The 57,089-nt window shown below is 62.2% G+C and carries 57 protein-coding genes (2 of these 57 running past the window's edge); 21 read left to right on the top strand and 36 right to left on the bottom strand.

Annotated features, from left to right (window positions below):
- The 9 genes from recO to folK all read right to left on the bottom strand — a co-directional run.
- Nucleotides 1-638 carry the 5' portion of a DNA repair protein RecO gene (recO, locus tag ABJ363_00840; protein MEP4377518.1) on the bottom strand. Its footprint begins 142 nt before the window's first position, so the window shows 638 of its 780 coding nt (coding positions 1-638); it begins with the start codon at nt 636-638; its stop codon lies off the left edge, out of view.
- A 20-nt stretch (nt 639-658) separates the two neighbouring features.
- Nucleotides 659-1,588, bottom strand: a complete 930-nt coding sequence (gene era, locus ABJ363_00835) for a GTPase Era (GenBank protein ID MEP4377517.1) — start codon at nt 1,586-1,588, stop codon at nt 659-661.
- Nucleotides 1,578-2,246, bottom strand: a complete 669-nt coding sequence (gene rnc, locus ABJ363_00830) for a ribonuclease III (GenBank protein ID MEP4377516.1) — start codon at nt 2,244-2,246, stop codon at nt 1,578-1,580. Before rnc ends, era begins: the two co-directional genes overlap by 11 nt.
- Nucleotides 2,246-2,989 (bottom strand): signal peptidase I, encoded by a 744-nt coding sequence (gene lepB / locus ABJ363_00825; protein MEP4377515.1) that lies wholly within the window; start codon nt 2,987-2,989, stop codon nt 2,246-2,248. The genes rnc and lepB overlap by 1 nt, the downstream gene beginning before the upstream one ends.
- Nucleotides 2,990-3,125: 136 nt before the next feature.
- Nucleotides 3,126-3,533, bottom strand: coding sequence for a holo-ACP synthase (gene acpS, locus ABJ363_00820; GenBank protein ID MEP4377514.1), 408 nt, complete (start codon nt 3,531-3,533; stop codon nt 3,126-3,128).
- Between the two features lie 53 nt (nt 3,534-3,586).
- Nucleotides 3,587-4,354: a pyridoxine 5'-phosphate synthase gene (locus ABJ363_00815; protein MEP4377513.1), complete on the bottom strand. Its 768-nt coding sequence runs from the start codon at nt 4,352-4,354 to the stop codon at nt 3,587-3,589.
- Nucleotides 4,355-4,446: 92 nt separating this feature from the next.
- On the bottom strand, nt 4,447-6,624 hold the full coding sequence (locus tag ABJ363_00810) for a bifunctional (p)ppGpp synthetase/guanosine-3',5'-bis(diphosphate) 3'-pyrophosphohydrolase (GenBank protein ID MEP4377512.1): 2,178 nt from the start codon (nt 6,622-6,624) through the stop codon (nt 4,447-4,449).
- Between the two features lie 135 nt (nt 6,625-6,759).
- A complete protein-coding gene (rpoZ, locus tag ABJ363_00805; GenBank protein ID MEP4377511.1) occupies nt 6,760-7,158 on the bottom strand; it encodes a DNA-directed RNA polymerase subunit omega in 399 nt (132 codons plus the stop codon).
- A gap of 94 nt (nt 7,159-7,252) precedes the next feature.
- Nucleotides 7,253-7,744, bottom strand: coding sequence for a 2-amino-4-hydroxy-6-hydroxymethyldihydropteridine diphosphokinase (gene folK, locus ABJ363_00800; protein ID MEP4377510.1), 492 nt, complete (start codon nt 7,742-7,744; stop codon nt 7,253-7,255).
- A gap of 164 nt (nt 7,745-7,908) precedes the next feature.
- On the opposite strand from folK, the gene ABJ363_00795 reads away from it, so the two are divergent.
- From ABJ363_00795 to ABJ363_00785, 3 genes are all read left to right on the top strand, one after another.
- Entirely contained in the window at nt 7,909-8,559 is a 651-nt protein-coding gene (locus ABJ363_00795; GenBank protein ID MEP4377509.1) for an NYN domain-containing protein, read from the top strand.
- A gap of 5 nt (nt 8,560-8,564) precedes the next feature.
- Nucleotides 8,565-9,230 (top strand): uracil-DNA glycosylase, encoded by a 666-nt coding sequence (locus tag ABJ363_00790; GenBank protein MEP4377508.1) that lies wholly within the window; start codon nt 8,565-8,567, stop codon nt 9,228-9,230.
- A gap of 64 nt (nt 9,231-9,294) precedes the next feature.
- Nucleotides 9,295-9,768, top strand: coding sequence for a MarR family winged helix-turn-helix transcriptional regulator (locus ABJ363_00785; protein MEP4377507.1), 474 nt, complete (start codon nt 9,295-9,297; stop codon nt 9,766-9,768).
- A gap of 33 nt (nt 9,769-9,801) precedes the next feature.
- Here the strand turns inward: ABJ363_00785 and ABJ363_00780 are convergent, their stop codons facing one another.
- On the bottom strand, nt 9,802-10,935 hold the full coding sequence (locus ABJ363_00780) for a type III PLP-dependent enzyme (protein ID MEP4377506.1): 1,134 nt from the start codon (nt 10,933-10,935) through the stop codon (nt 9,802-9,804).
- A 166-nt stretch (nt 10,936-11,101) separates the two neighbouring features.
- Here ABJ363_00780 and aroQ point away from each other — a divergent pair, with 166 nt between their 5' ends.
- From aroQ to aat, 4 genes are read left to right on the top strand one after another with little or no spacing between them, the layout of a single operon-like run.
- The gene (gene aroQ / locus ABJ363_00775; protein ID MEP4377505.1) at nt 11,102-11,548 is read left to right on the top strand and encodes a type II 3-dehydroquinate dehydratase; all 447 of its coding nucleotides are present in this window, start codon (nt 11,102-11,104) and stop codon (nt 11,546-11,548) included.
- 3 nt (nt 11,549-11,551) lie between these two features.
- Nucleotides 11,552-12,016 (top strand): acetyl-CoA carboxylase biotin carboxyl carrier protein subunit, encoded by a 465-nt coding sequence (locus ABJ363_00770; GenBank protein MEP4377504.1) that lies wholly within the window; start codon nt 11,552-11,554, stop codon nt 12,014-12,016.
- Between the two features lie 16 nt (nt 12,017-12,032).
- Nucleotides 12,033-13,373, top strand: a complete 1,341-nt coding sequence (accC, locus tag ABJ363_00765; protein ID MEP4377503.1) for an acetyl-CoA carboxylase biotin carboxylase subunit — start codon at nt 12,033-12,035, stop codon at nt 13,371-13,373.
- A 9-nt stretch (nt 13,374-13,382) separates the two neighbouring features.
- Nucleotides 13,383-14,033 (top strand): leucyl/phenylalanyl-tRNA--protein transferase, encoded by a 651-nt coding sequence (aat, locus tag ABJ363_00760; protein ID MEP4377502.1) that lies wholly within the window; start codon nt 13,383-13,385, stop codon nt 14,031-14,033.
- Here the strand turns inward: aat and ABJ363_00755 are convergent.
- From ABJ363_00755 to ABJ363_00740, 4 genes are all read right to left on the bottom strand, one after another.
- On the bottom strand, nt 13,970-14,296 hold the full coding sequence (locus tag ABJ363_00755) for a DUF2155 domain-containing protein (GenBank protein ID MEP4377501.1): 327 nt from the start codon (nt 14,294-14,296) through the stop codon (nt 13,970-13,972). The genes aat and ABJ363_00755 overlap by 64 nt on opposite strands.
- A gap of 115 nt (nt 14,297-14,411) precedes the next feature.
- Nucleotides 14,412-14,861: an MlaD family protein gene (locus tag ABJ363_00750; protein MEP4377500.1), complete on the bottom strand. Its 450-nt coding sequence runs from the start codon at nt 14,859-14,861 to the stop codon at nt 14,412-14,414.
- Nucleotides 14,858-15,334 (bottom strand): MlaD family protein, encoded by a 477-nt coding sequence (locus tag ABJ363_00745; protein ID MEP4377499.1) that lies wholly within the window; start codon nt 15,332-15,334, stop codon nt 14,858-14,860. Before ABJ363_00745 ends, ABJ363_00750 begins: the two co-directional genes overlap by 4 nt.
- A gap of 57 nt (nt 15,335-15,391) precedes the next feature.
- Nucleotides 15,392-15,745 carry an NADH:ubiquinone oxidoreductase subunit NDUFA12 gene (locus tag ABJ363_00740; protein MEP4377498.1) on the bottom strand — a complete coding sequence of 118 codons (354 nt, stop codon included), beginning with the start codon at nt 15,743-15,745 and terminating at the stop codon, nt 15,392-15,394.
- A 354-nt stretch (nt 15,746-16,099) separates the two neighbouring features.
- Here ABJ363_00740 and ABJ363_00735 point away from each other — a divergent pair, with 354 nt between their 5' ends.
- The 5 genes from ABJ363_00735 (at nt 16,100) to ABJ363_00715 (ending at nt 24,092) form a co-directional block, all read left to right on the top strand.
- Entirely contained in the window at nt 16,100-19,822 is a 3,723-nt protein-coding gene (locus tag ABJ363_00735) for a vitamin B12-dependent ribonucleotide reductase (GenBank protein ID MEP4377497.1), read from the top strand.
- A 226-nt stretch (nt 19,823-20,048) separates the two neighbouring features.
- A complete protein-coding gene (locus ABJ363_00730) occupies nt 20,049-20,516 on the top strand; it encodes a RidA family protein (GenBank protein ID MEP4377496.1) in 468 nt (155 codons plus the stop codon).
- 16 nt (nt 20,517-20,532) lie between these two features.
- On the top strand, nt 20,533-21,474 hold the full coding sequence (locus ABJ363_00725) for a cation diffusion facilitator family transporter (GenBank protein MEP4377495.1): 942 nt from the start codon (nt 20,533-20,535) through the stop codon (nt 21,472-21,474).
- Between the two features lie 9 nt (nt 21,475-21,483).
- Nucleotides 21,484-22,644: a GNAT family N-acetyltransferase gene (locus ABJ363_00720; GenBank protein MEP4377494.1), complete on the top strand. Its 1,161-nt coding sequence runs from the start codon at nt 21,484-21,486 to the stop codon at nt 22,642-22,644.
- 377 nt (nt 22,645-23,021) lie between these two features.
- The gene (locus ABJ363_00715) at nt 23,022-24,092 is read left to right on the top strand and encodes a C4-dicarboxylate TRAP transporter substrate-binding protein (protein ID MEP4377493.1); all 1,071 of its coding nucleotides are present in this window, start codon (nt 23,022-23,024) and stop codon (nt 24,090-24,092) included.
- A 127-nt stretch (nt 24,093-24,219) separates the two neighbouring features.
- Here ABJ363_00715 and clpA read toward each other — a convergent pair whose 3' ends face one another.
- The 5 genes from clpA to ABJ363_00690 form a co-directional block, all read right to left on the bottom strand.
- Nucleotides 24,220-26,589, bottom strand: a complete 2,370-nt coding sequence (clpA, locus tag ABJ363_00710; GenBank protein ID MEP4377492.1) for an ATP-dependent Clp protease ATP-binding subunit ClpA — start codon at nt 26,587-26,589, stop codon at nt 24,220-24,222.
- A 62-nt stretch (nt 26,590-26,651) separates the two neighbouring features.
- Entirely contained in the window at nt 26,652-27,050 is a 399-nt protein-coding gene (gene clpS / locus ABJ363_00705; protein MEP4377491.1) for an ATP-dependent Clp protease adapter ClpS, read from the bottom strand.
- 189 nt (nt 27,051-27,239) lie between these two features.
- Nucleotides 27,240-27,776 (bottom strand): TIGR01841 family phasin, encoded by a 537-nt coding sequence (gene phaP / locus ABJ363_00700; protein ID MEP4377490.1) that lies wholly within the window; start codon nt 27,774-27,776, stop codon nt 27,240-27,242.
- A 272-nt stretch (nt 27,777-28,048) separates the two neighbouring features.
- Nucleotides 28,049-28,879: an alpha/beta hydrolase gene (locus ABJ363_00695; protein ID MEP4377489.1), complete on the bottom strand. Its 831-nt coding sequence runs from the start codon at nt 28,877-28,879 to the stop codon at nt 28,049-28,051.
- A gap of 62 nt (nt 28,880-28,941) precedes the next feature.
- Nucleotides 28,942-29,595: a hypothetical protein gene (locus tag ABJ363_00690; protein MEP4377488.1), complete on the bottom strand. Its 654-nt coding sequence runs from the start codon at nt 29,593-29,595 to the stop codon at nt 28,942-28,944.
- A 129-nt stretch (nt 29,596-29,724) separates the two neighbouring features.
- On the opposite strand from ABJ363_00690, the gene ABJ363_00685 reads away from it, so the two are divergent.
- Nucleotides 29,725-31,011, top strand: a complete 1,287-nt coding sequence (locus ABJ363_00685) for a D-alanyl-D-alanine carboxypeptidase (GenBank protein ID MEP4377487.1) — start codon at nt 29,725-29,727, stop codon at nt 31,009-31,011.
- 17 nt (nt 31,012-31,028) lie between these two features.
- On the opposite strand, the gene ABJ363_00680 is transcribed toward ABJ363_00685, so the two are convergent.
- The 11 genes from ABJ363_00680 to ABJ363_00630 all read right to left on the bottom strand — a co-directional run bounded on the left by ABJ363_00680 (nt 31,029) and on the right by ABJ363_00630 (nt 43,635).
- Nucleotides 31,029-32,150, bottom strand: coding sequence for an LLM class flavin-dependent oxidoreductase (locus tag ABJ363_00680; GenBank protein ID MEP4377486.1), 1,122 nt, complete (start codon nt 32,148-32,150; stop codon nt 31,029-31,031).
- Between the two features lie 140 nt (nt 32,151-32,290).
- Nucleotides 32,291-33,676 carry a phosphomannomutase/phosphoglucomutase gene (locus tag ABJ363_00675; protein MEP4377485.1) on the bottom strand — a complete coding sequence of 462 codons (1,386 nt, stop codon included), beginning with the start codon at nt 33,674-33,676 and terminating at the stop codon, nt 32,291-32,293.
- 9 nt (nt 33,677-33,685) lie between these two features.
- A complete protein-coding gene (locus ABJ363_00670) occupies nt 33,686-35,008 on the bottom strand; it encodes a UDP-glucose/GDP-mannose dehydrogenase family protein (GenBank protein ID MEP4377484.1) in 1,323 nt (440 codons plus the stop codon).
- On the bottom strand, nt 35,005-35,886 hold the full coding sequence (gene galU / locus ABJ363_00665) for a UTP--glucose-1-phosphate uridylyltransferase GalU (protein ID MEP4377483.1): 882 nt from the start codon (nt 35,884-35,886) through the stop codon (nt 35,005-35,007). The genes ABJ363_00670 and galU overlap by 4 nt, the downstream gene beginning before the upstream one ends.
- Before the next feature lie 88 nt (nt 35,887-35,974).
- Nucleotides 35,975-36,721: a DnaJ domain-containing protein gene (locus ABJ363_00660; protein ID MEP4377482.1), complete on the bottom strand. Its 747-nt coding sequence runs from the start codon at nt 36,719-36,721 to the stop codon at nt 35,975-35,977.
- 9 nt (nt 36,722-36,730) lie between these two features.
- Nucleotides 36,731-37,456, bottom strand: a complete 726-nt coding sequence (locus tag ABJ363_00655) for a VWA domain-containing protein (GenBank protein ID MEP4377481.1) — start codon at nt 37,454-37,456, stop codon at nt 36,731-36,733.
- Between the two features lie 14 nt (nt 37,457-37,470).
- Complete coding sequence (locus ABJ363_00650; GenBank protein ID MEP4377480.1) at nt 37,471-38,370, bottom strand: division plane positioning ATPase MipZ; 900 nt, start codon at nt 38,368-38,370, stop codon at nt 37,471-37,473.
- Nucleotides 38,367-40,505, bottom strand: coding sequence for a molybdopterin-dependent oxidoreductase (locus ABJ363_00645; protein ID MEP4377479.1), 2,139 nt, complete (start codon nt 40,503-40,505; stop codon nt 38,367-38,369). The genes ABJ363_00650 and ABJ363_00645 overlap by 4 nt, the downstream gene beginning before the upstream one ends.
- A 72-nt stretch (nt 40,506-40,577) precedes the next feature.
- On the bottom strand, nt 40,578-41,546 hold the full coding sequence (locus ABJ363_00640) for a DUF3179 domain-containing protein (protein ID MEP4377478.1): 969 nt from the start codon (nt 41,544-41,546) through the stop codon (nt 40,578-40,580).
- 13 nt (nt 41,547-41,559) lie between these two features.
- Nucleotides 41,560-42,612, bottom strand: a complete 1,053-nt coding sequence (locus ABJ363_00635; GenBank protein ID MEP4377477.1) for a DUF3179 domain-containing protein — start codon at nt 42,610-42,612, stop codon at nt 41,560-41,562.
- Between the two features lie 30 nt (nt 42,613-42,642).
- Nucleotides 42,643-43,635 carry a DUF3179 domain-containing protein gene (locus ABJ363_00630; GenBank protein ID MEP4377476.1) on the bottom strand — a complete coding sequence of 331 codons (993 nt, stop codon included), beginning with the start codon at nt 43,633-43,635 and terminating at the stop codon, nt 42,643-42,645.
- A gap of 259 nt (nt 43,636-43,894) precedes the next feature.
- Here ABJ363_00630 and ABJ363_00625 point away from each other — a divergent pair, with 259 nt between their 5' ends.
- Both ABJ363_00625 and ABJ363_00620 read left to right on the top strand, forming a co-directional pair.
- Nucleotides 43,895-44,332: a DUF488 domain-containing protein gene (locus ABJ363_00625; protein MEP4377475.1), complete on the top strand. Its 438-nt coding sequence runs from the start codon at nt 43,895-43,897 to the stop codon at nt 44,330-44,332.
- 12 nt (nt 44,333-44,344) lie between these two features.
- Nucleotides 44,345-45,367: a 2-oxoglutarate and iron-dependent oxygenase domain-containing protein gene (locus ABJ363_00620; protein MEP4377474.1), complete on the top strand. Its 1,023-nt coding sequence runs from the start codon at nt 44,345-44,347 to the stop codon at nt 45,365-45,367.
- 21 nt (nt 45,368-45,388) lie between these two features.
- Here ABJ363_00620 and ABJ363_00615 read toward each other — a convergent pair whose 3' ends face one another.
- The gene (locus ABJ363_00615) at nt 45,389-45,616 is read right to left on the bottom strand and encodes a hypothetical protein (protein ID MEP4377473.1); all 228 of its coding nucleotides are present in this window, start codon (nt 45,614-45,616) and stop codon (nt 45,389-45,391) included.
- Nucleotides 45,617-45,792: 176 nt separating this feature from the next.
- Between ABJ363_00615 and ABJ363_00610 the strand changes: the two genes are divergently transcribed.
- From ABJ363_00610 to ABJ363_00600, 3 genes are read left to right on the top strand one after another with little or no spacing between them, the layout of a single operon-like run.
- The gene (locus tag ABJ363_00610; GenBank protein ID MEP4377472.1) at nt 45,793-47,184 is read left to right on the top strand and encodes a glutamine synthetase; all 1,392 of its coding nucleotides are present in this window, start codon (nt 45,793-45,795) and stop codon (nt 47,182-47,184) included.
- Nucleotides 47,185-47,229: 45 nt separating this feature from the next.
- Nucleotides 47,230-49,566 carry a xanthine dehydrogenase family protein molybdopterin-binding subunit gene (locus ABJ363_00605; GenBank protein MEP4377471.1) on the top strand — a complete coding sequence of 779 codons (2,337 nt, stop codon included), beginning with the start codon at nt 47,230-47,232 and terminating at the stop codon, nt 49,564-49,566.
- Nucleotides 49,563-50,762: an iron-containing alcohol dehydrogenase gene (locus ABJ363_00600; protein MEP4377470.1), complete on the top strand. Its 1,200-nt coding sequence runs from the start codon at nt 49,563-49,565 to the stop codon at nt 50,760-50,762. The genes ABJ363_00605 and ABJ363_00600 overlap by 4 nt, the downstream gene beginning before the upstream one ends.
- 16 nt (nt 50,763-50,778) lie before the next feature.
- On the opposite strand, the gene ABJ363_00595 is transcribed toward ABJ363_00600, so the two are convergent.
- Complete coding sequence (locus ABJ363_00595) at nt 50,779-51,015, bottom strand: hypothetical protein (GenBank protein ID MEP4377469.1); 237 nt, start codon at nt 51,013-51,015, stop codon at nt 50,779-50,781.
- Nucleotides 51,016-51,265: 250 nt separating this feature from the next.
- On the opposite strand from ABJ363_00595, the gene ABJ363_00590 reads away from it, so the two are divergent.
- The 3 genes from ABJ363_00590 (at nt 51,266) to ABJ363_00580 (ending at nt 55,301) form a co-directional block, all read left to right on the top strand.
- Nucleotides 51,266-52,309: a Glu/Leu/Phe/Val dehydrogenase dimerization domain-containing protein gene (locus ABJ363_00590; GenBank protein MEP4377468.1), complete on the top strand. Its 1,044-nt coding sequence runs from the start codon at nt 51,266-51,268 to the stop codon at nt 52,307-52,309.
- A gap of 176 nt (nt 52,310-52,485) precedes the next feature.
- The gene (locus tag ABJ363_00585) at nt 52,486-53,529 is read left to right on the top strand and encodes a Fe(3+) ABC transporter substrate-binding protein (protein MEP4377467.1); all 1,044 of its coding nucleotides are present in this window, start codon (nt 52,486-52,488) and stop codon (nt 53,527-53,529) included.
- Between the two features lie 26 nt (nt 53,530-53,555).
- On the top strand, nt 53,556-55,301 hold the full coding sequence (locus ABJ363_00580; GenBank protein ID MEP4377466.1) for an iron ABC transporter permease: 1,746 nt from the start codon (nt 53,556-53,558) through the stop codon (nt 55,299-55,301).
- Between the two features lie 7 nt (nt 55,302-55,308).
- Here the strand turns inward: ABJ363_00580 and ABJ363_00575 are convergent, their stop codons facing one another.
- From ABJ363_00575 to ABJ363_00560, 4 genes are all read right to left on the bottom strand, one after another.
- Complete coding sequence (locus tag ABJ363_00575; protein MEP4377465.1) at nt 55,309-55,749, bottom strand: DUF1489 domain-containing protein; 441 nt, start codon at nt 55,747-55,749, stop codon at nt 55,309-55,311.
- 50 nt (nt 55,750-55,799) lie between these two features.
- Complete coding sequence (locus ABJ363_00570; protein MEP4377464.1) at nt 55,800-56,300, bottom strand: hypothetical protein; 501 nt, start codon at nt 56,298-56,300, stop codon at nt 55,800-55,802.
- 65 nt (nt 56,301-56,365) lie between these two features.
- Entirely contained in the window at nt 56,366-56,950 is a 585-nt protein-coding gene (locus ABJ363_00565; protein MEP4377463.1) for a response regulator, read from the bottom strand.
- Between the two features lie 119 nt (nt 56,951-57,069).
- Nucleotides 57,070-57,089 carry the 3' end of a hydroxymethylglutaryl-CoA lyase gene (locus tag ABJ363_00560; protein ID MEP4377462.1) on the bottom strand. The gene runs 883 nt beyond the window's last position, so only the last 20 of its 903 coding nucleotides appear in the window; its start codon lies beyond the right edge, outside the window; its stop codon occupies nt 57,070-57,072.

Raw genomic sequence — 57,089 nt, 5'->3', positions numbered from 1 at the left:
AGGCGCAAGCCCGCGGTAAAATCGGCCGCCGTCGCGCCCCGACCCCGCCCGTCCGGCTGAAGGAACAACGGCAACGTCAGCATACGGTCGGCGTAGGGCGCGCCGGCCTCGCGTGATACGGCCCTGCCCGTCCGGGGGCTGACATACACAAGATCGGCGGTCACGCCCGTGGCCGCGCAGGCTTGCAGGTCGAGTCCGAACCCGAGTTCACCCAGCAAGCCCATTTCCCACTGGATATATACGGCGGGCCAAATTTCCTCATCGCCATCGGTGAGCGCGTCGAACAATGCTGCCGTCGCGTCGAAAAGACCCGGGTGGGGCTCACGCTCGGGTATCACCGTCTCCGTCACCGCGCAGGCCGCCGACAGGGCTGCGAGCCGTGCCGGATCATCCATGATCTGGGCGGCCGTGTGCCGGGACGGCTCGATCGTGAACCGGCCCAGATGTTCGGTCAGGCGCGCGCGCCAGACGGCATCCACTAGGTTGCCCGGCTCGACCGTCGCGCGCTTGCTCCGCGACGCCCCGCCATGCACCAGACCGGCGTGTCGCCCGTGCTCGCGTGTCAGAATCTGAACGACCGCCGCCCCTTCGCCATGGGGCCGGGCGGCCAGCACAAACCCCTCGTCACGCCAGTCCATGGTGCCGCAGATTCGGGTGATTAAGCATCATAGCGCAGGCCCCAATCGCGGAAATGGCTCGGATCCTCGGCCCATTTCTCGCGCACCCGCACCCGCACGAACAAATGCACCGGCCGTTCGAGGATCTCCGCCAGTTCCGCCTGGGCGTCGGCCCGGATGCGCTTGATCATCTGCCCCCCCTTGCCGAGGACAATACCCTTCTGCGACTCCCGCGAGACGGTCAGATTCTGTTCGATGCGCACGCTGCCGTTGTCGAACTCTTCCCAACTCTCGGTTTCGACCGAGAGGGAATAGGGAATTTCCTGGTGCAGCACGAAATACGCCTTCTCGCGGGTCACCTCGGCCGCAAACAGGCGCTGCGGCAGGTCGGATATCTCGTCCTCGGGGAACAGCCAGGGTCCCGGCATCATCAGGCCAAGGAAATGCGTCTCCAGATCGTCCACGCCGTTGCCGTTCAGGGCCGATATCATGAACGTCGAATCGAACCGCGCCATGCCGTTCAGGGTCTCGGAGAGGGTCAGCAGGACCTCGCGCTTGAGCCCATCCACTTTGTTGAGAACCAGCACCGTGGGGCTCGAATGCATCTCGAGACCCTCGATAATCCGTTCCACGTCGCGATCGATTCCCCGTTTGGCGTCCACCAGCACCGCAATCACATCCGCGTCGGACGCCCCGCCCCACGCTGCGTCCACCATCGCGCGATCGAGACGGCGCTTCGGGGCGAAGATACCCGGCGTATCGGTATAGATAATCTGGGTCCGGTCCTTGATGGCGATGCCACGCACACGCATCCGCGTGGTCTGCACCTTCGGGCTGACAATCGTTACCTTGGCGCCGACCAGCCGGTTGACCAATGTCGACTTGCCGGCATTCGGCGCGCCGAGGACGGACACAAATCCGCAACGGGTCCCGCCTTCACCCGATGAGACATTCGGCGCGTCAGTCATCATGATCAATTCCGAGCATCCGGAGCATTATAGCCGCGCCTTCGCGTTCGGCCGCGCGTTTACTCGGCCCCGTCGCCTGAACCGGCTTGACCCCCTCGATTCTGACCTCGACCTTGAACAACGGCGCGTGATCCGGACCGTCGCGGCCCACATCATGATAGCTAGGCAAACCTCGCCCGCCCGCCTGGGCCCATTCCTGCAAGGCCGTCTTGGGGTCGCGTGGTGGCCGCGACACGGTCTCCATCATCGGCGCCCAAATACCGCGGATAAACGTCTCCGCGACGGCAAGTCCGCCGTCCCGGTACAGCGCCGCGATCAACGCCTCGACCACATCGGCGACGATGGCTTCGTTCGTCACGCCCGGACCCGCCAGAATATAGGGCGCGAGGCCGAGCTCTGCGCCGACCTGCGCCAGAGATCCGGCATTTACCAATGCGGCGAACCGTCGGCCGATCTCACCTTCCTTCTCATCGGGGAACCGGTCGAGCAGCATCCGAGCAACCACCAGCCCGAGTACCCGGTCTCCGAGAAACTCGAGGCGCTCATAGGAATGGACTGAATCGCGGCTGGCGTGGGTCAGCGCGCGCTCAAGGAGGGTGCGGTTTGTGAAAACATGGCCGAGCGCACGCTCGAGTGCACCAAGATCGGACGCGTCGGCCATCAGTCCACGGAATCGAAAATGCGATTGAAGCGCGTCGCCTGGATCCAGCGCCACGGCTCCAGCCAGCCCGCGGTACCGTCGGTCGAGAAGAATAGTATTTCCGCCCGCCCGATTAGATTTTCCGCCGGAACGAAACCCCAACCCCGGCTGTCGTTGCTGTCGTCGCGATTGTCGCCCATGGCAAAATAGTTGCCGGCTGGCACCACGAATTCGCGGCTGTTGTCCGCCGGCCCTCGATCGCCAAAGCCCTCGCGGATTATATATGTACGGCCGTTCGGCAAGGTCTCCTCATATTGCGGGACCCGGCGCACCTGGCCGCCGCCGTCGCGCGAGATATGGTCGTCAATACGCCGCCGAGGCACCACATTGCCGTTGATGCTCAACCGGCCGCCGGCCATCTGAATGTGATCGCCGGGCATGCCGACAATCCGCTTGATGAAGTCCTCCCGGTTGGTCGGCGGGTGGCGGAACACTGCCACGTCACCGCGATCCGGCGTGCCGCCAAAAACCCGCCCATTGAAAAATCCGAGCCCAAACGGAAGCGAATAGCGGCTATAGCCGTAGGAGAATTTGGACACGAACAGATAGTCGCCGATCAACAAGGTCGGGATCATGGACCCCGATGGAATGTTGAAGGGCTGAAACAGAAACGTGCGCACCACCCCCGCGATCAGCAACGCGTAGATGATCGTCCGCACCGTTTCCATGGTGCCGCCGGTTTTCTTGCTGCGGTCTTTCGCCATGTCTGCCTGTTTCGATTAGTGATCCGATTGCGCTGAAGTCCGATGACCACCGGGTGCGCGCAGTGACGCGCGTTCTAGCTGTCTCACCGGGATTTCGCCAGTCACGAATTCCGGCACCCGGGTGAGGCCCGCCGGATCAATCGCCCGGATCGGGGATTGCCGAGATGATGACGATGGCCTGTGCGATCGGCGGTTCGTCCGTGAGAGACAGTTCAATCAGCGGTTTCATGCCCGGCGGCGTGATCTCCGCCAGGCGTGCCGCGGCCCCGTTGGTCAGCGCCATGGTCGGCTTGCCAGAAGGCAAATTTACAACCCCCATGTCGCGCCAGAACACGCCTTTTCGAAAGCCGGTGCCCAGCGCCTTCGAGCAGGCTTCCTTCGCCGCATATCGTTTGGCATAGCTATCCGCCCGGTTCGCACGGCGGTCCGATTTCACCCGCTCGATTTCGGTGAAACAGCGCTGCACGAACTTGTCGCCGAACCGCGCCAGGGTGCGCTCGATCCGGGTGATGTCGATCAGGTCGCTGCCGAGACCAATGATCATCGGGTACATGGGCAGTACGGGGGCGGAGGGCGGATTCTGGGCGTCGTCTTCGCTCATGCGCTCGCCTCACCCTTCGCGTCCGAACGGGCCGCGTCCATCAGGGAACGCATGCGCCTGATCGAACTGTCGAGCCCGCCGAAAATTGCCTCGCCGATGATGAAATGACCGATGTTCAACTCGACGATCTGCCCGATCGCGGCAATCGGCGCCACCGTGTCGAATGTGATCCCGTGGCCGGCATGGATCTGCAATCCGAGTTCCGATCCGTAGGCGGCCGCATCCATGATCCGCGCCAGCTGCTCAGCGGCTACGTCTTCATGGCCATCGATTATGGCATCGCAATAGGCGCCGACGTGAATTTCAACAGCGGGCGCCCCGATCGAATGAGAGGCATCCATCTGGCGTCGGTCCGGCTCGATGAACATCGAAACAATTGCCTTGTTCCCCGTCAGCCGGTCGACGAAATGTTTCAGATGGTTGTGCCCCGAGGCGACATCGAGCCCGCCTTCGGTCGTGCGCTCCTCGCGACGCTCCGGCACGATACACACGGCGTGCGGCACATGGCGCAACGCGATCTCGAGCATCTCATCCGTGGCCGCCATTTCCAGGGTCAGCGGTATATCGATCGTCTCCATGAGCCGGGCCAGGTCGTCGTCGGAAATATGCCGACGGTCTTCGCGCAGATGCGCGACGATGCTGTCCGCACCCGCGGCCGCGGCCGCTCGGGCCGCGCGCACCGGATCAGGATGCCCGCCGCCTCGTGCGTTTCGAATGGTCGCAACATGATCGACGTTGACGCCGAGCCGTAAATCAGAAGCCATTGGAGTATCTCGTTATTCCCGGGTTCGCCGGTAGAATTGTCGCGCAAGGCCCCAAAGGTCAACCCGGCGACGGTCCCTCTGGGGGCCGGCGGCTAGCTGCGTGCACGCTCGACAGTGCTGACGGGCCTTCGCCCGCGCAGGCTGGTGACAATATTGTTGAGATGTTTCGCGTCCTCGACCTCGATATCGACCACCATATCGAAGAAATCTGCAGTCCTGTTCGTGAACTTCAGGTTCGAGATATTTCCCCGGGCCGCCGCGATGGTCTCCGCCATCTCCGCAAGGCTCCCGGGTTCGTTCATCAGGGTGATGTTCAGGCGGCTGACCTGTGCCCTCATACCGTCCTGCTCCCGGTCCCAGTCGACATCGATCCAGCGCTCTGGACTGTCGGCGAAGGCTTCGAGGGTCATGCAGTCTATCGTGTGAACGGTGGTTCCCTTACCCGTGGTCATAATCCCGACGATGCGGTCGCCGGGCAGCGGGTAGCAGCATTTGGCCATGTGGACCGCGACCCCCGGCGTCAGGCCGCTGATGGGGACGGCGTGTTCGCCTTCCGCCGGTTGCGGGCGCCGCCGCCGGAGTGAGAATATCGATCCGCCTGGCTTCTTGCCGCCGACCTCTTCGGCCCGGTCTGGAAAGATCGACCGGACCACATCGCTGCCGGTGTAGACACCCTGCCCGACCATCGCGAACAGATCGTCGCTTGAGTCTGCGTGGAACTCGCGTAAGGCCGTGTCGAGGTTGATATCGGAAAGCGTTTCCCCGAAACGGCCAAATGCCTTTTCGACGATGCTTCGACCCAGATCGACATACTGGCGCATCTGGTCCTCGCGCAAGACCCGTCGGATGCGCGCCCGCGCCTTGCCGGTGATCACGAGTTTTTCCCAATCCGGCGACGGGGTCTGATTCTTGGAAGTCAGTATCTCGACCTGATCGCCATTCTGCAGGACCGTGCGCAGCGGCAGGTTCCGGCCATTGATCTTGGCCCCCACCGCCCGGTCGCCGATTTCCGTATGAACGGCATAGGCGAAATCAATCGGCGTCGCGCCGCGCGGCAGCGAATACACGTCTCCCTTGGGCGAGAAGCAGAACACCTGGTCCGAGAACATCTCCAGCCGGGTGTGGGCCAGAAAATCCTCGGGCGCAGACGCGTTGTCGAGAATTTCCAGCAACTCCTGCAGCCACCGGTATTGCTCGCTCTCCGCCTTCGTGGCACTCGTCGCCGGACCCGAGCCGACATTCTTGTAGATCCAGTGTGCCGCGACGCCGCGTTCGGCGACATCGTGCATGTCGCGGGTGCGAATCTGGATTTCGATCCGCTGATCGGCCAAGCCCAGAACGCTCGTGTGAATGGAGCGGTATCCGTTCGGTTTCGGGGTCGAGATGTAGTCCTTGAACCGGCCGGGCACGACGCGATACCGGCTGTGGACGATCCCCAGCGCCTGATAGCATTGGGGTACGCTCGACACGATGACTCGAAAGGCGATGATGTCGGACAATTGCTCCAGCGATGATTGCTGACGCTGCATCTTCCGCCAGATCGAGTAGGGCGATTTTTCGCGCCCCGCGATATCCGCCTCGATTCCGGCCTCTGCGAGCACTTCGCCCAACTCCCGCACGACCTTCTCGACAACGTCCTCACCCTCGGCGCGCAGGAATCCCAGCCGCCGGGAAATGGAATCACGCGCCTCGCCGTTGATCTCGCGAAAAGCGCGATCCTCGAGTTCGTCCTTGATGTCGTGCATGCCGATGCGTTCGGCCAGCGGCGCATAGATATCCATCGTCTCGCGCGCGATCCGCAGGCGCCGATCGTCGCTGACCATATGTTCGAGGGTGCGCATATTGTGCAGCCGGTCCGCGAGTTTCACGAGCAGCACACGGATATCCCGGCTCATCGCCAGCAGCAGCTTGCGGAAATTCTCCGCCTGCTTGGCGCGGTCGGACTGCAATTCGAGCCGCGTCAGCTTGGTCACCCCATCGACGAGTTGCGCGACCTCCTCGCCGAACAGCTCGGCGATCTGCGCGCTGGTCGCATCGGTGTCCTCAATCGTGTCGTGCAGCAGCGCGGTGATAATCGACGCCGTATCAAGATGATAGTTGGTCAGAATGGCGGCGACTTCGAGCGGGTGGCTGAAATAGGGATCGCCGGACTCTCGTGTCTGGGAGCCATGTGCCTTCATTGAAAAGACATAGGCACGATTGAGCGCTTCCTCGTCCGCACTCGGATCGTAGGCGCGCACGCGCTCAACCAGTTCCACCTGCCGCATCATGGCTACATCATAACCCTGTTGCGGGCCCGCGGGCCCGACGAAAAAACCCGGATGCACTTGCGTGCGCCCGGGCTAAATCTCGATTGCTTCCCGTATCGTGACGGGACGGCGCAGCGCGCCGAAAGGACCGCCGGATCAGCTGGCGCCGTCCTGGCTTTCGTCCACCGCATCCTCGAAGCGCATCTGCGGCATATGCGGCTCTGCACCCGGCTCCGCGTCGGCTTCAGGCGCGTCCGGCGTGACACCGGCAATGTTGGATTCCGATTCAAGCAACTCGATGACCTCATCTTCTTCGGGAAGGTCGAACTCGACATGCTTCTGCTGGCTGACGATGAGAGATTCCTGGAGATTTTCCAGTTCGACCGTCTCATCCGCGATCTCGCGCAACGCGATCACCGGGTTCTTGTCATTGTCGCGCTCAACCGTGATCGGCGCACCGGCCGACACTTCACGCGCGCGCTGGGATGCGAGCATCACCAAATCAAACCGGTTCGAAACCTTCTCGATGCAATCTTCGACTGTTACGCGGGCCATTCAGATATCCTTCATGAAATTCGGCCTGTATATAGGCACAAAATCGCGAAATGCCAAGGGCTTGGGTGCACCGCAATACGGTTGGGTGCGCCGATCAGGATGGCAACGGGCGAACCGCATCGCAATCTGCCACCCGCGCAAGCAATGCCGAGAGCGCCTCGCCTGTCGCGGGGTGACGCCAGTCGGGTGCGATATCCAGCAGCGGGCGAAGGACAAAGGCACGATCGGCCATGCGCGGGTGCGGCAGGATCGGCCAGCCGGCATCGACCTTTCCGTCATGGTCGAGCAGGTCGATATCGATGGCCCTGGCGGCGTCGCGGACCGTACGCACACGCCCCAGCCGGCCTTCGATCTCATGAAGCAACGTCAGCAGCGGTCCCGGTGCCAAATCCGTCGCCAGTGCGGCCACGGCGTTCACATAATCCGGCTGGTCCGACGCGGGCACGGGTGCGCTTGAATACCAGCGGGAGCGTTTGATCACGACAACACCCGCCGCCTGTATTTCCGCAAGTGCGGTGGCAAGATTTTCCTGCGGGGTGCTGTTGTCGGTGCCGGGCAGATTGGCGCCGAGGCCGATCAGGATCATTCAAACGCCTCCAGACGCCCGTACTTGCGGGTCGCTGGACAGTCCGGCAACCGCGCGTTATCTAGACAATTATTCAAGAACAGCATTTTCAATCGCGCAGGTCTTGGCATCGGTCACATGATCTCATCGGCGCGTTTTAGCATTTCAAACAAGGATTTAGGTACATGCTGAACAGCAGCGAAAAGACCGTCGTGTTCATCGACGGCGCCAATCTCTATGCAACCGCGCGCGGTCTGGATTTCGATATCGACTACAAGAAGCTTCTGGCGCTGTTTCAGGATAATTCCAATCTCATGCGCGCTTACTACTATACGGTCCTGATCGAGGATCAGGAATATTCACCCATCCGTCCGCTCGTCGATTGGCTCGACTATAACGGCTACACGCTGATCACGAAGCCGGCGAAGGATTTTACCGATTCGAACGGACGTCGCCGCATCCGCAATTCGATCGATGTCGACCTTGCCGTCGACATGCTCGAAATCGCGGATCAGGTTGATCACGTGGTGCTGTTTTCGGGTGACAGCGAGTACCGTCGTCTGATCGAGGCCGTTCAACGCCGCGGTGCGCGGGTCACAGTCGTCAGCACCACCGCCGGCAACACAGCATCCGTCGCCGACGAGTTGCGCCGCCAGGCCGACCGTTTCGTCGACGTCAGGGAGTTGCGCAACGAAATAGCGCGCGCGCGCACGGGCCGGCCCGCGCGCCGCGACGACGGTTTTGACGACGATTATGACTATGACGGCCCCGAGGATGACGACTTCGAGGACGATGACTACGAGCACGACGGTCAGGCCGCCGCGGCCGGCGATTAACTGCCATGGATGTGCCCGCCCCCGATTGTCCGTTGTGTCCGCGTCTGGTCGATTTCCGGACGGACAACCAGGCCAAATATCCCGATTTCCACAATGGCCCCGTCCCCAGCTTCGGGGCGACCGGCGCACGGTTGCTGATTGTCGGCCTCGCACCGGGCCTGAAGGGAGCCAACCGCACGGCGCGTCCTTTTACGGGCGACTATGCGGGAGACCTGCTCTACCCCACGCTTGTGAAGTTCGGTTTCGCACGCGGCACCTATGAGGCCCGGCCCGACGACGGCATCGAATTAACGGACTGCCGGATCACCAACGCGGTGCGCTGTGTGCCGCCGCAGAACAAGCCGGTCGGCGCCGAGGTGAAGGCCTGCCGCCCGTTCCTGGTCTCCGAATTCGACGCCATGTCCGGGCTCCGCGTCATCCTCGCGCTCGGCGGTCTGGCCCACAATGCCACGCTGGCGACGCTGGGTTACAAGCAGTCCGCCTTCAAATTCGGGCATTGTGCCCGCCATGAGATCGCGCAGAACGGGCGGCCCATCATATTGATGAACAGCTATCACTGCTCGCGCTACAACACGAACACCGGTCGCCTGACAACGCCGATGTTCGAGGATGTGTTCACCGCCATTCGTGGGCATCTCGATACACCCGGCGACCAGTCACCCGTCGGGTAATTGACCCGACGCTCCACGCCATCTAATTTTGTTTCAATTGAAACCTTTTAGGGTGTGTTTAAGCATGGCCAACGCCACATCCGTTTCCGCGAGTGCCCATCTCGACTTGGAGGCATTCCTCCCCTACCGGCTGTCGATCCTGGCCAACACCGTCAGCAACGCCATTGCGCGCGACTACCACGATCGGTTTGGGTTGACCGTTCCCGAGTGGCGGGTAATGGCGGTCCTCGGAAGGTTCGGCCCCGAGATGGCGACCGAAATCTGTGCCCGCACGGCGATGGACAAGGTAACGGTCAGCCGGGCGATGACTCGCCTGATCAAAAGAGACCTGATCACGCGGACTTCGGATCCCCGCGACCGCAGACGCATGATTGCGCGCCTGACCCGGAAAGGACAATCGATCCATGACAAGATCGTCCCCGTCGCCACTGCCCATGAACGCAACCTCCTCGAAGCACTGGGCCCCGGTGAAGCCAAGGCACTCGACCGTTTGCTTGCCAAACTTCAGGACAGGGCCGACACGCTCTCCCACGGGTAGACGTGGAGCTTGTTGGGAGCCTGGAAGAGACCGCTAGATGTAGTGCTCTTCGAGCGGCGAGAACCCGTTGAAGCCAACCGAAGCATAAGTCGAGGTATAAGCGCCGGTGTCGTAGAGGTTGATGATGTCGCCTGCCTTCAACGCCAACGGGAGGACACACATGGCGTTCTCATACATCACATCATGGCTGTCACAGGTTGGTCCTGCGACCACGACCGGACCGCTCGGGCCATCGCATTCGACGGCATCCATCCGGTAGCGGATCGCCTCGCCCTCGGACTCCGCGAGCCCGCCATACCGCCCGACATCGAGATAGACCCAGCGTTCCGTCGTATCGTAGGCCCGGTCCGCCACGAGGATAACCTCGCTGCGCATGATGCCGGCACTGGCAACGATCGCGCGCCCCGGTTCGACGATCACCCTCGGGCGCGCGCCCGGGAACGCCGTATCGAGAGACCGGTCGATGGCATGGAAGACCTGCTTCAGTTCCGGCACCGCGCCATCGCCATAGGGCACGGGAAACCCGCCCCCGAGGTTGAGAATATTCAGCGCAATGCCCGCACTCGCGGCACGTGCAAACAATTTACCACACACGGCAATGGCTTCACACCAGCGCGCCGCATCGGTCTGCTGGCTTCCCACATGAAACGACAGACCCGCAGGATGCAGCCCTGCCGCACGCGCACGCTCCAGCAGTCCGACGGCCTCATCGGCGTTGCAACCGAATTTCCGGGTCAGCGGCCACCGGGCGCCGTCATTCGATACAACGACCCGGCAGACCACCGACGATCCCGGCGCGCCGACGGCGAGCTTTTCGATCTCGCCGACACTGTCGAAGGCGAACAGGTCCACGCCCCGTCCGGCCGCGAAGGATATGTCCGTAGGCTTCTTGACCGTGTTGCCATAGGAAATGCGGTCCGGTGCGATCCCCGCGTCCAGACATGCCGAAATCTCCGCCGGGCTCGCCGCGTCAAATGCCGCACCCGAGGCGGCGAGGCGTTCGATGACCTGCGCCGCCGGGTTCGCCTTGACCGCGTAAAATATCTCGCCCCACGGAATCAATGCCGCCATGCGGGCGTAGTTCTCCGCGACCCGGTCGAGATCAACCACCAGGCAGGGGGTTCGCGTTTTCGTGCGTTCAAAGAAACGTTCGATTCTCTCGGTCATCGGCCAGACGTTCCGCCAAAAGTTCAGGCGCCGCGTTATAGATGGAATTGGCCACAAACCAACCAAAAACCGCGCGCGGATGCGGGTGATCGGCATACCGCGTCAATTGCCCTGAATCGCGGCCTGTGTTAACGGCGAGCGTCTGGATGACGATTGGAAGAGTTGAGTGACTACCCACGGTTCCATATGGGTCCTGAACGGGCCAAACCTGAATTTGCTCGGTGAACGCGAGCCCGGCATCTATGGCGGGGATTCGCTGGCCGATATCGAGATGCGTTGCGCCGACGCGGCTAAGACCGCGGGCTTCAATCTGGATTTTCGCCAGACCAACCATGAGGGCGAACTCGTGGCCTGGGTCCAGGAGGCCCGTACCGGCGCGTCCGGGCTGGCGATCAACGCCGGGGCCTATACCCATACGTCGGTCGCGGTTCACGATGCGCTGCGCCTGCTCGATATTCCGATTGTGGAAGTGCATTTGTCGAACATCTTCGCCCGCGAGGAGTTTCGACATAAATCCTATATCAGCGCGGCTGCGACAGGTGTCGTGTGCGGCTTTGGTTCCCACAGCTATGTGCTGGCAATATCCGCGCTCGCGGCGCGAATGGATCTGTAGCGAATGAGCGACCCTTTTGACATTGATCCGGACCTCGTCCGCAAACTCGCCGACCTGCTGAACGAAACAGGCCTGGCCGAAATCGAATTCGAGGACAACGGCAAGCGTGTGCGCGTGGCCTTGCCGGGCGCCGGTGTGGCGGCTGCCGCATCGGTGGCGCCAGCCAGCATCGCCGCCGCCGCGGCGGGCGCGGCGGTTGCCGCGACAACCGGCACCGGCGATCCGGTTGCGCATCCGGGTGCCGTCACGTCGCCGATGGTCGGGACCGTATATCTGGCACAGGCGCCCGAAGACCCACCATTCGTCAAGACCGGCGATACCGTTCGTGAAGGACAGACCCTGTTGCTAATCGAGGCCATGAAGACCTTCAACGAAGTCAAGGCGCCGCGCGCAGGTACGCTCCTGAGCATCGACGTCGCGAGCGGCCAACCGGTCGAGTTTGGCGAAGTCCTCGCCATCATCGAATAAGCCGGCCGGCGCTCCGATGTTCAAAAAGGTTCTGATCGCCAACCGCGGCGAAATCGCACTGCGCATCCATCGGGCGTGCAAGGAAATGGGCATTTCGACGGTCGCGGTTCATTCGACGGCGGATTCGAATGCGATGCATGTCCGCCTGGCAGACGAAAGCGTGTGTATCGGGCCACCGACAGCAGCCGACTCTTATCTCAACATCCCGGCAATCCTTTCGGCGGCGACCGTCACCGACGCCGACGCCATTCATCCCGGCTACGGCTTTCTGTCGGAGAACGCAAACTTCGCCCGGATCGTCGAAGAGCATGACATTGCGTTTATCGGACCGAGCTCGGACCTGATCTCGACGATGGGGGACAAGGTCGCGGCGAAGGACGCGATGAAGCGCGCTGGTGTGCCGGTCGTGCCGGGATCGGACGGGGCCGTAAAATCCGCCGAGGACGCCGTACCGATCGCCGCAGACATTGGCTACCCGGTTATCGTCAAGGCCGCTTCGGGTGGTGGCGGGCGGGGCATGAAGGTCGTTGAACGCCCCGAAGACCTCGAGAACGCCTTCAACATGGCCTCGACCGAGGCGTTGGCCGGCTTCGGCGACGCCACGGTCTATATCGAGAAATATCTCGGTCATCCGCGCCATGTCGAAGTTCAGGTCATCGCCGACGGCAAGGGCAACGCGGTGCACCTGTTCGAGCGCGATTGCTCGCTCCAGCGCAAGCATCAGAAAGTACTCGAGGAGGCCCCCTGCCCGATCCTCGATGAGGCGACCCGCCAGCGTATCGGCAAGATTTGCGCCGACGCCGCCGCCAATCTGGGTTATCGCAGCGCCGGGACGTTCGAGTTTCTGTTCGAGAATGACGAGTTCTACTTCATCGAGATGAACACCCGGGTACAGGTGGAGCATCCGATCACCGAGATGATCTGCGATATCGATATCGTGGCGGAAATGATCCGCATCGCCGCCGGCGAGGGGATGTCCCTGCGCCAGGACGACATCCGCATCAACGGCCATGCCTTCGAATGCCGCATCAACGCCGAGGACCCCGAGACCTTCACCCCCTCGCCGGGGCGGATCGCGGAGTTTCACGCACCAGGCGGGCTCGGCGTACGTGTCGATTCGGCACTCTATGCCGGCTACAGCATCCCGCCCTATTACGACAGCCTCGTTGCCAAGTTGATTGTCCACGGACGCACGCGCGACGAGGCGCTGATGCGGTTGCGGCGCGCGCTCGGGGAAATGGTCGTATCGGGTGTGTCCACCACGATCCCGTTGCACCAGCGTCTCGCCGACAATGCCTCATTCATCGCGGGCGAGTACGATATTCATTGGCTCGAAAGCTTCGTCGCAACCGACTAGTCTGGGACAATGACCGGACTGACACCGCAACTCCTCCTGGGTGCCTACGCGAGCGGCATATTCCCGATGGCGGAAAGTCGACACGATGCCGATCTCTACTGGATCGACCCCGATGTGCGCGGCGTGCTGCCGCTTGAGGCGTTCCACATTCCACGGCGATTGCGTAAAACCATCCGGACAAACCCCTACGAGATTCGCTGCGACAGCGATTTCGTCGGCACGGTGCGCGGCTGTGCCGAGCCCCAGGGCAACCGCCCCGAAACCTGGATCAACGACGAGATCGAGCATCTCTACAACGCGCTTTTCGAGATGGGCTTCGCCCATTCGGTAGAATGCTGGGACGACGGCGCACTCGTCGGCGGCCTGTATGGCGTGAGCCTCGGCGGCGCATTTTTCGGGGAGAGCATGTTTTCCCGCGCCCGCGACGCGAGCAAGGTCGCGCTGTGCCACCTCGCCGCGCGGCTGCAGAAAGGCGGGTTCGTGCTCCTCGACAGCCAGTTCGTTACCGACCATCTGCGCCAGTTCGGCGCGGCGGAAATTGAGCGCGCCGCCTACAAGCAGCGCCTGGCGGCCGCCCTCAAGGTTGTTGCAGATTTTCAGCCGGAACTGTCAGACGCCGCGTTCGAGGCCTTCATACAATCCACCACCCAGACATCGTAGACCGGATGCTCGAGCGCCGAGACCGCCGGGCTCGATGCGAACATCCAGCCGGTGAACAGGTCTCGCGGCAACGCGGTCTCGAACGTCTCGTCGATCTCGAGAAACGCGGTACTTTCCGGCGGTTCGGTCGGCGGCGCCTTGTGGCAGGCGCGGGCCTGGATCACCAGCGAACCGAACCGGACCGGCACATCGAAGGGTGCCTCAAAGGTCGAAATACGTGCGGTGACCTTGTCGAGGCCCTGCAGGACTGCACCAGCAGACACGGTTTCGACGTCCTGAGCCGCTGCCCCGGTCGCCCCGCCCCAGACGAGAGCCAACACAAGCGCGCCAGGTAAAAGCAACCGCCGCATCACGAAACCCGGGGAACGCCAGCCGGCATCATTTGGAATCGGTCGCCAGGAAGATGATTTCCGAGACCGTATCCTCCAGTGCCCGGAAATCGCGGGTTTGGACAATCTCGCCATCCGGCGGCAGCGTCTCGGTCGCTTTGCCCGGGAACAATCGCAGATATTTGCCGCCGAGCAGCCCCTCCGCCGTCACCCCGGCTTCGGTATCCGCCGGCAGGCGGAGATCGCTGCGCACACTGAAAGTCACGACAGCCTCGAATGTCTTCTCATCGAGCGACCGGTCAATGACCGAACCGACCTTCACGCCGGAAATACGAACATCGGCACCTCTGTCGAGCCCGCCCACTCTCAGGAAGCGCGCCGTCAGCTCGTAGCCGTCATTGTCCTGCACATCGATGGACCGTGCGCCGATGAAAACAAAGCCAATCGCAATCAGCAGAACGACCGCACCAAGGATTGTCTCTACGGCACCGCGTTTCATTGATTCGCTCCTGCATTACGCGCCGTTCTCGCCTGGGACACGATGAGCCCCAGCAGGTCATCAAGAACGATTGCATCTTCGGTAAAACTGATCCGGCCGCCATCCCGGATGATCCGGTCGGACCCGCCGATATCGACGCGCACGAGTTTGGCGCCAAATATACCATCGGTCATGATCGCGGCGGTCGCGTCGGTATCGAGTTCAACGGATGCATCGATCCGCAGGGTCGCTTGCACGCGAAATTGTTCGACAAGGTCGAGCGCGACGACTTCACCGATCTGAACCCCGGCGGCATATATGGGGCTGCCGACCTGAAGCCCGTCCGTCCGCCCGAATACCGCGTTTACGTCGATTGTCTCGCCGCCGGATGTCCGGGCCGGACTGAAACCCACGCCGATAATGGCGATCACGACAATGACGACGCCGAGCCCGACGATCACGTCTCGGAGTTCACGATGTGACGACGTATTCATCGGGATACGCTCATCGAATTGATCTGATTCCGCAACTCGGGTTGTGCAACAAACCGGCTATTGTGGCGTCCAGGGCTCATAATCACCCGTTCCGCGCCGGCGCTCGCCATCCCGCAACACGCTGCCCGGGGGATGATATGCGGCGCGCGTGCCCGTCAGGTTCGGGACATGTTCTTGCTGCCAATCATGGCGATGGGCCTCGTCGAGCGGCGATTCCGTCATGTGGTGCAGCCAGCTGTGCCATTCGGGCGGCACCTTGCTCGCTTCCGGTCGGCCCTTGTAGACGACCCAGCGGCGCTCACGATTATAACGATTGCGGGCCCGTCCGCGATAATAGCGGTTCCCGAACTTGTCGGCGCCGACAAGATGCCCTGAGATCATGGTTTTAAGCAGCGTTCCCAACGTGGCCATTGAGCGTCCAAATCCCTAAATGCGCTGATGTTTGCGGGACTATGGCACCCGCCTCCGAGTTTGGCCAGAGCCATGATGTCACGTTTTCGGCCGACGCTGTGCGGCCCCCGACCACGCCGTAAAACACATGATATGGACGATTGTCGGTCCCTCAACCCAAAATGTGGTTGCGGCGCAAATATCTTGTGGTTTACCGTCCACAATTGCCGAGATTTGGTGTTTTTCGTCGTTTTTGTCACGAAATCGCCACGGACTCGGCGGGGGCCGCCCTCGGCGAGTATTTGGATTCAGGCGCGGCCACCCTGGCTCATTTTTTGTTACGGCGCCTAAATCGCGCCTGTTTTGGGGGGTTACATGCGGATCCAGCGCCGCTTTACGAACGAAGGCGAGAGTCCTTATACCGCGATCGAGTTTCGCACCACTTCGAGCGAAATCCGCAATCCGGATGGCTCGGTCGTGTTTGCAGCCGATGATATCGAAGTCCCGGCAGCCTGGACCCAGGTCGCTTGCGATATCCTGGCACAGAAATATTTTCGCAAAGCCGGTGTTCCGGCGAAGCTGAAGCCGGTCAAGGAAGACGACGTCCCCGAATTCCTTTGGCGACGCACCGCCGACGAGGCCAAGCTCAAACGCCTCGGCAAGGAAAAACGCCATGGCGGCGAAACCGACGCGCGCCAGGTCTTCGACCGGCTGGCCGGCACCTGGGCCTATTGGGGCTGGAAGGGCGGCTACTTCGACAGCGCCGAGGATGCCAGCGCCTACTATGACGAGATGCGTTACATGCTGGCGGCCCAGATCGCGGCCCCGAACAGCCCGCAATGGTTCAACACCGGCCTGCATTGGGCCTACGGGATCGACGGCCCGGGACAGGGCCATCACTATGTTGACTACCAGACCGGCCGCCTGACCAAGTCGAAGAGTTCCTACGAACACCCCCAGCCCCACGCCTGCTTCATCCAGTCCGTGTCCGACGATCTGGTGAATGACGGCGGCATCATGGACCTGTGGGTCCGCGAGGCGCGCCTGTTTAAATACGGCTCGGGCACCGGTTCGAATTTCTCTCACATCCGGGGCGAGAGCGAGGCCCTGTCGGGCGGCGGCAAATCGTCGGGCCTGATGAGCTTCCTCAAGATCGGTGACCGGGCGGCCGGCGCCATCAAGTCCGGCGGCACAACGCGACGCGCGGCCAAGATGGTCGTGGTCGATGTCGATCATCCGGATATCGAATCCTATATCGACTGGAAGGTCACCGAGGAACAGAAGGTGGCGGCGCTCGTCACCGGTTCGATCACCTGCCAGCAGCACCTGACCGCGATCATGGCCGCCTGCCACGACACCGACGCGCCGGAAGGCGACGAGCGGTTCGAACCGGCCGAGAATCCGGCTCTGAAGAAGGCCATCCGCGACTCCCGCAAGGCGATGGTGCCGGACAATTACGCCCAGCGCGTGATCCAGTTCGCCCGCCAGGGATATACGGAAATAGACTTCCCGACCTACGACACCGATTGGGATTCCGAGGCCTATCTGACGGTCTCGGGCCAGAACTCCAACAATTCGGTCCGGGTCACCGATGATTTCCTCAAGGCCGTCGAGAACGGCGGATCATGGGACCTGAAGCGCCGGACCGACGGAGGAGTCGCCAAGACCGTCGATGCCAGCGAGCTGTGGGACAAGATTTCCCACGCGGCCTGGTCCTGCGCCGACCCGGGAATCCAGTACGACACCACCATCAACGACTGGCACACCTGCCCGGAATCCGGACGCATCAACGCGTCCAACCCGTGCTCGGAGTACATGTTCCTCGACGATACGGCCTGCAACCTCGCGTCGCTGAATCTCATGACCTTCCGCGACCAGGATGGCAGCTTCGATGTCGAGGGCTTCGAGCATGCGGTCCGTTTGTGGACCGTTACCCTGGAAATCTCGGTGCTGATGGCGCAGTTCCCCTCCAAGGAGATCGCGCGCCTGAGCTACGAATTCCGCACTCTGGGGCTGGGCTTCGCCAACATCGGCGGCCTGCTCATGGCGTCGGGTCTTCCCTATGACAGCGACGAAGGACGCGCGTTGTGCGCGTCTATCAGCGCGCTGATGACGGGCGTTTGCTACGCGACATCGGCCGAGATGGCCGAGGAACTCGGGGCCTTCCCGGGGCACGCCAGGAACGCATCGAACATGTTGCGGGTCATCCGCAACCATCGCCGCGCCGCGCATGGCACAACCACAGGCTATGAGGGCCTGTCGACCAACCCGGTCCCGCTCGACCATGCGAACTGCCCGGACTCATCCATCGCCGACGCGGCAAAACGCGCCTGGGATATGGCCCTCGAGCTGGGCGAGGCCCATGGCTACCGCAACGCCCAGACCACGGTGATTGCGCCTACGGGCACGATCGGCCTGGTCATGGATTGTGACACGACCGGCATCGAGCCGGACTTCGCGCTGGTCAAATTCAAGAAGCTCGCCGGCGGCGGCTATTTCAAGATCATCAACCGGATGGTCCCCGAGGCGCTGCAGAATCTCGGTTACACACCCAGGCAGATCGACGAGATGTCCGGCTACGCCGTCGGTTACGGCTCGCTGGCCGATGCGCCGGGCGTCAACCATGCGACCCTGGCCGAAAAAGGCTTCGGCGACGACCAGATCACCGCAATCGAGGAAGGCCTCGGCACGGCGTTCGATATACGCTTCGCGTTCAACAAATGGACCCTGGGCGAAGCCTTCTGCACGGAGACGCTGGGCTTTGAGGCGGCGCAACTCGACGACATGTCCTTCGACATGCTCTCGGCGCTGGGCTTCACCGAGGAGCAAATCGAAACCGCCAACAACCATGCCTGCGGTACGATGACCCTCGAAGGTGCCCCGCATCTGAAGGACGAGCATCTCGCCATCTTCGATTGCGCCAACCCGTGCGGGAAGATCGGCAAGCGTTTCCTGTCGGTCGACAGCCACATCCACATGATGGCGGCCGCGCAACCCTTCATCACGGGTGCCATCTCCAAGACCATCAACATGCCGAACACGGCCAACATCTCCGACTGTGCGGATGCCTACATGCTGTCATGGCGGCTCGGCCTCAAGGCGAATGCGCTGTATCGCGACGGCTCGAAACTCAGCCAGCCGTTGCAGTCGCAGCTCCTGGCGGATGATGCCGATGAAGCGGCGGACACGCTCGACGAACTGCTCGACGCTCCGAACGGCCGCCGCGCGGAGATCATCGCCGAGCGCATCGTGGAACGGGTCGTCGAACGCGAGGTCGATCGCCAGAAACTGCCCCATCGCCGCAAGGGCTACACCCAGAAGGCGATCGTCGGCGGCCACAAGGTCTACATCCGGACCGGCGAATATGACGACGGCTCGATCGGCGAAGTGTTCCTCGACATGCACAAGGAAGGCGCCGCCTTCCGCTCGTTGATGAATAATTTCGCCATCGCGGTCTCGATCGGCCTGCAATATGGCGTACCGCTCGAGGAATTCGTCGACGCGTACACCTTTACCCGGTTCGAGCCCTCCGGCCCGGTCGAAGGCAACGAGACCATCAAGATGGCGAGCTCCATCCTCGACTATATCTTCCGCGAGCTCGCGATCAGCTATCTGGGCCGCAACGATCTGGCCCATGTCGAGATCGACGATCTCGAGCCCGACACGATGGGCCGGGGCGAGTCCGATGACGGCCTGCCGCCACGCAGCAAGCTGACGGAAGCGGTCGTCAGCACGGGCTATGTGCGCAAGAGCACCCTGTCGGTGATCGAGGGCGGCCTGCGCGAACTGGAACCGGTGGAACACGCACCGGAAGCCTCGTTGCAAACCACCACCGAAGCGACCGGCACCGACGGCATGGCGGCGGGCGAGATCGGGTTGGGCGAAATCGAACCCAGCGTGACCCCGGTGGGCACCCCGAAGGGGCAGCAGCTCGATCTCGAATATGTGGTCCAGGAAGAACGTTCGATGCGCATCCGCCAGGCCCGGCTTCAGGGCTATGAAGGCGATGCCTGCACCGAGTGCGGAAACTTCACCCTTGTGAGGAACGGAACATGTCTCAAATGCGACACCTGCGGCGGTACGAGCGGGTGTAGCTAAGGAATTCGGGCCGGGTCGGACCCCGATGGCTCGAATAGCGACCCCGCGCCAGTCCGCTTGGCGCCGGGTTACTCTCCTCCCTGACCTCCGGGGTGTGCAAAGGTAGGCGCACCCCGGTTTTTTTGATCCGTTTCGCGCCTATTTCTTACGCCCGACGCCCGGCATCGCTATGCTGTGCGCCAGCATTCGCCCGGGATTGAACACGGGCTCTACAGGAGAAACCATCATGTCCGGAACCATCGACGCCCGCCTCGCCGAACTCGGTATCGAATTGCCGCCCGCCAACGCGCCCGCAGGCAACTACGTCCCCTATGTGCAGACGGGAAACCTGCTCTTCGTCTCGGGCCAGATCCCCGTCGTCGACGGCAAACCCGGCTTTATCGGGCGGCTGGGCGCGGAGTTCGACGTCGAGGAGGGCGCCGCGGCGGCCCGCGTCTGCGCGCTGGCACTCATTGCCCAGGCAAAAGACGCGCTCGGCGGTGATCTCGACCGGATCAGCCGGGTGGTTAAGCTTACGGGCTTCGTGGCCGCAACCCCCGACTTTACAGGCCAGCCGACGGTCGTGAACGGCGCATCGGACCTGTTCGCCGAAGTCTTCGGCGATGCCGGCCGCCATGCCCGCGCCGCCGTGGGCATGGCGTCCCTGCCCGCCGGTGTGGCGGTCGAGGTCGAGGCGATCTTCGAGATCGCCTGACCGGGAGAAACCCCTTTTGGCCGGACTACACCACCATTCGCACGGGCCCGTCCCACCCGATACGCCGGGAGGTGATCGCCGACTCATCCTCGCCATCGTGGTCAATGTCCTGCTCACGGTCGCACAGGTCATCGGCGGCGTGTTTTCCGGCAGTCTTGCCCTGATCGCGGATGCGATTCACAACTTCTCGGATGCTGCCGCGCTCGCCATCGCGCTGATTGCCCGCAAGATCGCCCGCCGCCCGGCGGACGAAAACCATACCTACGGGCATGGGCGCGCCGAGATGATCGGTGCGCTCTTCAACCTGACATGGCTGATTTTCATCGGCCTGTTTCTCATCGTCGAAGCGGTCGACCGGCTGATCGACCCACAGCCGGTCGAAGGCTGGACGGTCGTTATCATTGCCGGTATCGCGCTTGCCGTCGATACGGTGACGGCACTGCTCACCTTCGCCATGGCCCGGACATCCATCAACATCCGTGCCGCGTTCATTCACAATGTGTCAGACGCCCTCGCCTCCGTGGGTGTGATCATCGGCGGCACATTGATCATCCTGTATGGCTGGCTTTTCATCGACGCCATCGTGACACTCGCCATTGCCGGATACATCCTCGTGCAGGCAACGTTCGAAATTCCGAAGGCCGTGAACATCCTGATGCAGGCGGTGCCCGAGGAAATCGACGTCCGGAATGTCACGACCCGCCTGCAGGAAACCGAAGGCGTACGCGATATCCACCACGTCCATGTCTGGAACATCGATGAACACCGTCGTTCTCTTGAGGCCCATGTCGTGATTGCGCGCGCGGACATGGGCGGCATGGAAAGCATCAAGAGCCGCCTCAAAGCGATCTTGAAGAACGAATACGAAATCGCCCATTCGACCCTCGAGTTTGAATTTCCCGACCCTGATGGCCCATCCGGAGACGCGCCGCTTGGTGAAGGCGACCCGGACCAGTAGACTGTCGCCATGCCCGACGGAGACACAGCACTTTCCGCCCGCGTCGTCGAGAATATCGCGAACATTCCGCCCGACAGCTGGGACCGGCTCGCCGGACGCGACAACCCGTTCGTCAGCTATCCGTTCCTGCTGGCGCTGGAGGAGACCGGTTGCGCGTCGAACGAGGCGGGTTGGCTGCCCCATCATGTCGTGGTGGAAGAAACCAACGGCGACATCATTGCCGCCGCCCCGGTCTATCTGAAGAGCCATTCACAGGGGGAGTACGTCTTCGACCATGGCTGGGCCCATGCGTGGGAGCGTGCGGGCGGTCGCTACTACCCGAAGATGCAGGTCGCAGCCCCCTTCTCACCCGTCGGCGGCCCCCGGTTGCTGGCCGGCGATGCGCCGGATTCCGACGATGCCCGGCTGACCCTGCTCCGCGCATTGGAGACGGTTTGCCAGAAGCTCGAACTATCGTCGGTGCATGTAACGTTCTGCACCGAGCATGATTACGACGTGATGGGGCTCGCAGGCTGGATCCAGCGGATCGGCCGCCAGTTTCACTGGCACAACCGCGACTATGAGACGTTCGATGACTTCCTCGGCGCGCTGACCAGCCGCAAGCGCAAGATGATCCGCAAGGAACGGCGCCAGGTCGCCGATCAGGGCATCACGGTGCGCGCCCTGTCCGGCGACGACATCCAATCCCACCATTGGGACGCCTTCTATCAATTCTACGTCGACACCTATGACCGCAAATGGGGCTACCCGTATCTGACCCGCGAATTCTTCGAGGCGGCACAGGACCGGATGGGCGAGCAGATCGTTCTGGTGATCGCCGACATGGACGGCCTGCCGGTCGCGGGTGCGCTCAATCTGCGTGGCGCCACGGCGCTGTATGGTCGTAACTGGGGTTGTCTGGGCGACTTCCGGTTCCTGCATTTCGAGGCGTGCTACTACAAGGCGATCGAGTTCGCGATCGACAACGGCCTCAAGACCGTCGAGGCGGGTACCCAGGGCCCCCACAAGATCCAGCGCGGCTACGAGCCGGTGCCGACCTACTCCGGCCACTACATCCCCAACGAAAGCTTCCGCGAGGCGGTCGAGCGTTTTTGCCGCGAAGAGGAACGCGAGGTGGGCTGGGAAATCGAGAACTACGCCGAGCACCTGCCCTATCGGCAGGCGGACTAAACCGTTTTCGTTGCATGGGCGTGGTCGGCTCACAGTATTCGACAAACCGCAGCATCAACCAAATTATCTGCCCGCATCATGACCCGATGTCCTTCGAGATCAGATAGCCGGGCCGCTACAGCGGGGATTTCGTTTAATTTCTTGGCATTAAACGTTCGAGAACGTCTCATGGGCGGCCGGAATATCCGTTCGAAAGCGGGTCTCGCAGCCGCATGGTTCGTGAGTGGCGCTCCGTTCGCGTGTTGCATCCCCTTCTAACAGTCACCTACTATCACTGCGTTGTTTCGTTACCCGTTCACCTCGCGCCACTAAGTGCAAAGAATACGACCGAAGATGGCGCAAGGCTTTACCAACTAAGAATTACAAAGGGGGAGAGCATGATCTCGAAATCTTTCTGGAAATTGGGCGCCTGCGCCGCGGCTGGGCTGATCGCCTCGACGACGGCACAAGCTGACAATTTCACGTTCCGTATCGCTGCCGGCCATCCGGCCGCGCCGCTGTCAACCGTCAACCAGATTCAGAAGACGTTTGTCCCGAACGTCACAAAGCGCGTGGCGGCCGAGACCGACCACAAGGTTCGCTTTATCGAGGGCTATGGCGGCACGCTCGCCAACCTCTTCGAAGTTCTCGAATCGACCCAAAAAGGCCTGGTCGACTTCGGCTCGATGACCTCCGCCTTCGAGCCCACCAAGCTGTTCGTCCACAACCTCAATTACTTCAATCCATTCATCTCGGGCGATCCCCGGATCATGGGGCCGACGACGCGCCAGGTTCAGCAGGAGTTCGACTACTTCTACAAGGTGTTCGAAACCTATAACCAGAAGTATCTGGGCGGCGGCGCGTTCGACGATTACGGCCTGGGCACCACATTTCCGTGGACCAAGATGGAAGAGCTCAAGGGCGTGAAGGTCGGCGCCGCCGGTCCGAACCTTCCCTGGCTCGACTACGCCGGTGCGGCGAAGGTCCAGACCAACCTGAACGAAGCCTACAACGCGCTGCAGTCAGGCGTGTACAAGGGCATGGTCATCTTCCCGGCCCCCTACTACGGCTTCAAGTTCGGCGAAGTCGCGAAGTACTACACGACGATGGGTTGGGGCTCGACGCTGATCTACCCGCTCACGGTCAACCTCGACACCTGGTCCAAGATTCCGCCGGAGATCCAGAAGATCATCGAAGAAGAGGTTCTCGTATACGGTAAGGCCGTTGAAGATGAGGGTGTTGCCAAGTTCACCTCCGCGCTCGACAACCTGCGCAAGCAAGGCGTGACGGTACGCGACCTCGACCCCGCCGAGCGGACCAAGATGGCCCGTGCGATCGAGCCCTGGGTCAACCAGAAGGCGCAGGAGTACGAAGACCAGGGATATCCCGGCAAGGCCACCTTCAAGCGGCTCATGGAGCTTGCCAAGAAGAACGGTGCGACACCGGCCCACGAATACGTCATCAAATAACCCACGTTTATTTGAGCGTTTGAACGGGGCGGCCCACGGCCGCCCCGTTTTTATAGGCGCGGGGAACGCTTCAACGAAAAAGGGCGGACCGAAGCCCGCCCTTTCCACTTATTCGCCGTTAAACGAATTACTTCTCGACGAGCGCGGGCTCCTTGTCGCCGCCACCACCGGATCCATCGGTATTCGGCCTCTTGCGCTTGCGCTTCGGCTTGCCGGAACCACCGTCTTTCCCGGATGGCTTGTCGTTCTCGAGGTCGAACGTCAGCGCGTCATCCTTGACGCCGACCCGCACGGTGCCGCCCTTGGTCAACTTGCCGAACAGCAACTCCTCGGCCAGCGGCTGTTTGAGACTCTCCTGAATCACCCGGGCCAGCGGCCGCGCGCCGAATTTCGGATCGTAACCCTTCTTGGCCAGCCACTCGCGCGCGTCATCGTCGAGTACGATGGAGACGTTGCGGTCGTCGAGCTGGGCCTCCAGCTGAATGACGAACTTCTCGACCACCTTGCCCATGACGTCGGGCGAGAGGTTGTTGAAGCCGATGACCGCATCGAGGCGGTTACGGAACTCCGGCGTGAACAGTCGGTTGATCGCCTCCTCGTCCTCGCCCTCCCGGGTCTCGGAGCCGAAGCCCATGGCGGGCTTCGCCATGTCGGCCGCGCCCGCGTTGGTCGTCATGATCAGGATGACGTTACGGAAATCGACATTCTTGCCGTTATGGTCGGTTAGCTTCCCGTAATCCATCACCTGCAGCAGGATGTTGAACAGATCGGGATGCGCCTTCTCGATCTCGTCGAGCAGCAGCACCTGGTGGGGGTGCTGGTCGACCGCGTCCGTCAGCAGACCACCCTGATCGAAGCCGACATAGCCCGGCGGCGCGCCGATCAGGCGCGAGATCGAGTGGCGTTCCATATATTCCGACATGTCGAAGCGCGTGAGCTCGACGCCCAGTGAATGGGCGAGCTGGCGCGCCGCTTCAGTCTTGCCGACACCCGTGGGGCCGGAGAACAGATAGGCCCCGATGGGCTTCTCGGGTTCGCGCAGGCCCGCGCGGGCCAGCTTGATCGCACTCGACAGCGCGGTGATCGCCTTGTCCTGGCCGAACACCATCGTCTTCAGGTCACGTTCGAGATTCTCCAGCGCGGTCTTGTCGTCGCGGCTGACGGATTTCGGCGGGATGCGCGCGATCTTGGCGACCACGGCCTCCACGTCCTTTACGCCAACGGTCTTCTTGCGCTTCGACGGCGTGAGCAACGCCTGGGCCGCCCCGGTCTCGTCGATCACGTCGATGGCGCTGTCGGGCAGCTTGCGGTCATTGATATAGCGCGCCGAGAGCTCGACCGCGGTCCGGATCGCCTGCTCGGTGTAGCGGATATCATGATGCTCTTCGTAATAGGGCTTCAGGCCGCGAAGAATCTTGACCGTATCTTCAACCGACGGCTCATAGACATCGATCTTCTGGAACCGGCGCACCAGCGCCCGGTCCTTCTCAAAATAGTTCCGGTATTCCTTGTAGGTGGTCGACCCGATGCAGCGCAGCTTGCCGCCGGCGAGTGCCGGTTTCAGCAGGTTCGACGCGTCCATGGCGCCACCCGACGTGGCGCCGGCGCCGATCACGGTGTGTATCTCGTCAATGAACAGCACGGCACCTTCGGTCTCCTCGAGCTCGTTCATCACCGCCTTGAGCCGTTCCTCGAAGTCGCCGCGATAGCGCGTGCCGGCGAGCAACGCCCCCATATCCAGCGCGAAGATCGTCGCATCGGCCAGGACCTCGGGCACACTGCCCTCGACGATGCGCTTGGCCAGGCCTTCCGCGATGGCCGTCTTGCCGACGCCCGGATCGCCCACATAGAGCGGGTTGTTCTTGGTCCGGCGGGCGAGAATCTGGATCGTGCGCTCGACTTCGAGTTCGCGGCCGATCAGCGGGTCGATGTCCCCGTCCTCGGCTTTCTGGTTGAGATTGACGCAATAGGCGCCCAGCGCCTCCTGGCCCTTCTTGATCGTCGCCTCGCTGTCGAGTTCCTCCTCGTCGGCGCCGCGCACGGCACGATTGTCTTCCTGGCCCGGCACCTTGGCGATGCCGTGGGAGATATAATTGACGGCATCCAGCCGGGTCATCTCCTGCTGCTGCAGGAAATACACGGCATGGCTTTCGCGTTCGGAGAAGATGGCGACCAGCACGTTCGCACCCGTGACCTCTTCCCGGCCGGACGACTGGACGTGGATCGCGGCCCGCTGGAGGACACGCTGGAACCCGGCCGTCGGCTTGGATTCCTCCGTCCGGCTGGTGATCAGGCTCGACAATTCCTCATCGATATACTGGGAAAGATCCCGGCGCAGGTGGTCGATATCGACACCGCAGGCCCGCAACACGGCAACTGCATCCTGGTCTTCGGTCAGCGAGAGCAGAAGATGCTCCAGCGTGGCGTATTCGTGGTGCCGCTCATTGGCGAGCGCCAGGGCACGGTGCAGCGATTGTTCCAAGTTCTGAGACAGCATTTGCGAAGGGTACCTTCTGCGTCAGGGCTTCGTCATCCGGTTCAACATCAATTAGTCGCGCGTTATTCCTTTTCCAGCGTGCATTGCAACGGATGCTCATGCTTGCGCGCAAAATCCATCACTTGCGTGACCTTGGTCTCGGCCACCTCATAGGTAAACACACCACATATGCCGACGCCCTTCTGGTGGACGTGCAGCATGATCTTGATGGCTTCCTCATGCTGCTTCTCGAAAAACTTCTCCAGCACCAGCACGACGAATTCCATCGGCGTGTAATCGTCATTCAGCATCAAGACCTTGTACATCGACGGTTTCTTCGTCTTTGCCCGGGTCTTGGTCGCAATACCGGTGCTGTTATCGCCGTCGCCGCCGATTGCATCGTCGGAATCACCGGAATCATCATCCGACGCGCGTGGTCCGACGCCGGGATTTTCCAGCAACACGTTGAGACTGCTTAACATCTTAAGTTCAAATATCCTTTTTCACGCATACGACATTGTAGCCGAGCCACGCACGTTCGTGAATGCGTGTGGCGCACTTATCCAGATATTTGAGGAGGGCCGCCGCGAAAGGCAAGGCCCGGAAACGGTGACGGCCCGGCCAGAAATACTGGGCCGGGCCGTCGAAACGCCGTCGTAAAGGGAGGAGAATTACGCGGCGATTGTCTTGGAGAACGTCTCAACGACCTTGTTGAGGCGCTCGTTCAGAGGCTGTGCGGCTTCGTTGGAAACCTTGACCGACAGGTCCTGCAGCTTGGCGGATTCGGCGACGAAATCTTCGAACGCAGCCTTCGCGAGCTTGGTCTGGAGGTCCATGAACTCCTGCGGGTTCTTAACCGCACCGAGCTTCTGTGCCGCAGCCATGTTGGCTTCGATCGTCTTTTCCGCGTAAGCGGCGAATTCCTTGCCGACGATCTCGAAACCCTTGGCGAAGATGTTGCCCGAAACGACCAGCGCCTCGGCATTCTCGCGGCTGGCATCGCTCAGCTGATCCATGTTCTCCATGGCGGACTTCTGTGCCTTGTCCATCTGCTCACGGGCGCTCGTGTAGAACTGCTCGTAACCCTTGGCGAAGGCCTCGGTGCCGGCCTGAACGGCGTCTTCAATCGTCTTTTTCTGCGTGGCAGCAACGGATTCCAGGGTTTCCTGAGCCGCGTTTGCCGCACCAGTCTTTTTCGTGGTGGCCATAACTGACTTCCTTTCGTTTATGTGCATATCGGTGCACATGCGCCGAGGACCGGGAAACGTTCGAACCAAGTCCTGTTTATAACGTTATGCTGCAACGCAACATGACGTGAATATGGGAGTGTGGGCAGGTGATGTCAATAAAAAATATTGCAGTGCACCATTTTTTATTCGCACACGCGGTATCTATTTGATTTAGTGATATATTATCGCTGTCCAAGCGTCGCCCCACGGCACACGCGGGGACGTTTCAACACCATTATTGCCGTCGGATTCTAGTGCTGGGATATCCAGTTCACGGCGCGCTTATTCCATGCGCCGGCCGGGTCGGCCCCGTCACCCAGTACCGTGAAATGGGTTTTCCCGGGAATTTCCAGAGTATCCGCTTCCCCCTTCCCGTCGGTGATGGCTTGCGCAAATGCCTTGGCCTGGGGAATCAGAAACGGATAGTCCTCGCTGCCCCATGTCACCAGAAACGGCGGCGGCACCTCGGCGATCCGATACAGCGGACTCTTCTCATGCCCATCGTCACCTTCGCCCAAACAGGGCGGCGGCCAGTCGTCGAAATCGGCGTCCGAGGAGACATCGTAGACACCGGAGATCGGCAGACAGCCCTTTATCACGTCTCGCGACAGACCGTGGCGGGCCTGCCAGTCGCGCGTGACGGCGAGCTGGGCCGCATAATGCCCGCCCGATGAGTGCCCACCGATGAAAATCCGCTGCGGATTGCCGCCGACACGATCAACATTGGCGGAAAGACACGCCAGTCCGTTGCAAAGGTCCGGGAACCCGTCCTCATACTTGGCCGGTGCCAGGCGGTGACCGAGGCTCGCGAAGGTGATCCCTGCCGCATGGAAGCCCGGCGCCATGAAGGCCATGGCCTCCTTGTGACCGCTCGTCCAGCGCCCGCCATGGATGAACGCGAATACATCGCCGTTGGGCTCGGGCGCCGGATATATCGAGACCCGCTGATAGATATCATCGCCCCAGGCAATGTCCGTGCCCTCGATGTCCCGGCTCTTGTCCCAGAGCAACTGCTGATACTCCAGCACAGCCTCCGGCCGCGGCAACTGATCCGGGTAATCCTCGCGCCTCAACAATGTCATCGCCTCAACTCCGATAAATGCAGTCCGACCGCGCGCGAACAAATCCAATGAAAACCACGGCCCTAGAACTGACCGACGATCCCGTCGCCGGTCCGGTTTATTCTGATCTCGAACGCATTGTCGGCAAAGCCCTCAATTTGTTCGGCTTCAAGAATTTTAACCTCGGTCTTGTCATGGGCAAGCAGGGGCTTGCGAAACGCCAGCGACTCGATCTCGACCCGGTCCTGCTCGAACGCGTGCAACCGGAACGTCCCTGACTGACATGCGGCGACCGTCCAATAGAACTTGTTGCTTCGAAGGCGTTGGCCCGCCGATTCCGGCGCGGCTGCCACATCCCTGGAGAGCCCTTCGACGATCGCCGACGTATCGGCGGGTGTCAGCTGCACATCCGAGCGGCGCAGTTCCCAGGGGCTGAGCGGACTGCGGAGCTGGAAGTTGAGGACATTCCCCGCTGCGTTGCGCGCCCGCGAGGTTAGCGCCGCACCGTCCGCACCCAGGCGCAGATCATAAGCCCGGATCTGGCGCTCATAGACGCCGTTGTAGACAAATCTGTACTGATCGGGGGAGTTCGCCGCACAGGCGGTGCGAATATCGTCGCCCGCGACATAACTGAACCAGGTCAGCGATCGTTCAACGGGATTATCGACCGAGCCCTTAAAAGTGGTACAGGCGGCAAGCCCCAGGACTGCAATGGTTGTGAGGGTTAATCGGCGCATAATTCCTCGCTGCATCACTTTTCAATATGGTTAGTGATGACTTAATTCCATGATGCTATTTACATGGATTCGGTACATTCACTAGAATCACATTGATTCAATTGAAAAAATTGACCGGGAAGATTGTTGATGGGCACGTTATTTGGTTGCGGCGATGGACGGATTGCGTTCCGCAATATGTGCGCGCATGTCTGGCGATTCCCGTCCCGTGCCCTTGCGATGGGGCTGTTCGCGGCGGCAGCCCTGCTTGCGGCCCAGCCGGCACAGGCCGGCTATGCCTCCTTCGTGATGGACGCGCAAAGCGGCGAGGTCTTCCACGCGCGCAACGCGGACACACGCAATTTCCCGGCATCGCTCACCAAGATCATGACACTCTTCATGGTCTTCGAAGCCCTTGAGAACGGGAAACTGAAGCTCGACCAGGCGCTGCCGGTATCACGGCGCGCAGCGGGCCAGGCGCCGTCCAAGCTCGGCCTGAAGGTCGGCCAGACCATCACGGTCGAAGCGGCGATCGGGGCGCTTTCGGTGAAGTCGGCCAATGATGTCGCGACCGTGGTCGCCGAAGCGATCGGCGGCACCGAGATCAAGTTCGCCCAGATGATGACAAAACGTGCACGCGAGATCGGCATGCGCCGCACGACCTTCAAGAATGCGTCCGGCTTGCCCAACCGCGGCCAGCTCAGCACGGCCCGCGACATGGCCGTTCTCGGCAAGGCGATGCTCGACCGCTTCCCCAACCAATACGCACATTTCTCGGATCTGACCTTCCAGTACGGGAAAAGGACCTACAGCAATCACAACAAGCTGCTGAAGACCTATGACGGCATGGACGGCATCAAGACCGGCTATATCCGTGCCTCGGGCTTTAATCTGGTTGCGTCCGCCGAGCGCAATGGCGTCCGGCTGATCGGCGTTGTCTTCGGCGGCAAGACGGGCCAGTCGCGCGATACCCATATGGCCTCCCTGCTGAATCGCTCCTGGGGCCGGGCGCAGTCCAATTCCACATTTGCCGCCCTGCCCGTATCGAAGCCCGCGATTCCGGGACGAACACCGGATACCGCGGCGCCGCGCCTCGCGCTGGCCACCGTGCCCGTTACAGTGAACACGCCGGGAAGCGTCAGCGACGATGGCGGCGGTATTCTCGACTGGGGCGTCCAGGTCGGCGCCTTCAAGGGCTACAGCCGCGCCCATCTGGCCGCGGGACAGGTCTCTCAAAGGCTGCGTGGGCTACCCGCGACGGCGACCATCGAAATTCTGCCGCTGGAGAGCAAGGGCACGACCCTGTTCCGCGCGCGCATCGTGGGCATGGAACAGGACAAGGCCCGCAATATCTGCCGGCAATTGCGGAGCGCCGGATCGGCCTGCGCGATGGTCACCCCGAACGGTGATATCCAGCTGGCACAGGTGGTTCGCTGACCGGCCGGTTGGCGCCGCTATTCAGCCGCCCTCGAACTTCCGATCGCGGCATTGACCCGGGGCATGGCCTCTTCGGCCATCAACTGCATGGATCGCCGGGACAATCGCTCGTCGACCCAGTCGGTGCCCGCGTAGACCAACTCGCCGAAATCACCGGTCACCTCGCGCAGGGCGAGAATCTGGTCGACGACCTCGTTCACGGTGCCGCAGATCACCAGGTCCTCAAGGATGCGATCGAGCGTAATCGCCGATTCCGGCTCGTCGCGATCATGCGCGAAGACCGTGTGCCGGTTCGACCGCTTCAATTTCTTGTAGAGCTGGCTGTAGTAGAATCGGTACGGGCTGTTTGCATCGTCCCTGCCATAACGCTTCGCCGTCGCGTCATCGTCGGCCACAAACAATGTCCTTGCCACGCGCCAGTCTGCCGGGTCGGCGTCCTGACCGGCGCTCTCCTTGCCCTGCTTGTAGTTTGCCCAGTGGGTCGCCGCCCATTTGTCGATCAGGAAGTTTGCCGACAGGGGGTGGAAATCCCGTGCGCCCATGGCGATGACGCCCTTTGAGAAGGGCGCGACGACCGTACCGACGATTTCAGGCCGCGGCTGCTGGTAGGGCTTCGGCATGATCCCGACGCCGACTTCCTCGTAAATCGAAACCTCGGTCGAGACCTTGAACCGGTTGTCCGGCAGATCGATGTTGTAGGGCGGGTCCCGTTCCCAGATTTCGAGAATCACGTCGATCGCTTCGGCGAAGAGTTGGTTGCGATCCTCGTCGATCATTCCCAGCGCTTCCGCATCGGACCGCAGCGCGCCGGGGCTGATGCCCATGATGAACCGGCCTTCGGCGAGATGATCGAACATGGCGGCATGGGCAGCGACCAGGACCGGGTGCATGTGGGACAGGTTCGTCGTCCCGGTTGCGAGCTTGATCTGTTTGGTCGAGTGAATCAGCGTCGCGTGGAACATCATCGAGTTGGTGATGCTCTCGGCCTTGTCGGTCAGATGTTCGCCGATGAACGCGTCGTGGAACCCCAGTTCATCGCAGAGAATGACCGCCTCGCGGTCCTCGCGCAGCACCTGAGTGTAGTCTCGGTGCAGCGGATGCACCGGCATGGCGAAGTAACCTAATTTCATGGCGGTCATGATCTCTACCTGAATAGTCCGACCTTATCGATCAGAACAGGGTATGCGCTCGATACGCCTGCGGCGATCCAAAATGCGCCGGCAATCTTGCATACTGAGCAAATAATTGACCGCATGCCGGGCAAGCGAAACCCCGGAAATCAGAGGTCTTCCGGCGCCTCGATGCCGCTCGCCGCGAGCTGGTCGGATAAGTCTTGTTTCAGCCGGGCAAGACCCGTTTCGTCGCGCGCTTCGCACCGGGCCACCAATACATCCTGGGTGTTCGATGCACGCAACAGCCACCAGCCGTCAGGAGTGCTCACACGCACGCCGTCGATACCCGATACATCGGCCCCGGCCTCGGACAGGCGGGCTTCGACTTCGCCGATCACCGCGAATTTCCGGTCCTCGGCACAGGGAAAACGCAGTTCGGGCGTGTTGCAAACCACGGGCAGCTTGTCGAGAAGGTCGGCCAGGGCCTCTCGCTTGCGTTCCAGCAGCGACAACAGCCGGACGGCGGCATACAGGCCGTCATCGAAGCCGAAATAGCGGTCGGCGAAGAAAATGTGACCGCTCATTTCACCGGCCAGCGGCGCACCGGTTTCGGTCATCTTCGACTTGATCAGCGAATGCCCCGTCTTCCACATCGTCGGCACGCCGCCAAGCCGGGCGATCTCGTCGAAAAGGGCCTGGCTCGACTTCACATCGGCGATGATCGTGGCGCCGGGATTGTCGAGCAGAACATCCTCGGCGAACAGCATCATGAGCTGGTCGGCCCAAAGGATACGCCCCTTGCCGTCAACCACACCGATACGGTCGGCATCCCCGTCGAAGGCGATCCCCAGTTCGCAATCATGCTCCGCGACATGGTTTTGCAGGTCGACCAGATTAGCCGCCACGGTCGGGTCGGGATGGTGCCCGGGAAACGTGCCGTCGACGATGCCGTTAACCACATGGTGATGGCCGGGCATGCGCGAACAGAGCATGTTGAGGACTTCGCCCCCGGCCCCGTTGCCCGGGTCCCAGGCGATGCGCGCCATGCGCATCGGCTCATGTTCCTTCGCCAGGACCGCCACATAGTCCTCGCGCACGTCGATATCCTCGACGCTGCCGTTGCCTTCGGCATAGGCGGCAGAATGTGCAATCTCACCGAGGCGCTGGATGTCGTCGCCGAAGAACGGCTTGCCGGCCAGGGTCATCTTGAACCCGTTATAGTCCGCCGGGTTGTGGCTTCCCGTGACCATCAGGCCGGAACCGGTTTCCAGATGGCGGATCGCGAAGGACAACATGGGTGTCGGCCCCATGTTGATCCGTTTCACCGCAAGCCCGCAGGCCATGAGACCCTCGAGCACGGCCTGCGCCAGTTCCGGCGACGTCAGGCGCCCGTCGAACCCCAGCGCGACCTGGTCGCCCCCGCGCTCGACCACACAGGTACCGAAACTGCGGCCGACGGCGTAGGCATCCTGCGACGTCAGGGTTTCACCGACGATCCCGCGGATATCATACTCACGCAGAATCGTGAGATCGAACGAATGGGCATCCGCCATGCGGAACCTCTAGCTGGCTGGGGTTACGGAAGCACGGCCCACGGATGTGTAGTGATAGCCGGCGGCGGCCATTTCTTCGGGTCGGTAAATGTTCCTGAGGTCGACCATGATGGGGGCCTTCAGGAGTGATTGCATGCGCCGGAAATCAAGCCCGCGGAACTCGTTCCACTCTGTCAGGATCGCCACCGCATCCGCCCCGTCCATCGCGTCATAGGCATCCTGGCACCAGACCGGTCCTTCCAGCAGTTTCTTCGCTTCATCCATGCCGACCGGGTCGAAGGTCCGTACGGTCGCCCCCGCCTCCATGAGACGCGGCACGATGATCAGACTGGGCGAATCGCGCATGTCGTCGGTGTTGGGCTTGAATGTGAGCCCGAGCACGGCGATCGTCTTGCCCTCGACGCTGCCGCCACAGGCCGCGATGATCTTGCGCGCCATTGCCTCCTTGCGTTCGGCGTTGACCGCGACAACCTGCTCGACGATCGTGACGGGCGCCCCGGCATCCTGGGCCGATCGGACCAGAGCCTCGGTATCTTTCGGAAAACAAGACCCGCCATAACCCGGACCGGGGTGTAGGAACTTGCCGCCAATCCGCCCGTCGAGGCCGATCCCCTTGGCCAACTCCTGGACGTCCGCACCGACCTTCTCGCACAAATCCGCGAACTCGTTGATGAAGGTGATCTTGGTCGCCAGAAATGTGTTGGCGGCATATTTGATGAGCTCCGCTGTCTCGAGGCTCGTCTGGATGATCGGCGTGTCGCGCAGGAAAAGAGGCCGATAGAGGCTCGCGACGGTCTCTCGCGCCTTCTCCGTATCCGCACCGATCACCACCCGGTCAGGGCGCATGAAGTCCTCGATCGCGGAACCCTCGCGCAGGAATTCCGGGTTCGAGGCGATATCGATGTCGGCATCCGGAGCTGCGGCACGGATGCGTTTCATGACCTCGCGGCCCGTGCCGACGGGAACCGTCGATTTGGTCACGACGACGGTGTAGCCCTTGGCGTTGCGCGCAATATCTTCGGCGGCCTGAAACACATAGCTGAGGTCGGCATGGCCGTCACCGCGGCGCGATGGTGTCCCCACCGCAATGAAGACCGCATCGGCATCGGAAACGGCGCCCGCCAGGTCGGTCGTGAAGCTCAGCCGGCCGCCCGCCACGTTGCGCGCGACCAGATCATCGAGCCGGGGCTCGTAGATCGGCATCTTGCCCGCCTCAAGCATCTTGATCTTGTCCGCATCGAGATCGACGCAGACCACATCCCAGCCGAACTCCGAGAAACATGCGCCCGACACGAGGCCCACATATCCCGTTCCCACCATCGCGATCTTCATTCGGACAGCCCTCCTATGCGCGCCAGCATCTCGCGTGTTCCCGGCCCCAGATCGTCGCGTTGGAGCGCGAATGCCACATTCGCCTCGAGAAATCCGAGCTTGTCGCCGCAGTCGAACCGCCGGCCCTCGAAGGCGAGGCCATGGAACGGCTGCCGGCCGATCAGTTTGGCCATCGCGTCCGTCAGCTGGATCTCGCCGCCCGCACCCGTTTCGCCGCGTTCCAGTTCCGAAAACACCTCGGGCGTGAGGATGTAGCGGCCGATCACGGCAAGATTAGACGGGGCGCTGCCCTGGGCCGGTTTCTCGACCAGCCCGGTCACCGGCCGGACACGGCCTTCCGCGCCCCCGGAATCGATGATGCCGTAGCGCGAGGTGTGCGCGTCGGGCACTTCCATTGCGGCGATGACACTACCGCCCGTCGTCTCGAAAACATCGACCATTTGACGCAGACACGGCGTCTCGGCCTGAATCAGATCGTCGGCCAGCAGCACGGCGAACGGCTCATCACCGACCAAATGACGCGCGCACCAGACCGCGTGTCCCAGGCCCAGCGGTTCCTGTTGGCGGACATAGGCGATGTTGCCCGGTTGCAGCAGAGAGCCGTGTATATCGTCCAGTTCCGCCGATTTACCCTTTGCCGCCAGGAGCGCCTCGAGTTCGATGCTGCGGTCGAAATGGTCCTCGATTGCACTCTTGCCGCGGCCCGTCACGAAAATGAACTGCTCGATGCCCGCCGCCCGGGCTTCATCGACGGCGTACTGAATCAACGGCCGGTCAACCACCGGCAGCATCTCTTTGGGCATGGCTTTGGTCGCAGGCAAGAACCTGGTTCCCATGCCACCGACGGGGAAAATCGCCTTGCGGACGCGATGGGTCATGAAAAGGGCCGGAAATCCGTTTGAGGAGCGCCGACGAGCGCATGTCCGACTTTTGCCATAGCGCCGGGGTGCCCGCAAGCGTGCGTGGTTACCGCGCGAGTAGCGTATCCTTGGCCTGATTGACCTTCGCGGCCATCCAATCGGACCCCCCCTGGTCGGGGTGTGCGCGCTTCATTTCGGTCCGATAAGCCGTTTCGATGTCGGAATCCGACGCATTTTCGTCCACGCCCAGTATCTCCCGGGCCTCCGCCGCACTCATGCCCGTCTGCGTCCAGGGACTCGGACCGCCCGATCCGCCCCCGGCATTTCCACCCGTTTCAGCGCCGTCTTGCGCCTCTCCTCCCGCAACATCACGCCATTCGGGATGATTGCGGTCCATGTAACTCTCAAGCACGCTGCGGGACTGTTCGTCCTCCACCGCACAGAGCCGCCAGAGTTCGACAAGCTCACCGAGTTTCAGCGCCGAGAGCATCCGCCCGGCCAACGGTCCTTCGCGAACCTCGCCGTCCATATCGCCGGTGTCATGATCGAGTTCCATCCGCAAGATTCGCGTCTCGACCTGGCTCGTCTGGCCGCTGCGCGGCCCGCGGGCGTTCTTGCGCATCGTGTTCATGGCGCGCAGGCGCATCAGGAACGGCATCGCGGGGAAGAGCAAAGCCCAGATGAAATTCCATCGTCCCGAAAGCACGATCGCGATCAGCCCGGCCACCAGCAGGATGGCGCCCGTCCAGCGCAGGGCGCGCAATATCTGCGCCGGCTGCGCGCTAACGAACCAGCGCGCCACGAAATACAGGCCTACCAGGACGAAGATTGCGAGAACGAGAAGCGGCAACATGGATCGATCCTATTTCGCGCCGCGCATCTGGTCGGCTATCTGGAGTACCCGGCCACCCTTGCGCTTCCCCAGATCCTCGAGGGCGCGCCGGCCACCGGCAGAGAAGACCGCGACGGCGGCGAGCAATTCACGCAGCTGCTGCGCGCTGCCCGCGTCGAAGCCGCAATATGCGCCCCCCGACAATTTGGCAATCTGCTCGAACGCGCGCCGCGAAACTGGCTCCCCGCCTTCATGAAAAATGAACACCGGCGTTCCCACGAGGCCGAGCTGGCCGGCAAAATGCCCCAGCTCATCGATGTCCTCTTCCACCACATCGCCGACAAAGACCAGCGCATCCACCTTCTGGCGCTTGGTCTCCTTGAGCGTATGACGCAGCAATTTGCGTATCTGGGTACGGCCGGCGAGGCAGCGTACCTTCGTCATGCGGCGCACCAGATCGTCGGGTGATTCAAGCCAGTCCGTTACCTTCATCTCGCCGAAGCCCCGATAAAAGGCGAGTTGCACCTCCAGCCCGCCGATATCGTCGGTCGAAGCGAACATCTCCGACTGGATCTGGCAGGCCATGTCCCAGGTGGGTTCGCGGCTGGCCGTGGCATCGATCGCAAAAAGCAGGCGCCCCGGTCGTCCGGCGGGCTTGGTCGGCGGCGTGGCCGCGACCTTCTGCAGGAACGCGTCGATGTCCGCGCGTGACGAGCCGTCGGCGGGCAGTTTCGGGTCGCGGTCGGTTCCAGTCACGACGCCATCGCCTCCTATTGTACCGCCGCAACGCCGGGCACAACCTCGGGCGCGGCGGCTGCTTCGGGTACGCCAATAGCCTGCAACAGATTGCGAACTTCCTGCAGGGCCGCCATGTGAGACATGGTCAATGTGACATCGGCACCTTCCTCGCGAACGTCAAGTAGGGTCAGGCCTTTCAGGAATAATTCACGGAAAATCACCCGCTCGCTGAAGCCGTGTGCGAGACGAAACCCAAGCCGGCGGGACAGCCCCTCCAGCGCGGCATCCATATTGCGCTTGTTTTTCGTATCCAGCGTGGCAAGCCGGTTGCGCATCACGATCCAGTCCATCGAACCGCCGTCGCGCAAGGCGCGTGCCTTCTTCTGTTCCCAGACCATTTCCGAATAGTCGCTGAGGGCGAGAACCGCATTGGTTTCGGGGTCGATCCGGCCAAGCAGGTCCAGATCGACAAAGCTGTCATTCATCGGTGTGATCAGGATATCGGCATAGGAATGGCCTGCGCGCGACAGCGGATTGTCGCTGCCGGGCGTATCCAGCACGACCACATCGCAAACACCGGCCAGCTCGGACATGGCCTGCGCAAGCCGGGCGCGCTCGTCCTCTTCCGCCGCAAAACGATCAGCCAGTTCGCTGCGTCCGATCGCCCGGTAGGTCGGGTGTGGCAGCTGCAGGCCCATCTTCGCGGCGTAGATTCGGCGATTGTCGAAATATCGGGCCAGAGTGCCTTGTCGCGCGTCCAGATCAATTGCGCCGACCGCATAGCCTTCGCGCAACAGCCCGACGATGATGTGCATCGCCGTCGTCGATTTGCCGGTCCCGCCCTTTTCGTTGCCGAGCACGATGACAGTCGTGTCGGTTCCGGCAAGGCTTTCCCGATCCGGCTTTCGCGGGTCTGTTTCCCCGATCGTCATGCGCCACGCAGCCACACGGCGGTATCGTGGAAGACCGCGCCGCCGTTCGGACGGCCCGCATCCGCGCTGATCAACAAATTGATGCCGATCCCCTCGACGAAGGCCCGGTTCGGCCAAACGCTCTCGACGATGACCGTGCCGCGGCGCAGTCCCTCGGTCGGACGCACATGGACCAGGACCGTGCCTTGTGCGTTACCGATCCGCACGAGTCCCCCGGCCTCCAGGCCGAGTTCGACACACACATCGGGATGAATTTGCGCCTCGGGACGGCCCTCCCGCGCCTGGCTCGTCGCGGTCTCGGTGAAGCTTGTGTTCAGATAGTTTCGCGACGGCGCCGTCACCAGCCGGAAGGGGTGCGCGTCATCACGGTTGTCGATGTTCGCATCATGGTCCGGCAGGCGCGGCATGCCCTGATGGTTGCCGCCGATCTTCGACCAGTCGGGCGCGAAGTGGAACTTGCCGTCGGGATGTCCGAAACCGTTGATGAAGTGGGAATCTTCGAAGGATCGCGCCCGATCTTCCCAGTGCCCTTCCCATATGGCCTGCGCGCCCTCGTAGCCGGATCGGCGCAGGGTCTCGTCCATCAGTTCCCACGCATTCATGTCGAAACCCGGATGGGCTGCCCCCAGACGCTCCGCCAGCGCACACAGCACATCATGGTTGGAGCGCGCCTCGCCCACCGGTTCGATCACCGCGCGTGTGACCTGGAGATGGGTGTGCCCGCCTGCGACGTAGAAATCATCATGTTCCAGGAATGTCGTCGCCGGCAGCACGATATCGGCCATCTGCGCGGTCTCGGTCATGAATTGCTCATGCACACACACGAACAGGTCCTCGCGCATGAAGCCCTCGCGCACTTTTCCGAGGTCGGGCGCCACATTCATCGGATTGGTGTTCTGGATGAACAGCGCGGTTACCGGCGGGCCGTCGCCAAGATCGCGCGGGTCACCGGTCAGGATCGGACCGATGCGTGACTGGTCGAGCAGCCGCACACCCGTGTCGCGCGCGTCCTGCCCCTCGATCAGGGTTTTATCGATGTTGTAGATGCCGCCATGGGCATAGAGCGCACCGCCGCCCGGATATTGCCACGCACCGGTTACGGCCGGCAGACAACTCGCCGAGAACATCTGTACGGCACCATTGCGCGACCGCGTGAATCCGAACCCCAGCCGAAGATAGCTGCGCTTGTTCGCGCCATAGATTTTCGCAAACGCCTCGATCTCCTCGACCGGGATCGCGGTGATCGCCGAGGCCCATTCCGGTGTTCGCGCCTGCAGATGCGCCTCCAACGCGTCGGCGTCTGTCGTGTACTTCGCCAGATACGCCCGGTCCGCCAGCCCGTCGCGGAACAGGACATGCATGACGGCGCATGCCAGCGCCCCGTCGGTACCCGGGTTGGGCATGATATGAATGTCGGCCTGCTTGGCGGTCTCGGTCACATAGGGGTCGACGACCACAATCTTCGCGCCGCGATTCTTGCGCGCGCGGGTGGCATGGCTCATCACATTGACCTGGGTGCTCACCGGGTTGCATCCCCAGATGACGATCAGGTCCGATTCCGCCATCTCGCGCGCGTCCACACCCCATTTCGCGCCGACCCCGGCCATCCAGCCGGCATCCGACAATGCATTGCAGAATGTCGAATGCTGGCGCGAATAACCCATCGTGTTGCGCAGGCGTTCGATCCCGTCGCGCTGCACCAGCCCCATTGTGCCGGCATAGAAGAACGGCCAGACCGTTTCGGAGCCGTGCCTGTCCGCAGCGCGGGTCAGTTCCGCGGCGACGGTGTCGAGGGCGTCGTCCCAGGAAATTTCCTCGAAGGCTTCGTGACCGACGCCCTTTTTGCCGACACGCCGCAAGGGTTTGGTGAGCCGGTCGGGATGGTGTACCCGCTCTGCATAGCGCGCGACCTTGGCGCAGATCACACCCGCCGTGTAGGTGTTGGCGCTTGCACCCCTCACCCGACCGATCGTCTGCGGCGTCAGGCGCTCGACCTCCAGCGCACAAGTGCTCGGGCAGTCATGCGGGCAGGCCGAGTGAAAAACCTGCACCTCGCCGCGAAACTCATGGCCATCTTTGTGCCCCGCCTCCGTGCCATCGGCGGGTTGATTCGGTCCGGTTTGGTCGAGTGGCATCTTGTGTATCTCCAGAGGCGCACTATAACGGAAATGCCCGGAATCGTCGATCTTCCGGCGAATTCCGCGGCGTCAGAACACGATCTCACCGTCCGGCCGGAAATTCCGGAACGCAAACGCAAACGTCACGTCATGGGGGACATCACGCAACGCGCCATTTGCGCCCGCTCGCTGGACAATGATGTTCCCCACATCGCGCCCCGCCGGAATCCACGGACTATCATGGATCGAGTTCTGTCCGGGATGCCAGGTCAGGGTCAGGCCGTCGGCCTCCACCCGGCCACGCGCGCGCACGAGATCGACCGTCCATGCCCGCTCACCGACGGCGACAACCCGGGTCAAAGGCGATATCCCGTCAGGCAGGCCGGAAGGATACCGCTCGCGCACCATATTCCGCGATTGGGTATCCCACAGGGTATCCATATGAAAATAAGGCGTCTCGCCATAGGGCTGACGCATCACATCGGCCGGGATCATGACCTTGCCGTCCGGTGCCCGTTCGCGAAATCGCGCCAGAGATTCGAGCCGCGCCGGCAATGTACGCAACAGCATGCCTGCCCGTGATCCCACGATCGCCTCGCCGGTAAATTGCTGCCACCAACTCTCTGTCGCGCGGTCATACATCACCATGTCCATGTGGCGGATGCGGCCGGTGTTCCCGAACGAGACGGTCTGCCCGTCGACCCGTCGGTCGTAGACGACGCCGGAATTGCACAACGGACAGTAGCTGACGAGCACCGGCACGCCGGCGACCGTATCGTTGACGATCTCATGCCACAGCAGCATGCGCAGCGGATAGGCCCGCGCATCTCCGTCGATGATGAGGGAGAGTACGGGCTCGAGCGGTCCCATCGCCGTCAGCGCGGCCACCGGCTGAAAGACGGGATTATCGATGGGAGAAATCGTATCGCGGTAGTTGCCGTCATCCTCGATCTCTTCGAGCGGCACCTCGGTGCGCGCGAAATCGGTCAGCGGAAACTCGCGCTTCCACAGATCCGGATCGGCGGACGCTTCCGGCGCACCGGACAGCAACGCGGCCACAAGCGCCAACACGCTAGCGGTGAAGCGTGCCATCCGGATTGAAGGCGCGGAACGAAAAGGCGAACACAACGTCATAGGGCACATCCTCGGCGCCGTCGGCTGTTTTCCGCTGAACCACGACATTGCCGACGTCGCGGCCCCGGAAGATCAGTTGCGTGTCATGGATGGAGTTCTGACCGGCCTGCCAGCTCAGCACCAGGTCATCGTCCGTGACCGGCGACCTCTCGCGCAGTGCCGAAAGCGTCCAGGCTTCATCGCCGACGACCACGACCCGGTCCATCGGGCTCACCCCGTCCGGTAGCGGATAAGGAAAGTGAACCGCCTGCAGCGCGCGCGGGATACGCTGGGTGTCCATTCCCACATAGGGCGAGGCGCCATAGGGTCGCGCGCCCTCGTCCTCGGGCACCAGCACCTGGCCGTCCGGCGCGCGTTCGCGGAAACGCGCCAGGGATTCCAGCCGGGCCGGGATCGGCGTCATGCGTTTGCCCGAAAGGTCGCCGATAATTGCTTCACCGGTAAATTGCTGCCACCAGCTCTCGGTCTCCTTGTCATACATGACCATATCGCGATGGCGCAGCCGGCCGGTGTTGCCGAACTCCAGCAGCCGCTCTCCCAACCGTCGGTCGAACACCACACCCGAATTGCAAAGCGGGCAGTAGCTGATCAGCACCGGTGTATCCCCGATAACCTCGTTGACGATCTCGTGCCACAGCAGGATGCGGAGCGGGTAAGCACGGAAATCACCGTTGATGCCGACCGACAAAACGGGCTCGAGCGGGCCGATATCCCTGACCTCGGAGGCGGGCACATATTTCGGCTCGCGCACCGGCGGGATTGAATCCCGCGTATTGCCGTCATCGTCGATTTCATCGAGTTCGACGATCCGGCTCGCGAAATTGGTCGCCGGGAACTCTCGCTGCCATTTCGACACACCCTGCGCGAAGGCGCCCGGCAACGCCGACCAGAGCGACAACCCGGCGATTGCAAAAACGACGAAGGCCAGCCCCGACCGGGACCGGCCCTCTCCATCGCCGAGATGCCTGCTCAGGAATCTTTTCAGCATCATGGTTGCGCGTCCGGGTCTCTGTCCGTCGAGTTACTTGTTGATGGTGCTGTCCGGGTTGAACGCATGGAACGAGAACGCAAAGGTCACGTCATGAACTTCATCGACGAGCTTGTCGCCTTCCTTGCGCTGCACTGTCACGTTACCGATGTCTCGGCCATGGGAGATATTGCGGGCATCCATCGCCGAGTTCTGGCCGGATTCCCAAGTGATAACCAGGTTGTCGGTCTCGACCCGCTTTTCCTTGCTGAGGAGCTCCATCGACCAGGCTTCGCTGCCGACGGCAACCACATAGTCAAGCGGGCGGATACCCTCGGGGAAGCTACCGCGATACAGGAACGGACGCGACGCGCTGTCGTAACCGGCATAGGGGTTGAAACCAGGACCGCCGCGCGGGCTCAAAAGCACCTCGCCCTCGGGGAACCGCTCCTTGAACAGGTCGAACGCCTCGACACGGACGGGCAGCATGGTCAGCTGGGTGCCGGTCATCTCACCGACGATCCCCTCGCCGATGAACTGCTGCCACCAGCTGTTGGTCTCGTGATCCCACATCACCAGATCGGAGAAGCGAAGCTTGCCGGACACACCGAATGTAAGGGTCTGGCCGTTGACGTCGCGTTCGAAGACAACCGCCGAATTGCACAGCGGACAGAAGGTGACCGCAATCGGCTTGCCGCCGAGTTCGTCATTGACGATCTCATGGGTCATCAGGATACCCAGCGGATAAGCGCGGGCCGCGCCATTGATCGACACGGTGATCACCGGCTCGGTTCCCGTATACAACCGGTCCACCTCGGCGATGGACGCAAAGCGCGGTTCGTAGATCGGGGGAATGCCGTCCTTCGGGACTCCGCCCGAGAAAATTTCGTCAAACGGTACGCTCGATTTCGAGAAATCCGTTTGTGGCCATTCAAGCTTCCAGAACGCCGGGTTGGCCTGACCGCTGGCGGACACGGCGAGGAACAGCAGGCCGGCGCCGATGATGGCACCGACGCGGCCCCATTTTTGAGTGGTGAGAAATGGCATGACGAACATCCCGTCGCTTTCGTGTTCAGTTTAAAGTTCGCATGATCATGGCGGGGAAAAAAACAGCGGCGTCTCCGCCGCCGTTCAGTTTTCTCCAAGCGTGATTTGAATGGAGAAGCACGATGATCATGGGCATTAGATGATGATCCGCCGCTTCGCATAAAGTCACTCTGCGTCACGTATTTGTGAGAGAATTGGCGGACTTGCCGAATTGAGTTCAGGCCAAGCAGACCGGCCGGCAACGGGAGTACTTCCAGGCATGGCGACGTTCACTATCGGGTTCACGAAGACCAGTGCGGAAAATTTCTTCCGCCGCCTGAACGATGCGGGCGTGCGCTCGGTGATCGATGTCCGGTTGCAGAATACATCCCAGCTCGCCGGGTTCGCCAAAGCCACCGACCTCGCCTACTTTCTCGGTCACATCGGTGGCATCGAGTATCGGCACGCGCCGGAACTTGCCCCCGATGAGACCCTGTTCTCCGACTATCGCAAGAAGGGTCTCGGATGGGATGCCTTCGAACCCCGCTTCCTCGAAATCATGCGCGCCCGGAAGATCGAGAAACAGTTCAAGCCGGAAGAGCTCGAAGGCGCGTGCCTGCTGTGCAGCGAGGACAAGCCCCACAATTGCCATCGCCGCCTCGTGGTCGAATATCTGGAGGACAGGTGGGGCCGGTCGCTGAACGTGGCCCATCTGTAGGGGATGACGACGATGCCCCGCCGCAGCGCCAGCGCCCGACCGACCGCCGGCATCGACTCCAACGAGATACCAATTGTGGATATCGGGCCGGTGCTCGCCCGCGATCCAGGCGCCGTCGAGCTTGCCGCGGCAGCGTTCCACGAGGCCTGCACGGGCATAGGTTTCCTGTTTCTGATCAACCATAGGATCGATCGGGGAGTCGTGAGGCGGGCGTTCGATGCCGCGCGCCGGTTCCATGCCCTGCCGATGGACGAGAAACTGAAGGTGCGGATGAACCGTCACCAGTGCGGCTACATGCCGCCGAACGTATCCGTGCACAAAGACACCTTCGAGACCCACGCGATGGCACAGAAGGCGCAGGTCAGCGAGGCGTATAAATTCACCTTCGATCTCTCACCCGACGATCCGGATTTCGGAAAAAACCGTCGATTTCGCGGCCACAACAAATGGCCGGAAGAGGCGACGGCGCCCGGCGTGCGACGCGCGTTCATGGAATTCCATGAGACATTCGAGAGCTTCGCCCGGAAACTGCTGCCGGTCCTGTCCGTCGCCCTGGGAATGGCGCCGGAGTTTTTCACGCCGTTTTTCGAGCGTTCAAGTTCAATGACCCGGATCGCCCACTACCCGCAGGTCCCCGACAGGAATGAAGAAATCTCCCTGCCCGGTCACAAGGACCTGTCGTTCCTGTCACTTATTCCACCGGCCACCCATCCGGGCCTGGAAATTCTCACACCGTCGGATGAATGGATCGCGCAACCGGTCGTGCCCGAGGGTCTGCTGTTCAACACCGGCAGCACCCTGAGTCGTTGGTCCAACGATGTGTATCAGGCGACTCCCCACCGGGTTCGCGCGGCATCCGACACCGACCGCCACTCGAACATCTTCTTTCTCTATCCGAATGTGGATGCCGTGATGGAGTGTTTGCCCAGTTGCACGGACTCCGAACATCCGGCGAAGTACCCGCCGGTCACATTCGGAGAATTTCACGCAGACTATGCGGCGCGGAACTTCGCCTACGCCGAAGACTGGGACTAGGCGTGGACCCGGAGCGCCTGCTCAGCAAAGCCGGTGCTTTTGATCCATCCGCAGGGCGTCGAGATCCTTTTCCCACGCCTCCTCGCCTGGCGGCTGATGGATGCCCAGTGTGGCCTTGTGATAGTCGAATCCATCCTCGCCCTCGGCGGACTTGGTATCCCAGCTGTCCTTGGTGACCAGCGCCGACCAGGTACCGAGGACAATGCAGATGGCGATCAGGGCCAGGATCACAATGACTTCCATACTCATGGTTCGGTTCCGTCCTTAATGCCGTGGTTCATGCAATCTGACACAGAATCGCATCCAGGGGGAATTCAACTCCCGGAGAGCGGTGCGGCGAACACGGAAGGCGTTGGCGGCTCTTCCGCAGAAACGTAGTATCGCGCCGCGATCACCTCGATTTCGTCGCACCAAAGGATGTCTGAATGAACCAGGAACCATCGGCCCACAAGCCGATCAGCAGTATCGAGGACGCCGCCGACCGGGTGCGCGAGAGTGCCCATCCCTTCGTGAAAGTCGGCCTCACCGATATCGATGGCCTGATGCGCGGCAAATACATGCACCGGGAGAAATTTCTCACAGCACTGGATTCAGGCTTCGGCTTTTGCGACGTGGTCCTCGGCTGGGACATCAACGATCAACTCTATGACAACAGCCACTACACCGGCTGGCACACCGGGTTCCCCGACGCGCCGGTGCGGATCATCCCCGAAACCGGTCGCCAGATTCCGTTCGAAGACGACTGCTGGATGTTCTTGTGCGAGTTCGCTGACCCCGCGTCAGAAATCTGCCCGCGCGGGGTGCTCGGCAGGGTGCTCGAAAAAGCCGCCGGTATGGGCTTCGGCGTGAGCGCAGGCTTCGAGTATGAATTCTTCGTCTTCGCGGAAACGCCGGCAAGTGCGGCGGCCAAGGACTATCGCGACATGGTACCCGTCGCCTCCGGCAACACGGGCTACTCGTTGCTTCGCCAATCCACGCTGAGCCCGCTCTACACCGACATTTTCTCAAGCATGGCGGCGATGGGTATCGGACTTGAAGGAATACACGAGGAAATGGGGGCCGGCGTGATCGAGGCCGCCATCCAGGCCGACGGCGCGCTGGTGGCGGCCGACAAGGCCAGCCTGTTCAAAACCTACACGAAGGCGCTCATACAGAACCGCGAACTGGTGGCCACCTTCATGGCGAAATGGAGTCTGGACGAGGCCGGGCAGTCGGGCCACCTGCACCTGTCTCTGTCATCCGGAGACAGGGATGCCAGTCCCTTCCACGACCCCGCGGCTGAAAACGCAATCAGCGACACCATGCGCCACTTCATCGGCGGACAGCAGGCCCGTATGGCCGAGCTGACGGCCATGGTCGCGCCGACGGTGAACTCCTATCGCCGCCTGATCCCCGGAATGTGGGCACCCACCGACGCCACCTGGGGTATCGACAACCGCACCTGTGCGATCCGGGCCCTGCCGGGCACCCCGAAATCACATCGCATCGAGTACCGGGTTCCCGGGGCCGACGCGAACCCCTACCTGGTCGCGGCCGCGGCCATTGCGTCCGGCCTGCACGGCATTGAACAGCGGATCGCGCCAACCGAACCGCAAACCGGCAACGCCTATGACAGGACGCATCCCGAGAGTCTTCGCCTCCCTTCAAGCCTTGCGGATGCCGGCAAACGCTTCGCGGACTCGGAGATGGCGCGGGAATGGTTCGGCGACGTTTTCGTCGATCACTTCGCCGCGTCACGCGACTGGGAGGCCCGCCAACTTCCGATGGAACCGACGATCGGCAAGGCCGAAATGGACCGGTATTTCGAACTGATCTGACAATCCGCCGCACTGGTGTAACATCACCAAAAAAGGGGGAAGACGATGGTCGAAAAATTCGGAATCTCACAGCCGGTCCGACGCCGCGAGGACACACGGTTCCTCACCGGGCGCGGCACGTTTGCCGACGATATCAATCATGCCGGACAGGCCTATGCGAGCTTCGTCCGTGCGCAGGTACCGCATGGCCGCATCCGCGGCATCGATACCACCGCCGCCGCCAACGCACCGGGCGTTGTCGGCATTTTTACCGGCGCCGACCTCGTCGCGGCCGGCATGCATGGCCAACTCCCGCGTGCCCTGCTTCCCGGTTTCGTGACCACTCCCACACCGCGCCCGGGTCTCGCCGATACTGTCGTGCGCCATGTCGGCGAACCCGTCGCCGTGGTGATCGCGGAAACGCGCGCCCAGGCCGATGACGCAGCCGACCTCGTCGCGGTCGATGTCGAAGAGCGTCCCGCCGCCATCGAGATCACCGACGCGCGCACCCCCGGCGCGCCCGTCGTGTGGCCCGACGCGCCCGGCAATGTCTGTCAGGAATGGACCCATGGCGACCGCGATGCAGCCGACCGCGCCTTCGCCGACGCGACACATGTCACACGGCTGAAGCTGCGCAACAACCGGGTCGTCGTGAACCCTATGGAAGTGCGTACGAGCCTCGCCGAGCATGACGCCGCCGCCGACCGCTACACCCTCACCTGTTCCAGCCAGGGCGTGCACTACATGCATGAAGTCCTGAGCGAGCAGATTCTCCGTATCCCCGGCGACAAGCTGCGCATCCGCACCCATGATGTGGGGGGCGGGTTCGGCGTCAAGGAACAGCCCTACCCGGAAGACGTCGCGATCCTGTTCGCCGCCAAGGTGCTCGGCCGCCCGGTGAAATGGACCGGCAGCCGCGCCGAGCATTTCCTGTCGGACAACCAGGCACGCGACGCCGATATCGACGCCGCGCTTGCGCTCGATGATGACGGCAACTTCCTGGCGATCCGGGTCACCGTGGACGACGCAATGGGCGCCTACTACGCCGGCCACGGCCCCTTCATTTCGGTCCGCAACATGACGAACGGTCTGCCGCTTGTGTACCGGACACCGGTCCTGGACATCACGGTGCGGCTTGTGTTCACCCACACCGGGTCGGTCGGGCCGTACCGCGGCGCGGGCCGCGAGCAGGCGGCCCTGATCGTCGAGCGGCTGATCGACGAAGCCGCCCGCGAGACCGGGCGCGACGCGCTCGAACTGCGGCGCATAAACTATGTTCCGTCCACGGCCATGCCCTATGAGACCCCGGCGGGCCGGACCTACGATTCCGGCGAGTTCGAGGCCGTCCTGGACAAGGCGCTCATAGCGGCCGACTGGGCCGGTTTTCCGGCTCGCCGCGCGGCCAGCGAGGCCGCCGGCAAGGTTCGCGGGCGCGGCCTGGCAAGCTGCCTGGAATGCGTCGGCGCGGTACCGTTCGAAGGCGCGATTCTCCGGTTCAACAGCGAGGACAATCTCGACCTTGTGGTCGCAAGCCAAAGCCAGGGCCAGGGACATGAGACCAGCTTCGTGCAGGTCGTGGCCGACCGCCTCGGCCTGCCATTCGATGCGATCACCCTGCATCAGGGCGACAGCGACGATGTGCCGATCGGCCTGGCGACCATCGGATCGCGCTCCATGATCATGACCGGCTCCGCCATCGCGAACACCTGCGACGCCGTGATCGAAAAAGGCCGCGAACTCGCCGCGCATATTCTGGAGGCGGCCACAGCGGATATCGAATTCGCGGATGGCGAGTTCCGGGTAACGGGCACTGACAGGAAAATCGAATTGCTGGCGCTGGCCAAGACCGTGCGCACGCTGCGTGCCGCGCCGGACAGCCTGCCCGAGGGCGTTCCCGACAGCCTCGACAGCGAGGAGGAATTTCGGGCGCAGGACCAGTATTTCCCGAACGGCTGCCATATCTGCGAAGTCGAGATCGACCCGAGTACGGGCGAAATCGAGGTTGAGAGCTACGTCGCGGTCGACGATGTCGGCACGGTCGTGAACCCCATGATCGTCCACGGCCAGGTGCATGGCGGTGTGGTGCAGGGAATCGGCCAGGCACTGCTGGAAAACAGCGTCTACGACAAATCGGGCCAGCTGCTGACCGGGTCGCTGATGGACTATCCTCTGCCACGTGCGCGGCATGTTCCGAATCTGGTCACGGACTTTCATCCCGTCCCGTCGCCGGCCAACCCGCTCGGGGTCAAGGGCATCGGCGAGGCCGGGCTTGTCGGCGCCCTCCCCACGGTGATGAATGCAATCGCCGACGCGCTGGCCACGCGCGGCTGCGCGCTCGATTTCGACATGCCCGCGACACCCGAGAAAATCTGGCGCGCCCTTTCCGGCCAGGCCAACACATGACCAACGACCCGGCCGTGCTGCGCGGCACCTGGAGTTTCCCGACCACGATCTGGTTCGGCGCGGGCAAGGTCTCGATGCTGGCGCGCGCCTGCAAGACACTGGGTATAGCCCGACCCCTGTTCGTGACCGACCCGGGACTGGCCGGCCTCGACATGGTGTCGTCGGCTCTGGCGCAGGCGGCGACCGACGGTGCGACGCCGACATTGTTTTCGAACATCAAGCCCAACCCGGTGAGTGCCAATATCCGTTCCGGCATCGAGGCCATGCGCGCCGCCGGCTGCGACGGGGTGATCGCATTCGGTGGCGGCTCGTCTCTCGATGCAGGCAAGACGATTGCCCTCGCCGCCGCTCAACCCGATGACGGCCTCGACCTCTGGGACTTCGAGGAAGGCCGCAACGATTGGCTTCGAGCGGCAGCGCCGTTGCCCGTTGTCGCTGTTCCCACGACCGCCGGCACCGGGTCGGAGACGGGCCGCTCGACGGTCGTGCTGAACGAGGCGACCAACCGCAAGGTGATCATCACCCATCCCGGCATGATGCCCGGCATTGTGATCGCCGACCCGGAATTGACCCTTGGTCTGCCACCCCACATCACGGCGGCCACCGGCATGGATGCCCTCGCCCATTGTCTGGAAGCCTACTGTTCGCCCTTCGACAACCCGCTATGTGACGGGGTCGCGCTCGAGGGGATGCGCCTGGTTCACGAACACCTGAAAACCGCCGTCACGAATGGTGCGAACCTCGCGGCGCGGTCCAACATGCTCGCCGCCGCCGCCATGGGATCAACCGCCTTCCAGAAGGGCCTCGGGGCCATCCATGCGATGAGTCACCCCATCGGGGCGCTGTATGACACCCATCACGGTCTCACCAACGCGGTGGTAATGCCCTACGTGCTCAAACGGAACCGGGCGGCGATCGAAACCCGGCTCGCCCGGGTATCCGCCTATCTCGGCCTGACGCAACATGCAGACAATGCCACCGCCGGGTTCGATGCTTTCTTCGACTGGACGCTGGAACTACGCACGCAGTTCGAGATACCCCATACACTGTCCGATCTCGGCATCGATCAGTCACGCTATGACGAGCTCGCGGAAATGGCGGCAGCGGACCCAACCGCGCTGGCCAATCCCGTCGCGCTCGACGCCACCGGGTTTCGCGAACTCTTCGCGGCCGCGCACGCCGGAGACCTGGGCTAGGGGAAGCCTGTTTGCCCTATCCCTTTTTGTAGGGGTTCGCCAGTTCATCGACGAGCGCGTGCAAGACCTTGCGGAACTGCGCTTCCGAGACATCCATCAGGACGGCGTCTTCGAGTGCTTCCTGGCAGACGTCCTGGATTTCGACGAGATTCTCGCGCAGAACGAGAATCGACTCTTCACAGCTCATGGCCTCGCCACTGGGCTGTTCCCATTTTTCCGGTTCGACCTTCGCACGCTGCTTGGACTCGGGCATTTGCGTCGCCTTCGCTCCCGTCGATTGATCCTGATGATGCCGGGTCGAATCGATCCGGCTTGCATTGAAATATTATTATAGTGCGCTCGGGCAAGGCGTCCTATTCCACCTCACATTAACCCTGCTGCGGTCCGGTATCTTTCAAACAGGATACAAGCCCTTGATGTTCATTGATGTTTAACACCGCAGATGCAAAATCCTAGAAGTTGGTTAATGGATGTTAAGTCATCCCGCCGCTCTGGAGGACCGCATGTCCGTGTATGCCGCACCTGCCTTTGACGGGCATGAAAATGTCCTGTTCGGATTCGACCGGGAGACCGGACTGCGCGCGATCATCGCGATCCACAACACCAATCTCGGGCCGGCCGTCGGCGGTTGCCGCATGTGGCCCTATGCCGACGAGGCGGCCGCACTCGAAGATGCGCTGCGGCTGTCGCGTGGCATGACCTATAAATCGGCCCTGGCGGGTCTCCCTTTCGGGGGTGGCAAGTCGGTCATCATCGGCGACGCACGGACCGACAAGACCCCGGCCCTGATGCGCGCCATGGGACGGATCGTCGACAGCGTCGCGGGTCGCTACATCGCCGCCGAAGACATCGGCATGACGGTCGCGGATATGGACGAGATGTCAAAAGTGACGAAGCACGTCACCGGAACAAGCGCGACCAGCGGCAACCCCTCTCCGTATACCGGCTACGGCGTCTTCCAGGGCATTCGCGCCGCTGTCGCCCACAAGCTCGGGCGCAATGACGGGCTCGCCGATGTGCAGGTCGCGATCCAGGGCCTCGGCTCGGTCGGCTTCGACCTGGCGCGGCGCCTGCATGAAGCCGGCGCATGTTTGCAGGTCGCGGACATCAACAACGACGTCGTTGCGCGTGCGGTTGACGAATACGGCGCGATGCCCGTCGATACCCACGACGTGCATCGCGCCGACGCCGACGTGTTCGCACCCTGCGCTCTGGGCGCCGTGATCAACGATAAATCCGTGGGAGAACTGGGCGCAAAGATCGTCGCGGGCTCGGCCAACAACCAGCTCGCCGAAGAGAGGCACGGTGCCGAACTGGCCGCGCGCGGCATTCTGTACGCGCCCGACTATGTGATCAACGCCGGCGGCATTATCGAGATCGCCCACGGGACCGACTTCGGCGGCGCCCACGACGACTCCACGATCTATGAACATCTCGACCGAATCCACGACACGTTGATTGAGATATTCGAACGCGCGGATACAGAGGGTGCGGCGACAAACTTTGTCGCGGATCAGATGGCCGAAGAACGATTCCACGCAGCGTAGGCCAGTTTCTGGCCGTTGTTCCGAAATTATCTGATCGCTATCAGCCTGTTTTGACGCAGATCAATGCGCTTGCTCCCCTGCAATTGAGAATGACTTGCAATTAGAATCACGGGCGAATATGTTTCGCCTCCTTTGAGAACCATTCTCATTCGCAAACAGAATCTTCGGAGTAAAAAATGCGCAAAAGTACTTACGCCCTCGCCGCTGCCGGCCTCGCGGCTCTCCTGATCGGCCCGGGCGCTACCGCTGATGAGCAGGCTGCCGTGGATCCCGGCGAGGTCAACGTTTATTCCTACCGTCAGCCTTTTCTGATCCAGCCCATGTTCGACGCCTTCACCCGCGACACCGGCGTGAAGGTCAACGTGGTCTTCGCCAACAAGGGCCTCGTCGAACGTCTGAAGCAGGAAGGCCGCAACTCCCCTGCCGATCTGATCTTTACGGTCGATATCGGACGCCTGAACGACGCTTACGAAGCCGGCGTCACCGCACCGGTCGAGACCGCGCAGCTGACCACGAGCATCCCCGCCGCATTCCGTCAGGGTGAAGGTCACTGGTATGGGCTCACCCAGCGCGCGCGTATCGTTTATGCCTCCAAGGACAGGGTGCCACAGAACGAAGCCCCCAAATCCTATGAGGAGCTCGCCGATCCGAAGTGGGCCGGGCGTATCTGCACCCGCTCGGGCAACCATGTCTATCAGGTCGCGCTGACAGCCGCGATGATCGCGCATCACGGCGAAGAGAAGGCCGAGGCATGGCTCCGGGGCCTCAAGTCGAACCTGGCCCGCAAGCCCCAGGGCAACGATCGCGCGCAGGTCAAGGCAATCAACGAGGGCGAGTGCGATATCTCACTGGGCAACAACTACTACTTCGGTCTGATGCTGCAGAATGAAGAGCAGTTCGGCTGGGCCCAGTCGGTTTATCCGGTCTTCCCGGCCATCGGCGGCAAGGGCACCCATGTGAACATTTCGGGCATGGCGATGACCAAGGCATCCCCGAACCGGGACAATGCCGTAAAACTCATGGAGTTTCTGACCGGCGATCTGGCCCAGCAGATGTATTCGGAGCAGAACTTCGAATACCCGATCGTGGCGGGTGTCCCACAGGCCGGTTTGCTGCGCTCAATGGGTGACCTGCATCCCGACACACTGGCGCTCGACCGTATCGCCGCGCTCCGGGCCGATGCGTTCAAGCTGGTCGACAAGGTCGGCTACAACGACTAGCCGCAGCCGCGAGCCGGAATGCACCCATGTCCGTGACGACCCTCTCCTCCCTGTCGTCAAACACGCGCCCCACCCAGGGGCGCGTGTGGATTCTGGGTGGCCTGCTGGTCGCACTCATCGTGGCCGCCCCGCTCATTGCGATTGCCTGGATCGCCCTGTTCCCGACCGAGAATATCTGGCCCCATCTCGTGTCGACGGTCCTGCCCCGGCACAGCTGGAACACGCTCGTTTTGATGTTCGGGAACGGCATCGGCGTGTTTCTCATCGGCACCGCATCGGCGTGGCTGGTCAGCACCTGTGATTTTCCCGGTCGCCGGCTGTTCGAGTGGGCCATGCTCCTGCCGCTCGCGGTGCCGGCCTATATCGTGGCCTTCGTGTACACGGACATCCTCGAATTCGCCGGGCCGGTACAGGGACTGTTGCGCGATCTGTTCGGATGGCAGACCTCGCGCGACTACTGGTTTCCGGAAATCCGCTCCATGGGCGGCGCGATCTTCGTCATGTCCTTCGTCCTTTATCCGTATGTTTATCTGCTCGCCCGCGCGGCCTTTCACGAGCAATCCTCGAGCGTCCTCGAAGTAAGCCGCACGCTCGGCCGCGGGCCCTGGCAGACCTTCCTCACAGTCGCCCTTCCGCTGGCCCGCCCCGCCATCGTCGTCGGGATCGCACTGGCCATGATGGAAACGCTGGCGGATTTCGGCACCGTTGACTATTTCGCCGTCAACACGCTGACCGTCGCCGTGTTCAATGTCTGGCTCGGCATGGGCAATGCGGGCGGCGCGGCACAGATCGCGCTGGTGATGCTCGGATTCGTGGTCCTGTTGATCACGCTGGAGCGCATCGGGCGACATGGCCGCCAATATCACCACACATCCTCACGCTACCAGACATCGCCGCGCGTGCGCCTGCATGGCGCCCGCATGGTGGCCGCATTCCTCGTCTGCGCCGTGCCGATCGTCCTCGGCTTCCTGATCCCCGCCGGTGTCCTGCTGCGCCACGCCATCATATTCTTCGACGAATCCTGGAATCAGGCCTTCTTCGCGTTCGCGCGCAACAGCCTGACCCTGTCCGCGACGGCCGCGCTCTTCGCCGTCTCCATCGCGGTATTCCTGGCCTATGGCAGGCGCCTCTCGGGGCGCGGATTCGGCGTCCTGTCACGCATCGCCCTGCTCGGCTATGCGGTGCCGGGCGCCGTGCTCGCCGTGGGCGTACTGATCCCCTTCGCACGCCTCGACAACGCGATCGACGCCATCGCACGCGACATGTTCGGCGTGTCGACCGGGCTGATCCTGAGCGGCACGATCTTCGCCCTGGTATTCGCCTACGTGGTGAGGTTTCTCGCGGTGGGATTCGGCGCCGTCGAAGCCAGCCTCGGCAAGATTCGCCCCACCATGGACATGGCCGCCCGCAGCCTCGGGGCCGGGCCGGGGCGCACCCTGTGGCGCATCCACCTGCCCCTCGTGCGCGGCAGCCTGATCGCCGCCGGCACCATCGTTTTCGTCGATTCCATGAAAGAGTTGCCCGCGACCCTCATCCTGAGACCGTTCAACTTCGACACGCTGGCGACCCATGTCTATCAGTTCGCATCGGACGAACTTCTGGAACAGAGCGCCCTGTCGGCGCTGACGATTGTGCTTGCCGGGATTCTGCCCGTCATCATCCTGAGCCGGGCATTGCGCCAGTCGCGCCCCGGCACACGCGAGGGCAGACTCGCCGTAGCAGACGCCCTGCCGACACCCGCGCCGCCGGTGCCGCCAACCATCCCGTCATAGGACGTGTTCAGATCAGGCCGAGCTCGCGCAGTTCAGCCGCCATCTCCGGCGGCGGCTCCCGTTCGGCTGCCGCACCGGCCGGCAGATCCGACGGCGCATTCTCCGGCTCCAGATAGCGCCAGCCCTGGAACGGGCGGGAGCGTTTCGACTGGACGCGAATGAGCTTGCGCTCAAGATGTATCGCACAGCGCGGTGTTCCGTCCGCGGCCGTGGCCGGCTCGATCGCGATGATCTTCTGGCGCACCAGAATTCGGCCCTTGATCACCCAGTAGAGCGACCCATCATCGGCCAACAGTTCGTCGCCACGCCGCGGCGTGTTGCGGGTGAGAATGCGCAATACCGGCCCGTCTCCGGCGGCCTTGCGATCAGCGATGCGTTGTTTCTGACGTTCGCGCAGATGGTCGATGGAATCGATGCCAACAGCGAGCTTTACAAGATGAACGGACATGGCCGCACAATAGCAGCGGCCCCCACACAGGTGAACTGGGTGGCCTGTGGTTAACCCGTCATGCGCGCAACGAGCGCCTTGAGGGATTCGACAAGATCGATCCCCACCTGACCACCATCCCCGCGGACATCATTCTTGACCACGGCGCGCATGGCGTCCGCATGCGCGCGCAGCACATCCGGGTTCAATTCGGCAGCGCTCGAAAGGCGGTCCGTATAGCGAAAGAGGCAATCGGAGACATCGGAAATCAGGTCATAGCCATATGTGCCACCCTGGCCGCGAAGTTCGTTTGCGACCTTTCGGACCTTTTTCATGACGCTCTCGGCCTCGTCGGGCGCCGCCTCCAGGTCCATCGCCAGTTCCAGCACGCGCAGAATCTCGTTTGACACCGTTTCCGCGAACTCGTCACCCATCGCGCCGATCACCGTCTCGGCATGCTTTATCAGGTCAGGGTCAATACCGCCCATGCCACCCTTGCCCACCTTCGCTTTCAGAAGGTTGGGCGGCGTGATCAACTGATACGCACCGTTTTGGTGGCTTTCCTCAGCCATGACAGCCCCATCGTTGCGACGAACTTCACGTCATCACAAATTATCGAAGTCAGGTTAAGGGAAGGTTAGTCGCTGGCAATCTTGGTTGCGTTGGCCTGGCTAGCCTGAAGCGCTTCACGCTGCTGCTTGGACAGATCACGAACCGAAACATCGACCTTTTCAAGGTCAGCCGTCCGGCGTTCGGGTCCGGAATAACGGGGATCCTGTTTTCGGCGCCGGTCGGGACCGAAATAGCTATCGGTACGCACAAACGGCCGCGGCTCCTCAATCACCGATTCCAGGCGCGACATCAGAACATCGACCGTAAACGGCTTTGCCAGGAACTCCGTCACACCACGGTCACGCGCGCTCTGGACACGCTCTCCATCCGAGTATGACGAGATCATGATGACCGGCACATAGGGATTGGGGCTCTTGCGCGATGTCCGGATCATATCGACCAGATCGAGGCCGCTGATCGGCTCCATCTCATAGTCGGTGAAAACGAGGTCATATTCGAGCCGGCAGAATGAATCGAACCCCGTCACGCCATCCTCGGCGACATCAATGGCCCGAATACCGACGGCATAGAGGATCGTCCGCAACAACTGCCGTATGTGGGCGTTGTCGTCGATGATCAGTATGCGCAGGCCTTCGAGCTGGTAGCTCACGGGAAATTCCTCTGGATACCCAAACGGGATAGGGGCGCATCGGGCAGTCGCCGGTGCAGAACCAGACTAGAATCCACTGGTTACCGAAAGGTTTAGATCAGCGTCTTTAATCCGGGATTCTACCTATTCGCGCGGAACG

This window comes from Alphaproteobacteria bacterium, assembly GCA_039980135.1.
GTDB lineage: Bacteria > Pseudomonadota > Alphaproteobacteria > UBA6615 > UBA6615 > UBA8079.
Note: the sequence above shows the minus strand (reverse complement) of the source record. Positions and strands in the feature narration are given on the sequence as shown.

Coding starts and splice junctions, on each gene's coding strand:
- ABJ363_00780 (MEP4377506.1), bottom strand. CDS start 10,935: ATGACCGAGAGAATCGAACGTTTCTTTGAACGCACGAAAACGCGAACC.
- era (MEP4377517.1), bottom strand. CDS start 1,588: ATGATGACTGACGCGCCGAATGTCTCATCGGGTGAAGGCGGGACCCGT.
- ABJ363_00715 (MEP4377493.1), top strand. CDS start 23,022: ATGATCTCGAAATCTTTCTGGAAATTGGGCGCCTGCGCCGCGGCTGGG.
- ABJ363_00735 (MEP4377497.1), top strand. CDS start 16,100: ATGCGGATCCAGCGCCGCTTTACGAACGAAGGCGAGAGTCCTTATACC.
- ABJ363_00610 (MEP4377472.1), top strand. CDS start 45,793: ATGAACCAGGAACCATCGGCCCACAAGCCGATCAGCAGTATCGAGGAC.
- ABJ363_00575 (MEP4377465.1), bottom strand. CDS start 55,749: ATGTCCGTTCATCTTGTAAAGCTCGCTGTTGGCATCGATTCCATCGAC.
- ABJ363_00695 (MEP4377489.1), bottom strand. CDS start 28,879: ATGACATTGTTGAGGCGCGAGGATTACCCGGATCAGTTGCCGCGGCCG.
- ABJ363_00785 (MEP4377507.1), top strand. CDS start 9,295: ATGGCCAACGCCACATCCGTTTCCGCGAGTGCCCATCTCGACTTGGAG.
- ABJ363_00750 (MEP4377500.1), bottom strand. CDS start 14,861: ATGAAACGCGGTGCCGTAGAGACAATCCTTGGTGCGGTCGTTCTGCTG.
- ABJ363_00635 (MEP4377477.1), bottom strand. CDS start 42,612: ATGATGCTGAAAAGATTCCTGAGCAGGCATCTCGGCGATGGAGAGGGC.
- ABJ363_00690 (MEP4377488.1), bottom strand. CDS start 29,595: ATGCGCCGATTAACCCTCACAACCATTGCAGTCCTGGGGCTTGCCGCC.
- ABJ363_00630 (MEP4377476.1), bottom strand. CDS start 43,635: ATGCCATTTCTCACCACTCAAAAATGGGGCCGCGTCGGTGCCATCATC.
- rpoZ (MEP4377511.1), bottom strand. CDS start 7,158: ATGGCCCGCGTAACAGTCGAAGATTGCATCGAGAAGGTTTCGAACCGG.
- rnc (MEP4377516.1), bottom strand. CDS start 2,246: ATGGCCGACGCGTCCGATCTTGGTGCACTCGAGCGTGCGCTCGGCCAT.
- ABJ363_00790 (MEP4377508.1), top strand. CDS start 8,565: ATGGATGTGCCCGCCCCCGATTGTCCGTTGTGTCCGCGTCTGGTCGAT.
- ABJ363_00720 (MEP4377494.1), top strand. CDS start 21,484: ATGCCCGACGGAGACACAGCACTTTCCGCCCGCGTCGTCGAGAATATC.
- aat (MEP4377502.1), top strand. CDS start 13,383: ATGACCGGACTGACACCGCAACTCCTCCTGGGTGCCTACGCGAGCGGC.
- ABJ363_00650 (MEP4377480.1), bottom strand. CDS start 38,370: ATGACGATCGGGGAAACAGACCCGCGAAAGCCGGATCGGGAAAGCCTT.
- ABJ363_00770 (MEP4377504.1), top strand. CDS start 11,552: ATGAGCGACCCTTTTGACATTGATCCGGACCTCGTCCGCAAACTCGCC.
- ABJ363_00585 (MEP4377467.1), top strand. CDS start 52,486: ATGCGCAAAAGTACTTACGCCCTCGCCGCTGCCGGCCTCGCGGCTCTC.
- ABJ363_00625 (MEP4377475.1), top strand. CDS start 43,895: ATGGCGACGTTCACTATCGGGTTCACGAAGACCAGTGCGGAAAATTTC.
- clpA (MEP4377492.1), bottom strand. CDS start 26,589: ATGCTGTCTCAGAACTTGGAACAATCGCTGCACCGTGCCCTGGCGCTC.
- ABJ363_00740 (MEP4377498.1), bottom strand. CDS start 15,745: ATGGCCACGTTGGGAACGCTGCTTAAAACCATGATCTCAGGGCATCTT.
- ABJ363_00675 (MEP4377485.1), bottom strand. CDS start 33,676: ATGGCGGATGCCCATTCGTTCGATCTCACGATTCTGCGTGAGTATGAT.
- ABJ363_00670 (MEP4377484.1), bottom strand. CDS start 35,008: ATGAAGATCGCGATGGTGGGAACGGGATATGTGGGCCTCGTGTCGGGC.
- phaP (MEP4377490.1), bottom strand. CDS start 27,776: ATGGCCACCACGAAAAAGACTGGTGCGGCAAACGCGGCTCAGGAAACC.
- folK (MEP4377510.1), bottom strand. CDS start 7,744: ATGATCCTGATCGGCCTCGGCGCCAATCTGCCCGGCACCGACAACAGC.
- lepB (MEP4377515.1), bottom strand. CDS start 2,989: ATGGCGAAAGACCGCAGCAAGAAAACCGGCGGCACCATGGAAACGGTG.
- ABJ363_00605 (MEP4377471.1), top strand. CDS start 47,230: ATGGTCGAAAAATTCGGAATCTCACAGCCGGTCCGACGCCGCGAGGAC.
- ABJ363_00615 (MEP4377473.1), bottom strand. CDS start 45,616: ATGAGTATGGAAGTCATTGTGATCCTGGCCCTGATCGCCATCTGCATT.
- ABJ363_00580 (MEP4377466.1), top strand. CDS start 53,556: ATGTCCGTGACGACCCTCTCCTCCCTGTCGTCAAACACGCGCCCCACC.
- acpS (MEP4377514.1), bottom strand. CDS start 3,533: ATGATCATTGGTCTCGGCAGCGACCTGATCGACATCACCCGGATCGAG.
- ABJ363_00645 (MEP4377479.1), bottom strand. CDS start 40,505: ATGCCACTCGACCAAACCGGACCGAATCAACCCGCCGATGGCACGGAG.
- ABJ363_00660 (MEP4377482.1), bottom strand. CDS start 36,721: ATGTTGCCGCTTCTCGTTCTCGCAATCTTCGTCCTGGTAGGCCTGTAT.
- ABJ363_00680 (MEP4377486.1), bottom strand. CDS start 32,150: ATGACCGCCATGAAATTAGGTTACTTCGCCATGCCGGTGCATCCGCTG.
- accC (MEP4377503.1), top strand. CDS start 12,033: ATGTTCAAAAAGGTTCTGATCGCCAACCGCGGCGAAATCGCACTGCGC.
- ABJ363_00745 (MEP4377499.1), bottom strand. CDS start 15,334: ATGAATACGTCGTCACATCGTGAACTCCGAGACGTGATCGTCGGGCTC.
- ABJ363_00590 (MEP4377468.1), top strand. CDS start 51,266: ATGTCCGTGTATGCCGCACCTGCCTTTGACGGGCATGAAAATGTCCTG.
- clpS (MEP4377491.1), bottom strand. CDS start 27,050: ATGTTAAGCAGTCTCAACGTGTTGCTGGAAAATCCCGGCGTCGGACCA.
- ABJ363_00570 (MEP4377464.1), bottom strand. CDS start 56,300: ATGGCTGAGGAAAGCCACCAAAACGGTGCGTATCAGTTGATCACGCCG.
- ABJ363_00685 (MEP4377487.1), top strand. CDS start 29,725: ATGGGCACGTTATTTGGTTGCGGCGATGGACGGATTGCGTTCCGCAAT.
- ABJ363_00795 (MEP4377509.1), top strand. CDS start 7,909: ATGCTGAACAGCAGCGAAAAGACCGTCGTGTTCATCGACGGCGCCAAT.
- ABJ363_00595 (MEP4377469.1), bottom strand. CDS start 51,015: ATGCCCGAGTCCAAGCAGCGTGCGAAGGTCGAACCGGAAAAATGGGAA.
- ABJ363_00730 (MEP4377496.1), top strand. CDS start 20,049: ATGTCCGGAACCATCGACGCCCGCCTCGCCGAACTCGGTATCGAATTG.
- ABJ363_00620 (MEP4377474.1), top strand. CDS start 44,345: ATGCCCCGCCGCAGCGCCAGCGCCCGACCGACCGCCGGCATCGACTCC.
- ABJ363_00600 (MEP4377470.1), top strand. CDS start 49,563: ATGACCAACGACCCGGCCGTGCTGCGCGGCACCTGGAGTTTCCCGACC.
- ABJ363_00815 (MEP4377513.1), bottom strand. CDS start 4,354: ATGGCTTCTGATTTACGGCTCGGCGTCAACGTCGATCATGTTGCGACC.
- galU (MEP4377483.1), bottom strand. CDS start 35,886: ATGACCCATCGCGTCCGCAAGGCGATTTTCCCCGTCGGTGGCATGGGA.
- ABJ363_00810 (MEP4377512.1), bottom strand. CDS start 6,624: ATGATGCGGCAGGTGGAACTGGTTGAGCGCGTGCGCGCCTACGATCCG.